We start from the raw sequence: 42,900 nt of genomic DNA on the forward strand, positions 1-42,900 counted from the left end.
ATATAGAACGTGCGCTAAACGCCAGACCTAGAAAGTGCCTAGGTTACAAACAGCCTGTCGTTGTGTTTAACGAATTACGCAATGCGGCCTAATTTAGCGAGTGGTGCACTTCGGGGTTGAATTCGCGAGAGACCTTATCAGATATCTCATCACCATCATCAAGCATTGGATAAAGTGCATCAAAGTGGTTACTAACTAGCTCTTTTGCAACTTTGAAACCAAAAGCCAGTCCTTTAAAGCCGTGGATTCGACACAATGCCTCAGTAAACCACGCCAAATACTCAATATCTTTACTTTCTGTTTTTAATGCAGTGCTACACAATTCTAATAATGGTTGCCAATCACGTGCCAAAGACGCGATCCCTTCATCATCAACAAGCGCAAGTCTTTCAGCAGCACGTAGCTGATTGCGCATATCTTTTAAGGAATAGTACGTTGAGGTAGGAGATACATCTGATCTAGGCTCAATACCTGCGAATGCATCTTCACTAATCGGAGCTAAATATTCATCAAAAACAAACATTCCATCGCCTTAAAAATTCCTTTTACACCCAAAATAGAGACGTAAAATAATACATCTCTTATTTATAATTTCAAGCCACAAAAGCATTAATTAAAATTAAATTACAAAAAATAAAATAATTAAACAAAAATTATCCACCTTATTAAAATAATATATTAGCTATTTAATAATAAGGGCACAGTCAAGTCATCATTAATCAATGTTTTATCATTAGAATTATCCAGCTTTTCATTTTTCACTAAAATAAAAGTAACATTATCTCTTGCACCACGCACAAGAGTGGAGTGAATTAATGCCATTCCTGAATCAATGATATTTTTAGGCGCTAAAGCAATACTAATTTCTGAATCACTTAACTCACCTGTTAAACCATCCGAGCAAAGTAAGAAAATATCATCAGTTAATAAGTCGCCTTCAACAAAGTCGACAGACAGCTCATTTTGCACCCCCACCGCACGTGTAATTACGTTAGCTAAAGGATGGTTTATTGCCTCTTGCTCTGTTAGTAATCCTTCATCGATTAAATCATTAATCTGACTATGGTCCCGTGATAACTGCAACAAAGAGTTAGCTCTGTATCTATATATTCTGCTATCACCTACCCACAGAGCAGAATATTTATTGTCTTTAAAAAACAGTACAGTAACGGTTGTACCGGCCGTTTTATTACTTAAAAAGTCACTGCTATATTCAAGCAGTTTCGTATTTGCACTTTGTATTGCTTTAATCAACATCTCGGTTGAAATTGATGAAACGGGTAACTCTTCAACTTCAGCCTTAATAACGTCAACTACTAGCTGACTTGCAAAATCGCCGGCTTCATGCCCACCCATGCCATCCGCTACAATCCAAAGGTTGTATTTATTAAGTTCAACATAAGCATCTTCGTTTAGCTCGCGAATAACTCCACGGTGAGACACGGCATAACTGATAAAATTTTTATTCACACTCACTTACCTGGGTATAATTCCATTCCCAATGCTGCCAACGTCCATCTAGCATTGCAGCCACTTGATTTACTGGTGGTAAACCTGCTGTAACAAAAACAACAGGCTTGATATCTATAGAACCGTGGGTCCACCAAACACTATAATCCCCATATTTATTGAGTAAGAGTGAATGCAATACATCATCGACAGTTCCACCACCTAACTCATCTCCTTGAAACTCAAAAACTACAGCAGATTTATTTTCATCTGGAGAAAGGCTTTTACTGAATATTTTAGCGGGTGAACGGCTCTCCTTAAGCGTACTCATCACCTTCTTCTGCCATAAACTTAAGTCTACACTGTCATCAAGTACAGATAACACAGCGTCTTCATAATCAAGAGACAGTTGATTCGAATTTAACGTCGCAATGGGAGTGCTATCGCTATCAACGAGGACCGTAAAAGGATAATGGCGCCCTACAGCATCAACACTTGGCAAAAGCGTTCCTTTTTTAGCACTACTCGTTATTAAATTTTCTGACAATGCAAAATGCCAAACTGGACTTGTTAAATAACGCTCTTGCCATTGAGCACCCAGTTGCTCTTTGCTGACTGCGATAGCAGCTTGTAACCAATGCTCCCAGTGCTCTGAAAACTGCTGACAAACTCCTTCTTGGACAAAGTCACCCAAAAATGGAACCTTGCCCAAATAGCCAATCCCTATAGCCTTGTCGGACATGAAAAACTCTCTATACTTGCGTTCCAAAATGGATGTCTAATTGAATTTGGCAACAATTCAACCATTGCATTATTACCTTGCAGCGAAAAGTGTAACTCTAAGTCATTTTGTGTTTCGGCTCGCTGGGCCTTTAAATCATCTAACATTCGATAGAAAGACCATTCGCCACTGTAACTAGTATTGATTGTTCTGCCCCCATACGGTGGTGTAAACACAATTCTGGTTTTACTTTGGGCAACGTCTCCTGGCCAAACAATGCTCTTAACTTTCGGCGGACCATGCCTATAAATCATTGACTGACCATCTATTTCTATCATGAAACTGGAAATCGTTTGGTCTAATTTAATTGGCTTTAAACCAAACTCTATTCGCGGTGTATTGCTATTCCCATCAAAGAACACTTCGCGAATTCTGGCCGCTTGCTCAAACATTCTAAGTGCAGACTCGCTTACTCCTATATTTTTTTCAAAACGCCATGGGCTCTTACTCGTATCGACACTTGGTGCAATATAGGTCGTGAAGAAGTTATCAATAGTGCCTTCAGGCCCAAAGAAATCCGAAAAATCTTTAAGATTAATTTCTTTATCCGAGTGAGGTACTAGTGGGTAACGCCCTACAATTGCTGCGTTGTACTCTCGTAAAACACTACTTCTCCAAATTTCGTTAAGGTGTTGATTGGCACTTTTTCTAGTGATGTTTGACGTATCTTGGCTTATGTTCAACAACCAATGACTGGCAGGATAAGGTAGCCCTTTACTTTGAAACTCAAGCTGGCTTAGAAACTCTGGTTTATTTTTGCCACTTAATTGGTTCTTCACAGAAGACTTAAGTAAGCCACCACGATCAAGTTGATTTAAGTAAATATTTAGCTCTCTTAAACTTGCTTGTATTGTTTCAAGTTGCTGTGGTTCGATTTCTAAAATATCACTAAATGCTTCTTCTACTTGATGACCAGGAAGCTTGACCTCAAACTTTGGAGTTTCATTTGGTAAGTAGCGCTTAAGTCTATTAGCCTTAGTATGCATAGCGACTTCAGCTGCATTTGCAGCCACTTTACCGGCAGCCTTTTGATTTTCAGAAATAGGCAACTTAGTCAATTGAACATTTTTTTGAACCGTTGTAATAATATTTTTTATTGGCGCTTCAGGTCCCGCTAAAACATTAGTAACGCGAACACCTTCTGTTGGTGAATTGAACTCTTTTAAAGTCAGCTCATCGACAAACGAACGCCAGTAATAAATATAATCTTGAAAATACTTTTGCTCTAATTTCTTTTCGATCTCCGCTTTAGAAATATCGTATGTGTTTGCAGCTTCTTCACCGTAAACCCAACTACTTGCCATCAGATTACCCAGCATCTTGCTTTTCTCGACATTGAAGATGCCATGGTAACCATTATAAGTATAAAGGCCCGGAATACTTTTCATCGTAGCTTCAGGATTTTGAAAACTAAATTCTCTCGCGCTTTCGTAGCTTATAATGTCCGTTAGTTTTATTGGTGGAATGCTACTTTCCATAAAATCAGCTTGTAATCTTTGGTAAGCTCTTTCTGCGATTGGCAATTTTGTTAATTCAGCTCGAGCAAGGCGAACAGCTTGATGATCAATTTCCTGCCCAGAAATACCATAATCGAGGAGTGCTCGTGTATGAGCCATTAAATCAGCACGATTGGTTACGTTAACATCACCCGGAAGAGCTCTTTCGTAGTAGGCGCTAAACCATGCAAGTAAATCATCTTGGTTATAATGCTCAGGTTCAAATAACATCAGATAGCTACGCAAAGTCTCATATAAATAACTCAAATAGTCTGCTTGTTGTTCCATCTCAGATGTTAGCGCATTGAGTAGAAATGGTTCTAAGTATGTTTTTAAAGAACGTAAGTAGGCGCTTTTCGAAGCTTCTGTTAGCTCTTCAACTTTACTAAAACCATACGCTTCAAAGTCTTCTGCATTAATTTTATTAACAGGGAAGTTCTTTAGCGCATTAAAACGCTGATTCAAAATAATTAGATTACTTTTATCGACCGTATTTTGATCTAATACTTGATATTCAGCTAAAGCTTGATTCGTTTCATCTATTAGATCACTATTCCATGAAAAGCTAATAAACCAAGAAACACTTAATGTAATCAGTGTTATACATGTTACGGCTAGGCATGAAACGCGTAACCACTTACTTTGCTTTTCATGATGTTTGTTAGTACTTGCTAGATTCTGTTCAGGAAAAATAACACTTTCTAATAAACGCTTGATAAAAAAGCTTCTAGTTTGGTTAATATAATCTTTTTTTGCTGAGCTTTGATCACTCAACAAATTAGAAGGTGTTCCCTCTTGCGTTGCACTCGTAAGATAGACACCTCGAAATATTGGCAAGCTTTCATACGCATTTGGTGTAAATATTTCTTTCAAAAAAGAGTAACCAACACTCTGAAGAGCACGAAGTTGCTTCGGAAATTCAAACACTTTAGAGCGGTTCACTAAATCATGCTCGTTAATCAAACGTCGATTTAATAACGAAGTAAGGTTTGAAATTAATCCATGAAATTCTTTGTTAAACACTTCAATTTGATTGTCAGAATCAGTATCTAGTTCAAAAGTTACCCCCCAAACTTGCTCCGTTTCTTCATCACTGAGCTCACTAAAAAACTCTCTAAAGCCTTCAACCAAGTCGACTTTTGAAAAAATAACATACACAGGAAAGGTCATGCCAAGCTGCCCTTGAAGCTCCTGTAATCGTTGCTTTATCGCACGGGCATGTAAGTTACGCTCAGTTTTAGTTTGATTCATCAGTTCGGATATCCCCATACTGATGATCACACCATTTACAGGCCGCTTGGGTCTGTATTTTCTAAGTAGACCTAAAAAACCTTGCCATGCCTTTGAGTCATGTAAAGCATGGCTATTTTGTGTTGTGTAACGACCTGCGGTATCGATAATCACTGCTTTATTAGTAAACCACCAATCACAATTACGCGTACCACCAACACCGTGAATTAGGTCTGTGCCTAGCTTTTCCTTTAAAGGAAAATCAAGACCTGAGTTATTAATGAAGTTTGTTTTACCTGAACCAGGAGGGCCAATCATGATATACCATGGTAGCTGATAGATATTACGACCATTAAAAAGCTTAGCATCCTTCAATAACTCGATCGCCTCAACCATACGAGTTTTTAAGGTTTTAATTTCTTCTTGGACTTCATCTGCAGCATTAGCATCAACCTCAATCAGTTCTTCTGTCATGCTGGTATTTCGTTTGCTTTGATTTCTGAACTCAATCAATTTAACAGCGGTATATACCAATAAAATTGCTAAAATTGTGATAGCACGTGCTGCAATACTTTCAAACGGTTTATAATCGGCGATCGCAATCAATGGGCCACCAAACCAAATAAGTAGGAAGAGAGCTAAAAAGCCAACAACAATCATTACCTTACGAGAAGTAGCAGCGTACATAGCGCGCTTGCACTTTTGAATAAAACTCATCACAACTCCATTAAAAAAGTAAGTCGATTTCAATTCGGCGGTTTAATGCCTTATCTGAATTCGTATTGCTCACTAAAGGCTCTGCTGAACCTTTTCCTTCTGGCCATAACCTTCCCATTAAGCCTGTATTCTTAGCCATTGAGTTTGCTACTTGTGTAGCCCTAGCTAATGATAAATGCCAATTCGAAGGATACTGACTGGTACTTATTGGGCTATCGTCGGTGTGACCTGTGATTAAGATTTTGCCTTTTGTTCCTTCAAGGCTTAGCGCTAACTTCTCTAAAATTGGTTGAAAAGACGGCAAAAGTATCGCTTCGCCTGAGTTAAACAAACTCTCATTATTTATTGTTATTCTAATTCTATCTGTTTGTTGCTCAACACTGACTATACCGCGTTGTATTTCAGTGTGTAATAACTGGGTTAACAAGTCCAATTGCTTACTTTTATTGCCTTCAACTTGTGAAGATGACAAAGGATGAACTAACTTCAAATTTTCAGCTGTTGCGTCAACTTGCTCATTAAGGCGCATGTTGAAAAACAAATAAACCACAAGCGCAATTAAAGCAAGCACCGAAATTACAACCCAAAGTGGAATTTGATTTCTTAGCTCCATACCTGCTGCAACACGGCTTTTCCAGCTAGGTGCTAAAAATTGGCTATGTGGTCCATCTATTTGATTAAGAATGTGGTAAATTCTATTACGGTAATCTTCTAGCTTACTTTCCCCGCTGGCTTCAACTCGAAACTTACCTTTAAAACCTAAATTTAAGCAATGGTACTGTAGCTCTAAGAAGTTTCTGTTCATTTCTGGGTGTACTAAAGCATCATCAAGCAAAGTAAAAAAGTACTCACCACCAAATGTTTCTTTATGAAAAGTAGATAGCAAGCTCTCTTCAGCCCATTCCAGCGAACTCCATTTTGCATTTAATACAGCTTCATCGATAACAGCACATAGGCAATAACGTGCATTATTAATGACCGTAAGTTCAATAGACTTTGCACGTAGATTGGTTTCAAATCGCTTAATTGATTCAATAGCCCGATGCTTTAAAGCTGCTAAACTGTCAATTTGTGATGACTGATTAATAAAAATAATCAATGAAAAGCTGTCATTAGCTGCATCGAGTAATTCATTTTTAAAAATTGATACAGAACTAACATTCGCCTTTTCAGGTGAAGAGTGACTAAAAGAGACAACGGTTTTGTCACTCGAACCTTGTGATGCATCAGCATTTGATTTATCTCGGCTTAAACGGCCGGGACGTGGTTTGATTATTGTTTCATCCATTGAAACGCTTCCTTTTTAGCTTCTAATTGCCCAAAGAATTAAGTTTAAATCAGGGTAGTTGCCCGACAAATGAATAGCGATACCACCGCTTGATTTGAGTTTGCTCCAATGTTCACTGTTTTTATTGAGCTCAAAATAATGATACCCAGCATGGTAAGGCACTTGACGTGGAGCCGTAGGTAAGCCATTAATTGAGATCCCTGGCAATTGGTTATTTACTAAATCTCGGATCGACTCAACGCTACCAATCTTAATTTGCGAAGGTAATAGCTTTCTTAACTCTTCATGCGGAATACTCGCTTTAACTGCGAGTACAAATTGAGCAGAGTCAAGTATCGACTTATCTCTTAATGCACCAAATGAGATACCAAATTTGCTTTGTTCTAATTTAACTTCAGTGGCTGTTTGTTCAATCACCTGACTTAATGATTGATAGAGGAAGTTCACAACTTCTGCAAAAACAAACTGTAAATTTGTATGGTCATATTTAGGAAGTTGCGGTACCCGCTTGTTAACAGCACTAAAAGTTGCAAGTTCTCCTGCAAGCTCAATTAGTCGCGTGTAAAGCTCTCGCGGATGAACACGTGAATGCGTTAATAAGCTTTGAAAAACTGCATCATATTTATTAAGAGTTTGTAGCATCAGAAAATCGGCCACTGATGTACTACCTGCATACCCTTGGCACAGCCTCACTGCAATACTTTCAGCACGTTGCTTAATTAAGCCTGATACTTCTCTGACAAGCGCTGTTAAAGGCTTATTACTGCTAACATAGAGACTTGGCGGAACATACTTAGAGTCAAGTTTAATTGCCCCTTCACTAGTCACTTCTGTAATTCTTGCAAGCGGCAGCAAGACATAACCTGATGTATCATCAGACATTAACATCAGTCTACTATGAAGCTTAGCAACTTGAATCATTTCTTGAGCTTGAGAGCCTAAACTGTCATCACTTACTGATAAATCTGCAACTCGGTAACGTGTCACCAATTCGTCGTCTTTAGAAGATAGATTAATGCCACTTCCTTTCAGAGCCGGTATTGCAAGGCATACTATTTCATCATAGGCACTTTTAGCTACAATCAAAGGCTCAGGAAGGTATTCATCGCCGGGCATCTGAATTGGGCATAAGTCTGCTGAAATAGCAGACAACTTATCAATGGCAAATTGGCCTGTTACAAGTAGCTCACTATTAATCTCAAGCTCTACTACTCCCCATGAATCAGGAACAGTGCCCTCTATAACTCTTCTAATTACACTAGAAACATGCTTATCTGCCTGTTGAAAGTGCTGAGGTCTTAAGAACATTCCTTCTGTCCATGCGACCCGCGTGTAATCACTCATGTTTATTCCTTTAATCTTTCATATATACAGCTAACGACTCAACATTTACGTCAATGTCATCATAGCCTGTTGGATCAACCTCTATTACCGCGCGCCAACGGGCTTTTTCAATATCTCTATAAGCGACTACAACACCAACAAAGCGAGTGTTTCTATTTAAATTCATTTTATATTCAATTGTTGAACCAGGCTGTAGCTCTAGCTCATCTTTTTTTAGAAGATCAGGCCCAAGTACTGCTTCAGGATTTTCATACAAACTAAAAAAATCTTGCGTATCGAAAATGGTGCGAGAGCTCAGTTCAAACACTTTGTAAACAACAGGTGAAGGACGATCAGAGATATCTGGATTCACATCTGAGGCCACTGAAATATTTAAATCAGTAGATGGGGGCACAAACTTATTTACTGTTGTACAGGCTGTTAAAAATACCCATAAAGCACCTACAAAGGTAAGCTTGAACTTCAACATTGCATTATTCCTTCATTGTAATACAGCTAATTTCCACCATTGTACGCCTTCAGAAAATCATCAGAAAATGCTAAAACGCCTTTAGCTTTAACATCATCTGTAATATCAGCATACAATTCGTTATATATACGCCAGCTAGAAGCACCACCATAAGCAGGCAATGAACTAAGCAACCCACCATTATTGCTTTGTGCTTTTATGCCATCGGGTGATAATTGTTCTAAAAGACCATTAAGTGCCCCTGTTGCACCTGCTAATAACCCTTGCTCGTGAAGTTTTGTATCAACAAAGCTTTCTTTAATTGCTTCATTTGCTGGCAAAAAACTTGCACTATTGAGAACAAAAAGATTCTGCATTACATCATCAATGGTTGCTGAAAACTTAAGTGGATTATTCTGTTCAACTTTAAACGTTGTGTGATTCAATTTAAGTTGATTCTTAATATTTGTTCGCTGGCGAATCAAATCCATCGAGCCTTCAAGGAAAAGCTTAAAGCATTCCCCCATACGCTGCCATGTGTCTTCATTTTGCAGCTCCGCTGATAGCTTTTCATTGACACTTAAGCCATTTAAAAATGAAGAGATTAACTTCGATGAGTTAGGAATTTGATTATCTTTTACAGGTGCGCTAACAGAGGCGTTATTTGCAGCAATTGCACTATTGCCATTATTAAACGGCTTACTATCGTTAACTGCTGGAGTGCTAATTACAGGCTCTTCTGCCGGTAATACAGGCACGCTATTTTCTTTTTCTTCTGCCGTAGCTGAAAGTTGTGCGAGTTCATCCCAATCCTCTGGAATGGGTTGACTCAGGCTTTGTTGTGAAAATATGTCGATATTATCACTCGGTGCTTCCGTAAAAGTAGGCGCTACTATTGCCTCTTCCAGCACATTTGAACTGTCATGAGCTACTTGTCGCTCAGCAGAGCCACTAAAATCTTCAGTTGAGCTCTTTAATTCAGGCTGTAATGGGTTAAATGAGTTGATTTGCGACTCAAAACCTTGTGGTTGATTAGCTTGCTGGATTGTAGATTCAATTTGATAGTCACCAATAGTGAAAACATCACCATCACTAAGGCGGTGCTTATTTTCTTTACCTAAAGGAGATACAGAAAAGTTTACAAATAGTCCATTGGTTGAGTAGTCATATACATAAAAGCCATCAGTTTCTTTTACGATTTTGCCATGACGGCCAGATATTACTTTTTCAGGATCAGGTAAATACCAATCACACTGTTCTGAACGACCAAAAGTTAATTCATTTTTTACTACTTTTTTCGCATCTATCTCAGGTGACAGCCTGTGATAACTGGTAACATTTAGAATCACTTCCATTTGATTGTTAGTCCCATAAATACAAACATTCTAATAGGATAAAATACTTCACGGAATAAAGTCAACGCGCAAAAATACCCAAATTTGAAATTTAAAATAATTTTAAAAAACAAAATAAAAGAACATAAAGTAGTACCCACTTAAAAACCAAACCTTAAGTACTATTTCATTAATATAAACTGAATGATTGCTTATTGGTGTATTTTTTGTAAAATATGCACCAGTCAAAAGGAGATTGATTTTATAAAAAGGAATTATAATGACTTCTGAAAACGATAAAACACGTATTGCCTCAATAAAAAATAAAAATGCAATACAAAAAGAAAGCAAGCTTCATCTAATTGGTAAAACACTCGCAAAACGCTATTTAATTGAAGAATTAATTGGCGAAGGTGGGATGGGTTATATTTACCGAGCACGAGACACCTATCTAAATACTCATTCTAATCAAGATGATATTGTAGCAATAAAAGTATTACATCCAGAGCTAGCTGACTCTGAAGATGCGTTATTGTTGTTGAAAGATGAGACTATTAAAACTCGCGCTCTCTCTCATCCTAACATTGTGAGAGTTTTTTCTGCTGCATCAAGTGACATGTACCATTTTGTAGTAATGGAATGGATTGAAGGTGAAACTCTTGAGCAATTAATTAAAAGAAATAAACCCAGTGGTTTATCTCAAAAAAGAGCTAAGCCTATCATAAATCAGCTAATCGATGCCCTTACTTATGCCCACTCTAAGGGAATAGTTCATAGTGATTTAAAGCCTTCAAACATAATTCTTGACTCACAAGGAAACTTAAAAATCTTGGATTTTGGAATTGCAAAGACAAATCTACATGAAGATAAATATGCAGCTCCAGCTAACGATGAACAACCTAATAGCAATGGATATACTCCTACTTATGCGAGTCCTGAGCAATTAAATGGAGGCAAACCTTCCGCCAAAGACGATGTATTTGCATTTGGCTGTCTCGTATTTGAGTTATTAACAAGCAAGCATCCGTACAATAGAGTCGCTGCAAATCAAGTAGCAAAAGATACAAGTGTCAAGAAACCAAGCAATTGCTCTATCAGTGTTTGGCTCAAACTCAAAAAATGCATTTCACTTGATGCTGCAAATCGACCTAAATCATTCTCCGAAATTAGGTCCGAACTAAACAATAATAGAACCACTCTATTTATCCATGCAGCTTGCTACGCTTTACTTCTTGGCGGTGCTGGTTACCTTTACTTCTCTCAAATTGATACACAGCAATTGATTGAAGCAAACTATCAGAACTCGCTCGCAAAAGTTGAACAACTTGAAACATGGATGGGTTGGTCTAGTGATGGCTTACCACAACGCCTAAATGAAATACCTCCACAATATAAAGTTTTAAAAGAAGGGCTTTTAGCTGTCCATCAAAATAAAATCGTAGAAAAATTTTCTCAGCAGGTTGAAGATTTACCACGAACTTCCATAAATACAAGAGCGTATGATGAAGCTATTCATATCTATGACGAAGCGAAAAAGGTCTACCCTGATTCTGAAACACTAAGTAATAAACTCGAAAGTTTACTTACTGAAAGGCAGTCGATCCTTTCTGATCTTAGCTATCGTCTGGATGTACTTTTATCGCAATCGAGGTATACCGAGAGCGGTGACAATAATATAGATAGCCTTGTATCTCAAATAAACATTATTGATTCTAGTTTTGTATACACACCCAACCAAGAACACATAGATAATTTCAAACTAGCTGTTTTAAGCTCGATTGAAAACGAGGATTTCGTTACACAGAAAAGGCTACTTGATGTAGGTGAATTAGTTTTTTCAAATACTTCAGAACTTGAGCCACTCGTTACTGCGTTGAGGAAAAAAGAGTCAGCCATGATCGCTTTAGCTGAATATAAGAAAAAAATCAGTGAGGGGATCACAGTCAGTTACCCTGACGATGACGCAAAGATTTTTTATCAAGAAAAGTTAGCAAAGTTTAGCTCTCAACTAGCTAATGTTTCAGACTATAAGCAGCTTATCGAATTTGATGAGTCATTTAGCAAAGAAGCAGAAATTTTCCCTGAATCATTTGAGCCTATTTTAATGATCAAAGATCAGATAGCGACAACGTATATTTCTATGGCAAGCAGCTTAATGAAAGTAAAAATGTACCGAACGGCAGAGAAGCTAGTTGAACGCAGTGAAGAAATACGGAAGAGTCTAGAAAATACCCTCTAACTCAGTAACTTAAATAATCAAGCGTCAGAGAAGAGCAATTTTGCAAAGTTTTACTTTTGAAAACACCACTCTTCTTCTTTCACGTTTACTAAATAGTGTAATTAAATGGAGTAATTATGAAAAAATTAAGTCTGGCTTGTGCGTTAGTAATACTAGCGGGCTGCTCATCAACTACAGAAGTTTCACCGGAGCCAGAGCCAATTGTAGAGCCTGTAGCTGAAGTGGTAGAAGAAGTACCTGTAATTTCATTAACGGTAGTCACAACACCTGATGATGCGCGCGTTCGTATTATGAATATTAAACCTGTTTATGAAGATGGTATTGAACTTGATGAAGGTAAGTACGACATTGAAGTAACCAAGCCAGGTTACTTAACTTACCGCAAATGGGTTGTTGTTGATAAGAAAACAATTCTAACAATTGAACTTGATAGCATTGAATCAATTCAAGCTGCTCAATAAGTGGTTTTAACAAAAAAGGAAAGCGACTGCTTTCCTTTTTTGATCTTCTTTTAAATTAACTTAAAATAATACAGCGACCATATCGCACTACAATTAACAATAACTGTTAACCAGAGTACGGCAATAAAACTGCGTTTTTTAGATTTGTGTCTTAACCATTGCTGCGCAATGAATGAACCTGGCCAACCGCCGATTAACCCTAAAATATGCAGTGTACGCTCAGGTACTCTTATAACATGCTCGCCATGTTGCATTGCTAAACGTTTATCCCAGCCATACACCAAAAAGCTTATTAAGCTCGCTACACTGTAAGTGCCTGCAATAAAGTAGGTAATATTAAGTTGCCATGATGTCAGCCATAACAGCGCTAAAAACAACAATGAAAATGTAATTAATGTTTTCTTAATCAACGAAGTATCACCTATACTGTGCAAAACAAATTAATTTTATCGGGGCGCTATTATGGCATACCTAAAATCACTTTTACTATCAATCTGCCTGTGTTCGCTTTCTGTTATGGCAGCAGAGCAACAACTTGATGACAAGCTAAAAGTGTTTGAACCTTACTTAGGCACGTGGCAGTCAGACTTTAATGTCGCAGCAGGTAAACCTGCGGTGCAAGATGTGAGTACCTGGCAACGCGCGCTCAATGGCACGGCTATTAAAACCATTCACTCTATCAATGAAGGTGAATATGGTGGTGAGTCGATGATTTTTTGGGACAATAAAAAGCAGTCTTTGGTGTTTTATTACTTCACTACAGCTGGGTTTTACACCCAAGGCACTATGAATGTACTTAGCCCTACTCAGTTTGTTGCTTATGAAAATGTAACGGGTAACAAAGATGGGATCACTAAAGTCAAATCGACGAGCGAGTTTAAAGATAACAGCTTTGTAGTGTCGACCTCTTACCTTAAAAAAGGTCAATGGACAAAACCCGATACCCGAACTTACACCCGCAGCGAAAAAACGGTTAAGTTTAAGTAAGCTATGCCCAAACCTCCCCAAGATGCAGAAACTCACACCTTGAGGTGGTTTGGGTATATAGCCGTGCTTTATTTATTACTTAATAAATTTTTTAAACGGCTGATCAACAGGCGTATCAGCTAAATGGTTCGTATAATTACTCATCACTTTTTGTGCTAAACCTAGAACAATTTCTAATAATTGCTGATTTCCATAACCCGCACTGTAAAACTCTTCTAACTCACTTTCGTCAATTACACCTCGGTTGCGCGTCATTGCTAAGGTTGTATTTCTTAAAGTTTCTAACTTGGGATCAGCAAGTGGAGTTTTATTAACTAACGCATCAACAATCTCTTGATCAACCTTCATACTCGCAGCGATTGCACTATGTGCAGGTACACAATAATGACAATTATGTTCAACATTAATTGTTTGCCAAACAACTGTCAGCTCTTGAGCATTAAACGATGTTTTTTGAAATAACTCATGAAGCACTTGGTAACCTTCAAGTAGTGTAGGTGCCTCTGCCATCACGGCATGTAAATTTGGCAACATACCAAAGGCTGATACTGAGTTATCGATAAGTGCTTTTGAGCCCTCTGGCGCGGTTTCTTTTGTGTAGAGTTCAAAGTTTTTCATGTTATCTCCTATCGTGTCTGACTAAGATTTATGATTAGCCTAGTTGTTTTTGAGCAGTTGTTCAAGTTAAAATTGAACAACTGCTCAATTTTGGTATTCGTCATGGTCAATAAAGTTAAATTCAATCGCGATGAAGTAATCACGAAGGCACAAATGCTATTTTGGAAAAAGGGTTTTTCTACGACATCTACCCGTGATCTCCAAACGGTCGTTGATATGCGCCCAGGCAGTATTTATTCAGCGTTTGGTTCAAAAGAAGGTTTATATTCAGAGTCTTTAAAAGTCTATGCTACGCAACTTAAGCTGTTGCTAGCGAGCCATATTGAGAATAGCGAAACAGTACTTGATGGCTTACATGCATTTGTTGTTACGGTACTTGAAAGTGCTGAAGATGGATGTGAAGTATGTATGTTAATCAAAGCAAGTACAGAATTCGATCACACTCAGCCTAAACTTAAAACGTTAACCGATGACCTTTTGCAGCAGTTTGAACACGACTTATCGACTCTATTTGATATTGCACAACAGCGTGGTGAACTACCCAACACTCATAGTCCGCTAGAATATGCTCGTTTATTTCAGATACAATTTACTGGCTTAAGAAGTTATTTACACAGGCCAATGTCGAAACCGATGACTGAGCAGCTTATTGGTATGATGTTCACACTTATAGAAAATTATTAAAGGGTAAGGCGTTTATCACCTTACCCTCACATATCAATGTCTAAAGTCTGACATTAAAGCCGGAATACCTGGCAGCATCCCCACTATTGCCATCACGCTTGTTAAGATAACAAACATCACTAATGGAATAATCCAGCGGCTCATTGGAGACAGCTCAGAGCTTCGCTCTTTACAACCAATTAAGCCCAAATTGTCGAGCAACATAGTTAATGACCAACCAAATGCAGGGTTCACTAAGGTCGAGGAAAACACCACAATAGCAGCCGATTGCGTAGTTTTACCTTCACGGGTCATTTCCATGCCAGCTTCAAGAAGTGGGATAAACACACCGACAATCAAAGCGACGCATAACACCGGTTGCCAAATAGCTAAATCCATTGGGTAGCCCCAAATACTGGCAATGATACAAAATAATGCTGTTAACACCGCTCCCGCAGGAATTGGGCGTTTAGCGATAGCTGCTGGCACGATGTAGGTTCCCCATGACGAGGTAAAGTTTGAGCCGCCTAACAATGAACCAAATGTCTGGCGGATTGAAGCACTAAACATGGTATCGTCAATGTTCACTTGTACTTTTTCAGTGCGTTCTGGGTAACTAATTTTTTGGAATACTTGATGTCCTAAAAAGTCAGGTGACCACATGGCAACCGCAAGCACCGCGAATGGCAAGACCACTACAAAGCTCTCTAGGGTTGGTAATCCCAGCATCCAACCGGTATTTTCACCCCACCAATACATTGGGTTCATATTTGGTAAACCCGGTGCTGTTTTAAACTCAAACGGCGCCCCCAGTAAAAATGCAATTAAACCGCCAAGCAAGCAACTTAATGGCACGGCTAACCAACGTTTTTTGTAGTGCTCAAGTAAGGCGTACAACACGATAGTCGACAAAATCACAATGAAAGCGATATGGGTCATATCAATGCCTTCAGCCCATGCGAACAGCTTTTTAACCTGTGAAATCGTACCAATAAAGCCAAGGTAAAGCAGTAAACCGCCACACACGCCTCGGCTGGTTAACCCCGCCAGTAAACTCCCGCCTTTACTAAGCGCCAGTAACAGACCAAACGCCCCTATCAGTAAACCGAAGGCCATTGGGTGACCCCCTGCAGCAACCACTATCGGGATCAAAGGAATAAGCGGCCCATGCGTACCCGCTAAGTTTGCTGTTGGTAAAAAGAAGCCTGAAAATAATAAAATGAAGATCGATACAATTAACAGCTCATAACGCACGTTTTCTAGAATAAAGCCTTCACCTAAGCCCAGTGGCGCTGCAAATGTTGCAGCAATTGCACCCACCATGACCACCTTGCCTATGGTGCCTGCCATGGCAGGGATAGAGTCTTCTAATTCAAACCGATAATCACGAAATGGTAAGTTAGGACGCCAGCGCTTAGGCTGCATAATTTGTAATTCGTGTTCAAGGTATTCGTCACGACTCGAAAAATCACTGCTGGGTTTATGAAGATCTTGATAGCTTTGTTGCTTCTTATTCATAAGTTCTCCTACTACCTATCTTGAAAAATTGTGTGAGTTTTTATTATGCAGTTAGGGTAAAGCAGCCTGACGTAAAACACGATTAGGCAAAAGGTAGGGTATGAATTTATAAAATAGGTGTTTTTAATAAACTGAGAGCATCCGAAAATAAATTTAATACATTGATATAAATAGCTTTATTTATAAAAAACGCTTTGAAAAAGTAAGCTAAAGGTTATTTTTCAAACACATTAACTATTAGTCTAATAAATTGTATGAATAGCAAACAGCTAGAGAAAAACCACTTTAGATTAATCGAATTTGCCTATTCTCCAACTACTAATATACTAATTTATTAGTAGTTTGGTTAATGCTAACTCGCAAGTCGGTGGCTTTCTTACATAAGCACATAAAGGGATGTATGAACACACAGCTCAAGCCTTGGCAATTTAATATAATTGTTTGCTCTGTTTATCTGCTGTTTGGCTTGTTTACTATGCAAGTGTTAAAAACACTGGCGGTATGGCCACCAGCAGGAGTCGCATTAGCAGGCTTGATGTTATTTGGTCGTAAAGCCTGGTTGGGCGTTGCATCAGGCACCTGTTTAGTTGTGCTTTGTTACTTTTATCTTAGCGACTTAAATCCATTCACGTTTAAACACATAGCAATAAATGCCGCAACAACCACAGGTAATACTCTCGCTGCTTTAACAGCATTTTGGCTAATTAACCGAAAACTTAAACAACACACACTGCTGACAAGCGTCACCAGTTTAGCCAGAGTGTTTATTGTTGCTTGCATTGCGATTGGCGTGATTTCTGCACTTTTCGGTGTGGGCATATACTCACTAGTTGGTATCGAGTGGTTTAATGGCTTGTATGTAGGCATATTAAATTGGAGTATTAGCAATGCCTTAGCGGCGATTGTATTCACCCCTGCCCTTTACTTTTTATGGCGAAATTGGCCGCACCCGGTCACTTCTAGTGAATTTTCTAAACTTTTGTTGCTTACTTTGACCGTGGTTTTGTTGTGTTATTTTATTTTTGGCCCCGCATACACAGCCATGACATTACCATTTTTACAACCTGCATTACTGTTGTTTCCGCTGCTTTATGCAGCCACGCGGTTATCACCAACCGCCACCAGCTGCATGAATATGTTGGTATTTTTTGCAGCTTGGGTAGGAAGTAATCAAGGATGGGGGTATTTTTATTATCATCACCCTAAAACAGCTGAAGTGACCATGCAGTTTTTCTTTTTATTTACTCTTTCAGCGGTATTGCTTATTCAAGCTGTGTTTATTCAGCGCAAGAAAGAACAACAAAAGCTGACCACCATGCTCGAACAAAAAGTAGAAGAAAGAACCTATGAGCTAGAACGTGCTAAGCATGAAGCATTAGCCTTATCAGTGACAGATCATTTAACACAACTTTATAATCGCCGTGGCTTTTTCGAAAAGGTTAATCGGCAGTTTGCAAAATATCATGACGCGCAATGTACCTGCTCCCTGTTACTGTTAGACTTAGACCAATTTAAAGCTATAAACGACAAATATGGCCACGCAACTGGCGATGAAGTAATACGAACCACAGCACATAAACTCACCCAACATAGCAGAGCATCAGATATTGCGGGACGCATTGGTGGTGAAGAATTTGTCTTATTTTTACCTATGGCAAATAACCACACAGCCTTTGCTATCGCAGAAAAGATCAGAGCCGATATCGAACAGCAAGACATCATCGCCGACAACAAACACGTTAAATTCACCGTGAGTATTGGTGTTAGCACCTTAAAAGCAAGTGATCAGCATATAGAATCGATGTTAAAACGCGCCGATAAAGCATTGTATCAAGCCAAAAACCAAGGCCGTAATCAAGCGCAGTGTAGTTAGAATGAGTTACGAGAGTAAAGATACGAGATGCGAGGACGAGATGCGAGGGGCGAGCATGTAGCAGCGATTTTACATCGCGTTTTATTCTCGTATGCCCTTACCTCACCCATGTCGCGGTATAAAGCCGCTGCTACCTGAGGCGTCACGCTTGCTTGGCGCGCGAAACACGTTTCACGCCTACGTCCAAGGGTTTAACTTTTGAGTGGTGGTTAATTATTCATGACTAAAGTCATTCCTACGAGAGATAGAAACGAGGTGCGAGGTGCGAGGTGCGAGGTGCGAGGTGCGAGGTGCGAGGTGCGAGCATGAGCTTAAGTTTCTTTGCACTATACGACTAGTAATTAATTAACGGCTCTGATAAAAATACACTGAATATGGAAGAAAACGAGCTATAAGCCCGTTAAGTTTAATGGAATTACTATCCTAGTGAGGTTCAAATGGAAATTGAAGTAACCAGACCAAAACAACATCATGATAAAATTAGAGATTACACTTTATGGGCCGATTATAAAAAGATCGGAAAAATCAAACCCAACTCTTTGACCAACTACACAATACCTGACGACGCTAGATTTATCTGGTTCTCCATTGATTGGTGCTCTAGCCCTAAACTTTCTGTCAAAGATATTCAATCAAATAAAGTAACTGTTTCGAACACTATGAGCAGTAACTTACTATCGGGTCTATTTTTACCCATTTATTACGTTACTTTTGGTAAAAATAAATATCTAACAATTACGAGCGATGTATAACCACCCTTAATCGATTTCAGATTCGATTACTTCATCGCATAACGATATTTTTACCCTTCGTCGCGGCATAAAGCCGCTGCGACCTGTAGGCGTCACGCTTGCTTGGCGCACGAAACACGTTTCACGCCTACGGCCAAGGTTTACTTTTGTGTGGTGATTAATCATTCATGACTAAAGTCATTCTTACGATAAATAGATACAAGATGCGAGCTTGTAGCAGCGATCTTACATCGCGTTTTTCTCGCATCTCTTATCTCGCAACTAGAACTTATAGCTCCCTCTCTATTTCGTTTTTAACTTATTCAACTCATCATCTTGTTGTGCAACAAGTGCATTAAGAGTTTGGCTACCATCACCGGCTTGGGTAGATAGCTCAGCGAGTTGTGATGCGGCATCTGAAATTAACGTCAGGTTGCGGTTTATTTCTTCTGTGACCGAGCTTTGCTCTTCTGCAGCCGTTGCAATGTGGGTAATTTGTTGCGTGATTTCGTCTACTTTAACTACAACTTCGTGTAATGCATCAAATGCAACTGAGGTTTCATCTACCGCGGTCTGTGCACGCACAACACCTTGTTCAATAACCTTAGACGCATTACCTACTTCTAGCTGTAAGCTGTCAATTAAACCACTGATGTCATCGGTTGATGAACGCGTTTTTGAAGCAAGGGCCCTTACTTCATCAGCCACCACCGCAAAGCCACGACCTTGTTCACCAGCCCTTGCTGCTTCAATTGCCGCATTCAGTGCAAGTAAGTTTGTTTGCTCTGCAATCGTTCGGATCACGTCTAAAATTTGTGTAATGTCGTTACTGCGTGCCGCAACTTTTTCGACCGCTTGATTAGCCTCTTTAATTTCGTCCGACATGGTTTTAACTTGGGTAACCGCAGACGACAAGCTCGATTCACTGCTAACAACTAAACCATTTATTTCATCGGCTTGTTGCGCTGACTGCTCTGAGGCTCTTGCAACTTCAAGGGCTGTTGCGCTCATTTCGTTCATAGCGGTCACTACGCTCTCAATTTCTTGGAATTGAGCTTGAACGTTGTGCTTAGTATCAACGGCAACACTAGTCGCTAGGTGAGCCTGCTCTTTGGTTTGCGTTGATACATTCTTAAGCTCACCAATTAAATCGCGCAATTTAGCAAGAAACGCGTTAAAGCCAGTTGCTAATGCGATTAGCTCAGCATGAGTATCAACATGTAAGGTCTGAGTTAAGTCACCTTCAGCACTAGCAAGGTTATCAACGCGCTTTTGAATCTGCTGTAATGGTGCCACAATTGTACGGATCACTAAGGTCATGATCACAAAGGCTGCACCAGCAATAATAATACCCGTCACCAAAATCAAACCGCCTAGTGTGTTGGCATTTTCACTCATGCTATTTGCTAGCGCTTGAGGCCCTTCAAGGGCAAGCTCGGCGGGTACTTCAATCAGTAAGTTCCACTGTGTTTTAGCAAGCTTTATGGTAATTGGGTAGTTAACTAAATACTCATCACCGACTTTAAATACACCACTTTGCTTTTTCGCTTTTACGTAATTGTCTAAAGTGCTTTTAGCCACCGCCTCTTTTAACGGTCTGCCAAGCTTATCTTTGTAATGGCTGCTACCAACCACTAAATCGAGTGAGCTTAATAAAGTGACGCGAGCTTTGCCGTTATACAATTCTTTTGAGAGTTGCTCGGTCATGCTTTGAAATACAGGCAATGTTAAATCAACCCCGGCAACACCAATAAATTCGTTATCACGAAGAATGGGCACAGTTAAAGAGGTCATCATTTCAGAATAACCAGGGGTGATTTCGTATAAGTAGGGTTCCATAATACATGGCACTTTGGTGTCTTTTACACACAAGTACCACTCAGCTTCACGCTGACCAAATTCATTGAGCGTATCCACATATTTTTCAGCCGCATCGTCAACTGCCTGCTGTTCTATGCTGCCATCTCTATTACGAGTAAAGTAGATTTCTAAAGTACCTACACCAGCAACTGAGTGATCATATCCACTAATAAAATTAGCATCTCGGCCATCAAACGCATTTGCTTCAAATTGCGAATAAATAGATGAAAGAATAGTATTTTTTTGTAGCAAAGAGCGATTTAACTCAACCACCGCATCTCGAGTTAAGGTGCCTGCTGCATCGTGATCCCCTAAGATTGCTGCAAATGAGTAAGGTACTCGATAGGCTTCGTTTATGAAACCTGCAACTTGTTCACCATACGCTACGGCATTTGAGGCTAGCTTTTCTTCAACTTCGGCGACAATCAGCTTTTCTGATTGCGCAGCTAAATCTTGGTTACTGCTCGATAATTGCCACCATAAAACACTTGATAAAACAAAAACGGTTATGAAAATGCTTCCAACTGTAAGCCATAACAACTTTTTCGCTAACGCTAACTGCCGCATTGATTCTTCCTGCTACTATTATAAATCACCTTTAGTTTAGACCATTTGACTGGTTTCATTAGGATAAATATAAAAAAAGTATGATTTCTAATAATTAAAAAGTAAGTTAATAATCAGCTAAATTAATAATAAACACCAATAGGCGAAAACAATGCAGCAACACACATTTGATTTTGACCAAATTATTATAGGCTCGGGATTTGGTGGCTCTGTGAGTGCGCTTCGCCTCAGCGAAAAAGGTAACCGGGTTTTAGTACTTGAAAAAGGTCTTCGCCGCGAAGATAAAGAGTTTCCAAAGACCAACCTAGATATCAAAAACTATATGTGGCAGCCAGAAATTGGCCTTAAAGGCTGCATTCAATTTTCGTTTACCAGCAAAGTCGCAGTGTTACATGGCGTAGGTGTTGGCGGTGGCTCACAAATTTATGCCAATGTGCACCTTATTCCTGATGATGAAGTCTTTCAATCTCCAGCGTGGACACGGATAAAATCAGACTGGAAAGACAGCCTCATGCCCTACTATGGCCTTGCACAGCGCATGTTAGGTAGCGCCAAAAATACCTATACCAATGTTGCCGATCACACACTAAAAGACATTGCTGAGCAGATGGGGCAAGGCGACTCATTCAAAACCGTGAACACCGGGGTACTTTTTGCAAAACCCGGCGAAGCCTATAAAAAAGAGCTACCCGACCCATACTTTAGTGGCGATGGTCCGAGGCGAAATACCTGCCATTACTGTGGTAGCTGCATGATTGGTTGCCGCCATAATGCCAAAAATACTTTAATGAAAAATTATCTGTACTTTGCAGAACGCAACGGTGTAGAAATAAGACCTAGCTCTGAAGTAATCAAAATCATCCCGCTTAATGAAGATGGCAGCGCCGGATACAAAATTAAAATTAAAGATACCAGCCATCGCAATAGCCATATTTACACGCTGACAACACGGGGCGTCGTGCTAAGCGCAGGGGTCATGGGCACTGTGCCTTTGCTTTTAAAAATGCGCGATAAAGACAAAACACTGCCCAATATCTCAGCTTGGCTAGGCCAGCAAATTCGCACTAACTCAGAAACCCTCACCACCGCGAACAATACCACTAAAAAAGTTGATGATGGCGTTGCGATCAGCTCATTTATTTCGGTCGACAAAGACACCAACATTGAAATTTGCCGGTTTAGAGAAGGCGCTGATGGCACATGGCTATATTTACCTTACGTTCCTATGGTGACAGGCAAAGGCCTCAAGCGTATTGCTAAGTTTTTAGTGAATACACTGCGCCATCCAATAAAAACAGCTAAAGTATTGCGGCCAAAAGGCAAAGCCCGCAGCTCAATTGTATTTTTGGTGATGCAAAAATCCGAGGCGTTTATTCACCTTGAATGGCGACGCAAGTGGTATCGGTTATTTAAAAACAGCATTACTGCGGTGCAAAAAGACAATGACACGCCGCTTAGCGTTAGTTTTCCAAAAGCAGAAGAAGCAACCAAACTCTACGCCGAAAAACTCGGTGGCGTGCCCGGTTCAGCCTTAACTGAAGTGCTCTTTGGTGCCCCAATGACGGCGCATATAATGAGTGGAGTCGCCATGGGCACTGATGCCTCTAACGGCGTTGTTGATAGCTCAGGTGAAGTGTTCGGCTATCAAAACCTACGTGTTATTGACGGCTCAATCATACCCGGAAATTTAGGGGTAAACCCATCATTAACCATTACCGCATTGTCGGAATACGCAATGAGCCAAATACCGATATTCGATGCAGCCCGAGCAAGCAAGATAAAGCCAATACAATTTAGTGAACCACGCGAAGGTCTAGTATCAGCACTTACTGGTTCAGGCGATTTAGCAAAATCGATTGCTGAAAAACAAAAAAGCCGTGCATAAAGCACGGCCTATTTTGGTAAATAGCGATTAGATCACTGATAACTCTACAGCAATGTTACCGCGTGTTGCGTTTGAGTATGGGCATACTTCGTGCGCTTTATTAACCAGTGCAAGAGCGGTGTCTTTATCAAGATCACCCACCGATACCGCAAGCTTAACTGCAATACCAAAACCACCTTCGATAGGACCAATTGATACTTCAGAATTAATGTGGGTATCTGCTGGTAATTTAATTTTTGCTTGGCCTGCCACTAACTTTAATGCGCCGATAAAACAAGCCGCGTAACCAGCTGCAAATAACTGCTCAGGGTTTGTACCTTGACCATCATCACCACCTAACCCTTTAGGAGTTGATAGTGCCACATCTAAACGACCATCGTCTGATTTTGCTGTGCCTTCACGGCCACCTGTTGCTGTTGCTTTTGCTGTGTATGCGACGCTTTGTAGTTCTTTCATGATTACTCTCCTAATTGAGTGAAAATATATTTTGCATGCAAAATATATTAGATCAGCTTTTTCGGGATTGCAAATACTTTGCATGCAAATTAAAATACTCGTGTTGAATTTTGAGGATCGTGCATGAAATACCCACAACTAAAATTAGATAACCAGCTATGCCACCGCTTGTATATGGCATCGAATGGGATTGCCCGTGCGTATCGAGATTCTCTCAATCAATTAGATTTAACCTACCCACAGTACGTAGTTATGATGGCGCTGTGGGAAAAAGATCAGATCAGTATTGCTGAGTTACTTGAAAAAACCGCCATAGATGGCGGTGCGATGACGCAAATTTTGAAAAAAATGAGCGATAAAGCATTGTTGTCGATCACTAAGGATAGCCATGATAAACGCAAACGACTCGTGCAGCTCGAAGCCAAAGGCAAGGCGATACAAGATCAAGCCGCTGAGATACCGTCGCAAATTCGTTGTCGCTTCCCGAGCATTAACGAACAACAAGCACTGCAACTAATTGAATTACTCGATTTAGTAAATAGTGACCTTAATTAACAAAAATTATTTGAAAGTGAATTTGGATTACACCTCTTTTTAATATAATTCTATACGCTATAGTGTTTAAAACTCATCAATACGGACACCATCATGAAAGCATTTGGATACACTACAGCAACCCCAACGTTATCTGACTCATCATTACAAGCGATTGAATTACCTGATCCCGTTGCGACAGGTCACGACATTCTTGTCGCCGTAGAAGCAATTTCAGTAAACCCTGTAGATACTAAAATTCGCGCTAACGTTTCACCAGACAGTGGCTACAAAGTTATTGGCTGGGACGCCGTGGGGACGGTTAAAGCTGTTGGCGACAAAGTATCGTTATTTAATGTCGGTGACCGTGTGTTTTATGCTGGCGACTTAACGCGCCAAGGCAGTAATGCTGAGTTGCAACTTGTTGATGAACGCATTGTCGGTCTTGCACCAACAAGCCTGAGTAATAGTGAAGCAGCCGCCCTGCCCTTAACAAGTATTACGGCATGGGAGCTATTGTTTGACCGCTTACAGATCGAAAAGTCAAAGAACAATAAGCCAGCCTCTGTATTAGTAATAGGTGCTGCAGGTGGTGTAGGCTCAATTTTAGTGCAGCTTGCCAAACAGCTTACCAATTTAACCGTTGTTGGTACCGCCGCACGAGAAGAAAGCGCCAACTGGCTTAAAGACTTAGGTGTTGATCATGTGCTTGATCATAGCAAAAACCTTAACGAGCAACGTCTTGCGGCCGACCTGAATGAATTTGATTACGTAGTGAGCTTAACGCACACCGACCAACACCTTGATAGCATTATGGAAGTGATCAAGCCACAAGGTAAATTAGCACTGATCGACGACCCTGCAAGCTTTGATATTTTGAAGTTAAAGCGTAAAAGTATTTCGCTGCATTGGGAGTTTATGTATACCCGCTCAATGTTCCAAACAGAGGATATGATTGCCCAGCATCAGCTTCTATCAGAGCTTGCCACCTTGGTTGATAACGGCACAATTAAAACAACATTGGGTGAGCATTTAGGTAAGATAAACGTAGCAAACCTTATTAAAGCCCATGGGATTTTAGAATCTCACAAAGCTCGCGGAAAGCTTGTGTTGGAGGGGTTTGAGTAACGAAGGGAAAGTTACGAGGTACGAGTTTCGAGATACGAGATGCGAGCACGTAGCAGCGATTTCACATCGCGTTTTATTCTCGAATCGCACCGACCTCACCCATGTCGCGGCATAAAGCAGCTGCTACCTGTAGGCGTCACGCTTGCTTGGCGCGCGAAACAAAAAATTAAGACTTAAGTTACGAGATGCGAGGCGCGAGCATGTAGCAGTGATTCCACATCGCGTTTTATTCTCGTATCGCCCCTACCTAACCAATATCGCGGCATAAAGCCGCTGCTACCTGTAGGCGTCACGCTTGCTTGGCGCGCGAAACAAGTTTCACGCCTACGGCCAAGGTTTTACTTTTGTGTGGTGGTTAATTATTCATGACTAAAGTCATTCCTACGAGAAATAGATACGAGTAGGTAGCAGCGATTTCACATCGCGTATTTCCTCGTTCAACAATAAAAGCACGCATCATTAAAGTGCATTACTGCATTTGCCTTTCACTATTTTAGTGCCTGATTTTAGGGACACCCAAACCACCACAAGTTAACCTATTGATTTTTAACGCATATAAATTTAATAAAGGTTTGGCACGGATCTTCCAATAGTGAGTGTGAACTGGCACTAACAAGGAGACTAACGTGACTAACTTCTTTCACACTCTTTATCTACTTTGGCGATTAGACATCAGCACATGGCATATACATGAAGCAAACGATCCGCATAATGTTGCTGATTTGGAGCGTCGCTATGTTAAATAATGACCCTGCATTTATTGAAGCGCTAAAAAAAATTTCGGTGCACCAACTGACAATCACCGAAGCGTCTGAGCAGTACCACATTCCTAAGCGTGTGTTATATAAAGCTGCACGACAGCAACAAGTTAAACAGAACAAACAAAAAGCGTATTTAATTGCCACTCAGAAACGCCTTCAACAAAGTTTGCGTCATGTAGAATTAGAGTTAGCTAGCTTCAGCTAAATAACTTCTGTATGGTTAAAATACACGCACAATAATGATGGATTAAGTATGCACGCAGTAGAAGTTAATTTTGATGGCTTAGTGGGGCCTACCCATAATTACGCGGGATTATCGTATGGCAATGTCGCTTCACTAAGTCACGCCTCTTCACATTCAAACCCTAAAGAGGCTGTACTACAAGGCCTTGAAAAAATGAAGGCCATGCACGAGTTAGGACTAGAGCAAGGTATCTTTGCACCTCATGCTCGCCCCGACATTAATGTGCTAAAACGACTGGGCTTTACAGGCACCGATAGCCAGATTATTGAAAAAGCATTTAAAGCCGACCCCATTTTACTGCGAGCTTGTTACAGTGCATCGGCCATGTGGACAGCCAATGCTGGCACTATCTCGCCTTCAGCCGATACCCTTGATGGCAAAGTACACTTTACGGCTGCTAACTTAAATAATAAGTTTCACCGCTCGCTAGAACCCGTTACAACTACAGCATTATTAAAAGCCATGTTTAACGATGAGCGTTACTTTAGCCATCATACGCATTTACCTGCTCAAGGCTTTTTTGGTGATGAAGGCGCCGCAAATCATAATCGATTATGCGACAGCCATGCAGATACAGGGCTTGAGATCTTTGTTTATGGGGCAAGTAGTTTTAATAGCGCCTTACCAAAACCTGTTAAATTTCCTGCAAGACAATCTCTTGAGGCTTCGCAAGCAGTTGCCCGTTTGCATCAGCTAAAGCCAGAAAATCAGTTATTTATTCAACAAAATCCTGATGTGATAGATCAAGGTGTCTTTCATAACGATGTGATCGCTGTGGCCAATGGCAATGTACTTTTATGCCACGAACAAGCCTTTTTGCACCAAGCAGATACGCTGAAACAAATTAAACAAGCCTACCTTGGCAACAAGCCGCTACATATTATTGAAGTGCCAACCAATAAAGTGAGCATTACAGATGCTGTAAGCAGCTATTTATTTAATAGCCAATTAATTACCTTAAGTGATGACAGCATGATACTGGTTGCCCCTAAAGAGTGTCAGCGCAATCAAGCTGTTCACGATTACATTCAAGAAATGATTTTGGCTGATAACCCTGTTCAGCAAGTGCGCTTTTTTGACTTGCGCCAAAGCATGCAAAATGGCGGTGGCCCTGCTTGTTTACGCTTGCGTGTTGCACTCAATACTGACGAACTAGCCGCGGTTAATCCGGCAGTACGATTCAGCGAAGAAAAATATACCCAACTAGTAAATTGGGCGAATAAGCATTATCGTGACTCGTTAAGTAGTGATGACTTTGCCGATCCGATGCTTTTAACCGAAAGCTATCAGGCACTTGATGAGCTAACCAGCTTACTTAATTTAGGTTCTGTGTATCCATTTCAACAAGAATAAATAATGAAAATTAAAGCAGTGCATTCTATAAAAGGGGTGTCGAAATCCCTCAATAATTTGCTGATTGATAGCGTGGCCAGTGGCGCGTCAATTGGCTTTATTGCTCCTTTATCATTACAGTCAGCACACGACTACTGGCAAGGGGTTGATAGAGATTTAGCAACGCCTTACCGTAGGCTTTACCTTGCCCTAGATGGTGATACGGTGATTGGCTCAGTGCAGCTTTCTTTATGCGCCAAAGCTAATGGCGCTCACCGCGGTGAAGTAGAAAAGCTCATGGTGCACAGCGAATATCAAGGCCAAGGAATTGCAAAACAATTGATGAATAGCCTAGAGACCGACGCGCGTATTTTAGGTATTCAATTACTATTACTTGATACCCGCCAAGGTGACACTGCCTCATATTTGTATCGTAAACTCGATTATATTGAAGCGGGCACTATTCCTGGATTTGCGAAAAGTTCCTCCGGTGAATTTGATGCAACAGTGTATTTTTATAAGCAGGTCGCATAAACCAGCTTCAATAGCCTATCGATCTAACCATAAAGTCGACTAATAAAACTTTTGAAAAGTACTAAACTAGTACTGCGGATTTTTATTAGGAGCGATAAATGGCGCTATCAATACAGCAACGGGTACTCTTTCTAGCCCTACTTCCCCCCCTACTCATTGCAATTATGCTGACACTCTACAACTATGTGCAATCAAAACACAGTGGTGCACAAACCGTTGAAAGTTTTGCTACACAAATGGAAAACGACCGTAAGTCTGAAGTTAGCAATTACCAAAAAATTGCTATGAGCTCGATTGCTAACCTCATCGCACAAGATGATGGCTCTAATACTGAGCAACTACAAAACCAAGCAAAAAGCATTTTACGTAATTTGCGTTTTGATGATGCTGGCGATACTGGCTATGTGTTTGTTTATGATGTAAAAGGTGTCAACATTGCCCATGGGGTTAACACCTCTCTTGAGGGTAAAAACCTTTATGATTTCAAAGATCCTAATGGGGTTTATCTCATTCGAGAACTGATTGATGCTGCAAAGAACGGCGGTGGTTATGTGCAGTATTCTTGGAAAAATACCAATGGCAGTGTGAATCCTAAGCTCGGCTATGCCGCTTTAGTACCAAAATGGAATTGGGTGCTAGGAACAGGTTTTTGGATCAGTGGTCTTGAGCAACAAGTCGCAGCGACAGAACAACGCGTTAATGAAGGTATCGATAATGCCTTTATAAACACCATCATCGCTTCTGTATTTGCTGTCGCAATTACCGCAGCGATTGCAGTGGTGGTATCGCGCAGTATTACTAGCCCTTTGCACACAACCGTACTAGCAATGAACGATATATCACAAGGTGATGGCGATTTAACCCAACGTTTAATGGTGAAACGAGACGATGAACTCGGCAAGCTTGGCAGTTCGTTTAACCGCTTTGCCGATGACGTTGGTAAGATGGTTATTGATATTCGCCAATCATCGCAATCGATGAATCAAGCGTCACATAAGCTCAACGAGCTACTTGCCAATATGCATGCAGGTATTAATCGCCAACATGAAGAAAGTGAACAAGTTGCAACCGCAATAAACGAAATGTCGGCGGCGTCAATGGAAGTTGCACGCAGTGCGCAAGAGGCCTCAACGGCTGCTGAACATGCCGATCATTTAGTTAAGCAGGCTAACAACCAGTTGCTCATTGCCATAAAGGTGATTAACGGCCTTGCTAAACAAGTTGATGAAGGGGCGAATGCGGTCGATCAGCTTAATCAACAATCGAGTCAAATTGGTAGTGTGCTTGATGTGATCAGAAACATTGCCGAGCAAACAAACCTACTAGCACTAAATGCGGCAATTGAATCTGCCCGAGCTGGTGAAGCTGGTCGTGGCTTTGCGGTGGTGGCTGATGAAGTGCGAACGCTAGCAAAACGCACGCAAGATAGCACTCATGAAATAGAGGCGATGATTGAGCAAGTACAACAAGGAACAACAACTGTAAATAACATTATGCAGTCAATCAAATCAGGCAGTGCAACCAGTGTTAATGAAGCGGGCGAAGTCGAAAAAGCACTCAATGAAGTATTGCTTTCGGTTAACACTATCACGTCACAAAATGCACAAATAGCCACAGCTGCTGAAGAGCAAACATCAGTGTCTGAAGCAATTAACCAAAACATGACGACCATTGTCGATATTGCGAATAAAACCGCCAATGATACCGATGTAGCCACATCGTACATGCACGATCTGACAGACACAGCAACTCAGTTAGAACAAAATGTAAGTCGTTATAAAACCTAATATCTAGCGCCATGGTTAAGCAGGTAAATACGCCTGCTTAACAAAAATCATTGGTCTTTTGTAAGTTCTTTAACCAATCAAACAAATCGTTATCGTAGCGCTTTAAGCGTTGTTGGTGTTTGTCATTAAGGCTATAAAAAGGCGCAAAGCAAATATATTTTTCGCCCATAACAAGCACTAATCGCAAACCAAAAAACGAGTAATGGTGAATAAATTGCACTTGTCTTGCATGCATATGGCGGCATTGCCCGAATAAATTGCGGTAATGCACACCGTGGCGGCATACCGTTAAATTGCGTTTTGAATTGAATACAAGTACCGCTAATAGTAATGAAACAGAGCACAACAAAAAACTAAAAAGTAAATTACTTACCTCCGATTTACTATTCATAAACCCCACTAGTAAAAGCATATTTACTGCACTTAATAATGCCCAGCTCATAAGCTCAAAGCGCTTTTCCAAGTCAATAACCTTCATTTTCGTTCCTAGGTTCTTATTTTTTGTCATGGTGTCAGCAAAATGTGGAAGAAAAATGGATTTACCTAAAAAGCATTCTAAACTTGCAGTTATTTTTTATTCTGACTTTCAGCTTGTTACATAAAAGGTACAAAGGTGTTAATCGAAACTTATCATTAGAAGTTCAAGTTACATTAAGTTTTAGTTATTACACTGCTAATAAATTTTTAGAACACAAAGGGAAGAAATGATGAACTTTAAAACTACATTACTTAGCAGCGCCGTTTTATTTGCACTTGTTGGTTGTGGCTCAGATAACGACAAGAACGACTCGGTTGATCCTCAGCCGCAAACTGCACAGTTCACATTAGGTGTGTCTGATGCACCAGTGACAGGTTTAAAAGCTGTAAATGTTGTGTTTGATTCAATCACATTGAAAACCCAAGGTGGTGAAGAATTCACGTTTGAGACCCGTGAAGATAATGATGAAACCATGCCTGAAATGGTTAACTTATTAGACTACACAGGTGATGATGTATTTTCTTTATTAGAAGATGAAGAAGTGCCTGCTGGCGAATATCAATGGATCCGTGCAGATGTGATCAATGGTGACACAAACGATTTAACCATGACTTCGCATGTTGTTTACGAAGATGACAGTATTGCACCACTGGTTGTTAAACGTAAAGGCAACGATGGTATCGGTGAAATTCAACTTGATGGCTTTACCCTAAACCAAGCTGGTAACGAGTTTGTTATTGAATTTGACCTTAAAAAGTCATTAGTTGATCCACAAAATAGTGATGAGATCTTCTTAAAACCACGCGGTGTTCGCTTAGAAAACCTTGCTGAATCTGAAGATATCGAAGGCACAGTTAGCGACGTACTTATCGCTAACTGTGAAACTGATAATATCGATATCGCACTAGAAGATGGCTCATTCGGTCATGCTGTTTACCTATATAGCAGCGATGTTGAAATGCCAATGGACAACTATGAAGTTAACGAAGATGAAACACCATTAGATGCACCTCTTGCAACGGCGGATGTTGTGTTCGATAGCGAAGATAACCAATTCGAATTTGAACTTGCGTTCATTCAACCAGGTGATTATCAACTTGCTTATACCTGTGCAGCGCACATCGATGACGCTGAAACGCAAGACGAAGCATTTACGCTTTATCAAGTAAAACCAATTACAGTAACATCGGGTGAAGACTTAGACGTATCTTTCACTGTTTCTGAATAATATTGGCATACCCCATTAAAAAGCCCGCACTGCGGGCTTTTTAATTATTGGCCACCCATTTAGCGACTCCTAGTGCTTCCATCACAAACTCAACAGATAATGCAGCTAAAATTAACCCCATAATTCGCGTTAGTATCGATGCACCGCCAACCCCAATAACTTTCAAAATTCGCTCACTTAACAACAGCAATAATAAAGTGATCAATAACACTACCAGCATTGTTATTGCCGAAATTACTTGTTCCTGAACGCTATAAATATGGTTATCGGTAATTAGAATAACCGCTAAAATTGCACCCGGCGATGCTGTTGCGGGAATTGCTAAAGGGAATACAGAAATATCGTGCTGTGACTCAACATCACCTTGCTGGGCCTCCTCAGCAAAAATCATTTGTAGACCGAACAGAAATAAAATAATGCCACCAGCAACTTGGAACGACAACAAACTAATACCCATTGCAGTTAACAGCAACTGCCCTATGACAATCGCTCCAATTAATACAATGGCAGCATAACCCACCGTTTTAAAAGCAGTCTTTCGCCGCCTATCGGCAGGCAATTTAGCTGTTAAAGCAGCAAACAACGCCATTGTGCCGATAGGGTCTATTGTTGCCCAAATGACTAAAAAATCATGCAAAACTTTATCTAACATATATACCTTAAAATGAGAATGCACTCCTTTTACATTAACAATTTTTTGCACTAATAAGTATTACACAGATCCTTGAGTTATTGAGCTGCAGATTTTTAGAGCCTTTTTGTAACGATTTAATGACAGGAAAACTCTTTATTAGCCAAATACTAAAACCAGCATAGCCTCCCCTTGTAGCTATGCTGGTTTTCTCGTTGTTACTATCTGAATATGTTAATATTATAAGCCTTACCCAAACAGCCTAGGCTTTGTTATGACATCGCGTATTCTCAAATCGATTTTTTACTCATCTTTTCTATTAGGCTCTGCTGTATTTTTGCAAGGTTGCCAAGAACAACCTCAATCAGATCAAATTGCCGTCACCGGCGGGCTTATCCAAGGGCAAAAAGAAGGACGTTTTATTGCCTATAAAGGCATTCCGTATGCTGCTGCTCCGGTGGGAGAGTTACGCTGGCGAGCACCGCAACCTGTGCCCAAGTGGCAAGGTGTAAAAGTACTTAACGATTACGCGCCTGACTGTATGCAAAAGCCGTTTGCAGCCGATGCAGCACCGCTGACAACAACCCCTTCGGAAGATTGCCTTTATTTAAATGTATTTAAACCCACTAAACCCAGCGATACTCCTTACCCTGTTGTGGTGTGGATACACGGGGGTGGTTTTGTAAATGGTGGCGCATCACCTGCTGTTTATTCAGGTGAGAGCTTTGCTAAACAAGGGGTTATTTTTGTTAGCTTTAATTATCGCTTAGGCCGATTTGGCTTTTTTGCGCACCCTGCTCTGAGTCGTTTTGAGAACGATGCACTGGGCAACTACGCTTTAATGGATCAAATTGCGGCACTTGAATGGGTGAAACAAAATATCGCTCAATTTGGTGGTGATGCTGCAAAAGTGACACTCATGGGTGAATCTGCAGGAGGCGCATCGGTACATGCGATGATGCAAACCCCTGCAGCTAATGGCTTATTCCAGCAAGCGATTATTATGTCAGCGGGCGGACGAGAGCTATTTAAGCAGTTGCCACTTAATAGTGATGACGACACCGTATTAAGCGCCGAAAAAATTGGCGAAAACTTTGCCAAACAACACACCATTTTAGGCAGTGATGAAAATGCCCTTGCTGCACTGCGTGAGTTATCTGCCGAAGACGTGGTTGATAACCTAAATTTGAGCACATTAAACCGACAAAATAATGATGAGTCTACGTACGTTGGCGGGCCAATTATTGATGGCACTATTATCAATTCGGCGACAGAAGCGCGCTTGAGTAAAGGCACATTTAGCCATGTTGCGACCATGGTTGGCGCAACAGATATGGATTTAGGCTTTGCTAATTTTGCTTCTAAAGAGGCGCTATTCGCAAGTTTTGCTCCGCACAGTACACAAGCAAAAATGACTTACGATGCAAATGACCAAATGCCTTTACCCTTACTTAATTACCAAGTTGGTCAAGACGCTTTAATGCAAGAGCCTGCAAGGTTCGTTGCAAAACGTGTGACAGATATGGGTAACGATGCCTTTTTGTATCGATTTGGTTATGTGACGCAAACTTTAGATAAACCTGGTGCAGAGCACGCCAGCGAAATTCCGTACTTCTTTAATACTGTGGCTGCTAAATATGGGCACGTTACCACTGAGCAAGATAAGCAAGCCGCTAAAATAATGCACCGTTATGTGACGAACTTTATTAAATTAGGCACACCAAATGGCCCAGGGTTACCGACTTGGCAAGCATATCAAAATGATGAATCTTTTATACTGCAAATGAGTAAGTCAGGGACTGCAGAGTTTTTACCGGACCCCTTACAAGCGCGGTTAAACATCACAGCAACCAAAGCTGAAAAGTAATAATTAAATAAGGCGCTTAATATAAGCGCCTTATTTTTATCCTTGCTGCTGAACATACTCAAGCGCTGTCATCTTGTGGTATGTCACATTAGGATGAAATACATGAGTAGGATCTGGGTCTACTACTTCAATTGGCGTGCCTTGACTGCGTGCAATATCGAGTGCCATTTGCGTAATATTGACGCTAAACGAGGTGCCGATAAAGACGATTTTATCGGCATCGAGCATGCGCTGTTGCGCCTCAGAAATTCGATAAAGTTCAGTGTAGTATTCGTCAAATAACAACACGTACGGCTTAAACGATTCGTTGAGCTTAGGGCTTTCATTATTAATATTGAACACCTCAAGCAAGGAGTGGTGGAGGTTGTCTTCGTTGACTTTATCCCACGGTGCGTTAAAAGCCATCACATCGTCACCTTGATGGTGAAACAGTGTCATTTGATCTAAGCGACCATGAATAGCAATAAAATCAGTGTTTCCCGCTTTACCATCAAGGCCATCAATATTTTGCGTAATGAGATTTTTATCACTCAACCAATGATGAGCCTCATTAGGGCCGTGATGGCGGTAGGTTGCAAAACGATGATAATACCAAGCTAAAAATTCGCGAGGGTTGTTTTCGTACATAGCACGGGTTGCCATTTCCATCGGCGTATAATTTTTGCTACCAATGGTCCAATAACCATCTTCACCACGAAAGGTTGGTATACCGCTAGCGGCACTCACTCCCGCTCCAGTAATATAGAGTGTATTCATAGAGATAACTTTACCTTGTAACCAAGGGCATCGGCTGTCACTTGTTGATTATTGTCCATACCACCCAGACGATACAAACTTCCTTGGTGCTCTAATAAACCTCGATGATCCATGCTCGCGGTATCGGCTTTTGGCATTACTTGCCATGTGTTTTTTTCAACATCAAAGCGCCAAACATGATCACTCGCTGGTGCTGGTTTGCCATCGTATCCCATGCCATTGTAGTTATATGGGTTATCAGAGCCTCCCATCATATAAATATCGCCATTAAAACTGGTTGCTGCCATACGGTAATGGGCAACACCTGTAGGGTGCGGCACGGTACGCCAATCTATTTTTAATGGGTTATCAGCATCAATCGTGCCTTTTAAACACTGTGCAACCGCAGTAAAAGAGCGGCGCTTATCAGCATTCGCCTGTGTTTTAACGCCATCACACACCAATAGAGTGTTTCCACTAATTGCCGCTGCTTGGCCAAACACCGGTTGACCTAAAAACGGCGAAGCCTGTTGCCAAGTATCTGTTTGTGTATCATACACTTGTACTAAGTTAACATTACCATCGTTATGCCAACCACTGACTAAATAGATATAACGCTGCTGGTACTTAAGTGCCACACTGTCATCCACCGGCACAGGCATACTGGCAAGTTGCGTATATGAATTAGAGAGCACATCATAGCGATATACATCGGGTGTAGAGATTTCTTGATGATCGGCGCTAACGGTATACCCACCAAATACATAGGCATGCTGACCCACACCCACTGCGGTACTTGCCAAACGACCAGTAAGGGGCAATGTACTTGGCACAGCTTTAGCCGCTTGCCACGCGTTGTCGCCCACTTTAAGGACCCACACTTTATTATGAACATCGGTATGTGCTTTGCCTGAGCTCAAGCCCATAAAGCTTAGGAAGTAGACTTGTTCATCAATAACAACTTTGGCGACAGCATTGTTTGCGACGGGTTCAGGTAAAGCAGGAATGGTTGCAAGTGCAATAGAAAATAACAGGCTCATAAATTAAACAGGTAACTTAACACGTCTCTTAAGAATACCATTTTATGAGCCTGAATAAAGGCTCGCTATTAGTAAGCAATACTAATACGTTGATTTAAATGCGCTGCCGACTGTGCTTCATCAAGCATCGCTTTAGCATAATCAGTAACTGATATTTTGCTTTCGCCATTTGCATCAGTAAAGAAGCTGTCGCCACCAACACGGTACGGACCTTCTGACTCCCCAGGGTAAATGACCGCTGCCGGTGATACAAAAGTCCAAGCTGTATCTGCTGCTGATGCTCTAAATACATCAAGTGCCTCACCTTGAGCAATGGCTTCTGCTTTGTATTCAGCAGGAAAATCTGGGCTTGATACCAGAGTTACACCGGGTGCCACTTCTAAGCTACCTGCACCGCCCACCCATAAAATGCGTGTGCCAGTACCTGCAAGCGAGTTTAGTAATTGCTTTGCCGTGTTTGCAACAATTTCATGATTCCCTAAAGCACGACCACCAATTGCCGCAATAACAACATCACTACCTGCAGCTGCAGTTGCGATATCGTCTTTAGTTAAATCAAATTCAGTCACAGTGACGTTATCTTGGGTTACTTTACTTGCGTCTCTAACTAATGCATTAACTTGATGACCACGTGCGATTGCTTCTGAAGTAATGTGGCTGCCAATCCAACCTGTTGCGCCAATAACTGCTAATTTCATGAGGAATTCTCCGTTGTTTGTTTCAATGATTGCAGTTTACTTGTTCACCAATTACTGATAAATACACTATATAGATACACATTGTTTCATTTTAAGATACCAATGGATAAACTCACTTCAATTACTAGCTTTGTCGAAGTTGCCCGTACAGGCAGTTTTACTCAGGCTGCAGAGCATTTAGGTTTAAGCCGATTACAAGTTTCTAGGCATATTCAAGACATTGAAAAGTGGCTAAATTTAAGGTTGTTTCATCGCACAACACGCAAAGTAAGTTTGACCCTTCAAGGCGAAGAAGCCCTTAGCTATTGCCAGCAAATATTAAATCAAGTGTCTGATTTACAAAGCCGAGCACACAGTCATAACAACGAATTGGTAGGTACCATTCGCGTTGCCTCCCCGATTGGGCTTGGCCAACATAAGCTATTTGATGCCATCGAAGAGTTTACCAAACGCCACCCGCAGACGCGCTTTGAACTGTTACTTTCAGATAGTTTATCGCAGCTGGTTGATGACCGCGTTGATATCGCTTTGCGTTACATCCACCAGCCAGATGAAGGTCTTATTGCCCGTAAGCTAATGTATATCGCAACCGCTGTGTGTGCCTCTAACGATTATTTAGCTGTGCACCCACAGATTTTTGAGCCGAGTGACTTATCTGTTCACAGTTGCCTTGTTCATAACAAACACACTATTTGGCAATTTCAACACGGCGACAACACACAAAAAGTGACCGTGAAGGGCAACATTGTTGCCAACGATATGGGGGTGCTTCTAAAAGCAGCAAAACAAGGAATCGGGGTGGCTCACCTACCATGCGATCTCGCCAATGACTATTTGGCATCAGGTGAGCTTGTAAAAGTACTGCCAGAGCATACTACTATGGGCTCTCACTTATGGGCGGTGTATTTATCGCGTAACTTCCAACAAAATGTAGTCAGAGCGTTCATCGACTTTTTAGCAGAGCACTGGCAACACGATATTTTATAATCTAAACCTGCTGCAAATACGTATAAGCTACAAAAAGGAGCCGGAATGCAGCACTTAGATCATGAAGTATCACGCATCATAGAGATGGCGTGGGAAGACAGAACCCCGTTTGAAGCAATAAACCAACAGTTTGGTTTAAATGAAAAAAACGTTATTGCACTGATGCGTGAGCAATTAACGAGCTCGAGTTTTAAACTCTGGCGAAAGCGCGTATCAGGGAGACAAAGTAAACATATTAAACTTCGCCATCCCGATATTTTAAGAGGTTATTGCAAAACTCAATATAAGCACAGGTAACACTATTTAAGTTGGTCAGCGAACTGACCAACCGCATCGACCACTTTTTGTGCGCCATTTTGAATATCTGACATAACTTTGCCAGATTCAGTTGCTAGGCTGTAGCCTTGTTCAGCTTTGCTCTTACCTTGTTCTATAACTTCAACTGTATTTTGAGTCAGTGCCCTGTTTTGCTGTACAACATCAACAATTTCAACAGTCGCTTTTGAAGTACGTGAAGCGAGCTGTCTTACCTCATCAGCAACAACAGCAAAGCCCCTTCCTTGTTCGCCAGCACGAGCTGCTTCAATCGCTGCATTAAGCGCTAATAGGTTTGTCTGATCAGCAATACTACTGATACTTTGAACTATATTTGCGATTTGCTGAGACTGTTTATCAAGTGCTGTGATCTCATTTGCTGCTTGTTCCATTTTATTTGCAAGTTCATCCATAACACTAACCATATTACTGAGTACTTCAGCCCCTTGATGAGCGATTTGATCAGTTTCAGTCGAGGTACTATAAGCAATGTCAGCTGCTTGAGACACAGCTATTTCACGATTTACTTGATCAGTAATCACCGTTGCAAACTTAACAACCTTATAAAGCTCCCCTTGTTCACTAAACACAGGATTATATGTGGCTTCTAACCACACGGGATCACCATATTTATTAACACGTTTGAATCGAGAGGAAACAAACTCACCTTTTTGTAGTTTCTGCCAAAATGCCGCGTACTCTGATGAGCTTGCTTCTTCAGGTGAACAAAACATACTATGGTGCTTACCAATAATTTCGTGTTCTTTATAGCCGACACCCAGTAAAAATTGCTGATTTGCTTTTAATACATGACCCGTTAAATCAAACTCGATTACGGCCATAGAGCGATGAATTGCTTTTACTAAGTCCTGGTTTTCGCGTGACGATTCAATCGTGCGTGTTAGTGCATTTGCATGCAATGTAAAATGAAGAAATTGGTTTTGCTTATTTACCACAGGATGAACGAACACTCTTAGCCAAGCCTCTTCACCTTTAGCATTGACCAACTGAACGGCTCCTGCCCATGGCTTTTTGTTTTGTAGTGCGTGTTTAAAGTTCAGATAGTGTTCTGTTTTTCGCGCCAATTGCGGCACTAAATCAAGTAATGCAATCCCATCAAGTTGATTTGCGCTAAAACCCAGTTCAATTTGAACTTGGGGATTAGTATCAATAACACAGCCTTTGCCATCAAGCGTTAATGTAAGCATTAGCTCATAAAGATTTTGCTTTATTTGAGAAACCCTAAATAATTCGTCTTCAAGATTGGTTATTTTATTTTTTAGTGGCTTGGTAGAAAACATGGGGTACATCACTTCATTGCTAAATTAAAATTCAAACAGTGAACTCATTTACTTAAAAAGTTACTGAATATTAAACTATTACAATATATCCCTATGTTTCTATGATATGGAGTTTCAAGAAGTGAGACAAGGTATTCCTTCCAATTCGCAAAAAATAGGAGGAGCTTTAAGGAAATTAAACCGCATTGATAACACAGCAAAATTTCGTTATTAGGTTGCTTATAATACTCTACAGCTGCATCAATGCAGATGCCTAAGGCTTATTGCAAATTAGAATCACTTATTTAACTGGTTAGAAAACTGGCCAACCGCATCAACAACTTGCTGTGCTCCATGTTGAATATCTTCCATTACTTGTCCTGATTCATTCGACAAAGCAAGACCTTGCTCTGCTTTGACTTTCCCTTGTTCTATAACCTTTACTGTATTTTGAGTTAATGATTGATTTCGCTGAACAACTTCCACAATCTCTTCAGTTGCTTTAGATGTCCGAGATGCTAATTGCCTAACCTCATCTGCAACCACCGCAAAACCACGGCCTTGCTCACCTGCACGAGCTGCTTCAATTGCAGCGTTAAGCGCTAATAAGTTAGTTTGATCAGCAATACTACTAATGCTTTGTACAATACTTGCTATATGTTGCGACTGCTTATCTAAGGCTGCGATTTCTTGCGCCGCTTGCTCCATCTGTAAAGCAAGTTCATCCATAACAGCCACTGTGTTTTTAAGTACTTCAGCTCCTTTTACAGCGAGTTTGTCGGTTCCTGTTGAGGTACCGTAAGCAATCTCTGCCGCTTGAGAAATTGCATGCTCACGATTCACTTGTTCAGTGATCACAGTTGCAAATTTCATTACTTTATAGAGATCCCCAAAATCATTAAAAATCGGATTGTAAGAGGCCTCAAGCCAAACGGTATTACCAAACTTATCAACACGTTTAAAGCGAGATGCTATGTACTCACCATTTTTTAAACGCTGCCAAAATTGCTCATACTCAGTAGAGTTTGCTTCTTCTGGTTCGCAAAACATTCTGTGATGTTTACCTTCTATCTCTTTTTCGGAGTAACCCATCGCATTATAAAAATGACTATTTGCACTTAAAACATGACCCTCTAAATCAAATTCAATAACCGCCATAGCACGGTGTAACGCTTTAATAATGTCTTTATGCTCTCTTGCGGTAGCAATTGTATCGGTTAGTAAAGTGGCATAAATTGCGAAAAATAGAATTTGATCTTGAGGACCTTTTACTGGGTGCGAAATAATTCTAAGCCACTCTGTTTTACCATTTTTGTGATAAAACTGCAGCGCCCCAACCCAGTGCTTACAATGCTCTAAAGCAGAAGAGAATTGGCTAAATTGTTCAGTAGATTTGGACTCATTTGTAATGATGTCAAATAGGTGCGTGCCAGGGAACGCATCTTTATCGTAGCCAAGTGCTTTGATAAAGTTCTGATTTATATAGGATACCTCGCCGCTTTCAAGTACATTAAGCGAAATCATTTCTTCATTCAAGCCATCACGCACCTGCTGTAAATGAAATAGCTCAGTCTTTAACGACACAAGCTCAGAGTTTACTGACTTACTGAAAAACATAGGATCCTCAAGAGATTAACGTGCATTAAAGTAAGTGTAGAACATTTGAATCAAGGTGTACTAATAAGCTGTAAATTTTATTATTAATTCACTCAGTCAGCTTAATATATTTTTCAGCAAGCTCATCTAACGTTTCACGATGATTAGGATCAGGCTTAATACAGTCGATAGGACATACACTAACGCAGGTAGGATTATCATAATGCCCAACACACTCAGTGCATTTATTAGGATCGATTTGATAGATTTTTGCACCCATATAAATAGCTTCATTCGGGCACTCAGGATCACACATGTCGCAGTTAATACATTTGTTATTGATGAGTAATGCCATGACACACCTTTAAGCACTATAAATGGGTATTGTTTTTAAAATCTAATCTAGTTTTTAAAAACAACGAAAATTGCAGCCGCGCACTATAAATTGCAGCGTATAAAGTTTCTTTGATCTAGATCAAGCTTAAAAGTAGTTAAGATCCTCCGAGAGCATTATTACAGCTGTAATGTAGTGGGATTATCTACCGAACTAAGTTATGTGATGAGATAAGTGAGAGGTTTGGTGACTATGTATGTTTTAAGTATGAATAGCATTAATAAGATAATAACTCGTTACTGGACAAAAGCACGTTAGAGTATTTATTCGGTAACTCCTGAGTATGGTGCGCGACGAAATCGCGTAACAGTTGAGCTTGCTCAACGGCATAATTCTTTTGTTAGTTTTTATCATACCGCTCTTTCCAGCTAGAGTTATAATTCTGGTTTTTCATTTCGATCCACATTTCCGCATCACTGCCCATAAACATATATGCAATGTGATCTGGACTAAAAGTCAGCGTAGTTTGGTATGTAATCCCAGATTTCTCAATTTGTGAATAAGGTGTGTTGTTTAAGCCTATCTTTTTTACGCTGCGCAAATTTTCAATTAGTAACTCTTTATCGTGCCATGATAATAAGAAACCCTCCCAAGCATTTAACGATGACTTTGCTAAAACGATAGAGTCAGAATTATTTTTACCATCATTAAACATAACAACCAGTTCAGCGCTTTTATCATCTTCATTTGCTTTAATGCCAACCGAAAATGATTTTGTCCCACCTTCGCTTCGCACCAATAAAAAAGCACCTGACTCTACATCTTCACTAAAATGCAGTTTGTTGACATTGATATACCCAGTAAAGCTACATTTGTTTCCGCAGGTTTTCTTGAATGTATTTAATTCAGCCATCCCCACAGGTACAGAATGTTCGCTTTTCACAAGTACATTGGAAAGGCTTTCGACGGAGAATAAAAGCAACAAAATAAGTAAATATAATCGCATAAATTCCCTTGCTAACTAACATTTTAGTATTTATGCGACACGCAGTTTGTGTTGCATAATCGGTTGTTGGACTGAGCTGTTACCTGCTCGGAGTGTCAGAGTTGGTATTGTCTATGCTATGGCTTTACTTATAAAAACTAGGCTTTTTTGAGGCTCTCACTTTCCTAGCTAGTTTAATCAGGTTAGTGTTATGTAAGCTCGGCCTGCATTGCTCAGCGTTTATTATACTTTCATTACACCTAAGTTTGGCTAAATAAGCAACTATATATTTGCACGCGCAAAGCAGCCATGAGAGCATTTATCCTAACTCGTCTTGGGGCGTGCGACGTGAAGTCGTATGAAGCGCTGTTCACCGCTTAATGAGTGAACCATCTGTATCACCAGATGATCCTAGGAGCCTGAATAAAGTAGCGGCTCTGACAATGTAACGAAGGTTGGTA

38 protein-coding genes and 1 pseudogene are annotated in these 42,900 nt (G+C 40.5%); 16 read left to right on the top strand and 23 right to left on the bottom strand.

Annotated features, from left to right (window positions below):
- Positions 1-88: 88 nt before the first annotated feature.
- The 8 genes from L1272_RS16665 to tagH form a co-directional block, all read right to left on the bottom strand.
- The gene (locus L1272_RS16665) at positions 89-523 is read right to left on the bottom strand and encodes a type VI secretion system ImpA family N-terminal domain-containing protein (RefSeq protein ID WP_235373893.1); all 435 of its coding nucleotides are present in this window, start codon (positions 521-523) and stop codon (positions 89-91) included.
- Between the two features lie 155 nt (positions 524-678).
- On the bottom strand, positions 679-1,470 hold the full coding sequence (locus tag L1272_RS16670) for a PP2C family protein-serine/threonine phosphatase (protein WP_235373894.1): 792 nt from the start codon (positions 1,468-1,470) through the stop codon (positions 679-681).
- A complete protein-coding gene (tagF, locus tag L1272_RS16675; RefSeq protein ID WP_138618876.1) occupies positions 1,463-2,191 on the bottom strand; it encodes a type VI secretion system-associated protein TagF in 729 nt (242 codons plus the stop codon). Before tagF ends, L1272_RS16670 begins: the two co-directional genes overlap by 8 nt.
- Positions 2,173-5,673 (bottom strand): type VI secretion system membrane subunit TssM, encoded by a 3,501-nt coding sequence (gene tssM / locus L1272_RS16680; RefSeq protein ID WP_235373895.1) that lies wholly within the window; start codon positions 5,671-5,673, stop codon positions 2,173-2,175. Before tssM ends, tagF begins: the two co-directional genes overlap by 19 nt.
- A gap of 10 nt (positions 5,674-5,683) precedes the next feature.
- On the bottom strand, positions 5,684-6,961 hold the full coding sequence (gene tssL / locus L1272_RS16685) for a type VI secretion system protein TssL, long form (protein WP_138618872.1): 1,278 nt from the start codon (positions 6,959-6,961) through the stop codon (positions 5,684-5,686).
- A gap of 15 nt (positions 6,962-6,976) precedes the next feature.
- Positions 6,977-8,305 (bottom strand): type VI secretion system baseplate subunit TssK, encoded by a 1,329-nt coding sequence (tssK, locus tag L1272_RS16690; RefSeq protein ID WP_235373896.1) that lies wholly within the window; start codon positions 8,303-8,305, stop codon positions 6,977-6,979.
- 10 nt (positions 8,306-8,315) lie between these two features.
- Positions 8,316-8,774: a type VI secretion system lipoprotein TssJ gene (gene tssJ / locus L1272_RS16695; RefSeq protein ID WP_138618868.1), complete on the bottom strand. Its 459-nt coding sequence runs from the start codon at positions 8,772-8,774 to the stop codon at positions 8,316-8,318.
- A gap of 26 nt (positions 8,775-8,800) precedes the next feature.
- Positions 8,801-10,108, bottom strand: a complete 1,308-nt coding sequence (gene tagH, locus L1272_RS16700) for a type VI secretion system-associated FHA domain protein TagH (RefSeq protein ID WP_235373897.1) — start codon at positions 10,106-10,108, stop codon at positions 8,801-8,803.
- Between the two features lie 259 nt (positions 10,109-10,367).
- Between tagH and L1272_RS16705 the strand changes: the two genes are divergently transcribed.
- Both L1272_RS16705 and L1272_RS16710 read left to right on the top strand, forming a co-directional pair.
- Entirely contained in the window at positions 10,368-12,326 is a 1,959-nt protein-coding gene (locus tag L1272_RS16705) for a serine/threonine-protein kinase (protein ID WP_235373898.1), read from the top strand.
- 116 nt (positions 12,327-12,442) lie between these two features.
- The gene (locus L1272_RS16710; RefSeq protein ID WP_138618862.1) at positions 12,443-12,787 is read left to right on the top strand and encodes a PEGA domain-containing protein; all 345 of its coding nucleotides are present in this window, start codon (positions 12,443-12,445) and stop codon (positions 12,785-12,787) included.
- 50 nt (positions 12,788-12,837) lie between these two features.
- Here the strand turns inward: L1272_RS16710 and L1272_RS16715 are convergent, their stop codons facing one another.
- Complete coding sequence (locus tag L1272_RS16715; protein WP_199530045.1) at positions 12,838-13,197, bottom strand: DUF1294 domain-containing protein; 360 nt, start codon at positions 13,195-13,197, stop codon at positions 12,838-12,840.
- A gap of 52 nt (positions 13,198-13,249) precedes the next feature.
- Between L1272_RS16715 and L1272_RS16720 the strand changes: the two genes are divergently transcribed.
- Complete coding sequence (locus tag L1272_RS16720) at positions 13,250-13,774, top strand: hypothetical protein (protein WP_054553611.1); 525 nt, start codon at positions 13,250-13,252, stop codon at positions 13,772-13,774.
- A 75-nt stretch (positions 13,775-13,849) separates the two neighbouring features.
- Here L1272_RS16720 and L1272_RS16725 read toward each other — a convergent pair whose 3' ends face one another.
- Entirely contained in the window at positions 13,850-14,392 is a 543-nt protein-coding gene (locus L1272_RS16725) for a carboxymuconolactone decarboxylase family protein (RefSeq protein ID WP_054553610.1), read from the bottom strand.
- Between the two features lie 102 nt (positions 14,393-14,494).
- On the opposite strand from L1272_RS16725, the gene L1272_RS16730 reads away from it, so the two are divergent.
- Positions 14,495-15,076 (top strand): TetR/AcrR family transcriptional regulator, encoded by a 582-nt coding sequence (locus L1272_RS16730; protein ID WP_235373899.1) that lies wholly within the window; start codon positions 14,495-14,497, stop codon positions 15,074-15,076.
- 33 nt (positions 15,077-15,109) lie between these two features.
- Here L1272_RS16730 and L1272_RS16735 read toward each other — a convergent pair whose 3' ends face one another.
- Positions 15,110-16,573: a DUF3360 family protein gene (locus tag L1272_RS16735; protein WP_235373900.1), complete on the bottom strand. Its 1,464-nt coding sequence runs from the start codon at positions 16,571-16,573 to the stop codon at positions 15,110-15,112.
- Positions 16,574-16,973: 400 nt separating this feature from the next.
- On the opposite strand from L1272_RS16735, the gene L1272_RS16740 reads away from it, so the two are divergent.
- A complete protein-coding gene (locus tag L1272_RS16740; RefSeq protein WP_054553608.1) occupies positions 16,974-18,446 on the top strand; it encodes a sensor domain-containing diguanylate cyclase in 1,473 nt (490 codons plus the stop codon).
- Between the two features lie 1,034 nt (positions 18,447-19,480).
- Here L1272_RS16740 and L1272_RS16745 read toward each other — a convergent pair.
- Complete coding sequence (locus L1272_RS16745) at positions 19,481-21,604, bottom strand: methyl-accepting chemotaxis protein (RefSeq protein WP_054553606.1); 2,124 nt, start codon at positions 21,602-21,604, stop codon at positions 19,481-19,483.
- A gap of 151 nt (positions 21,605-21,755) precedes the next feature.
- Here L1272_RS16745 and L1272_RS16750 point away from each other — a divergent pair, with 151 nt between their 5' ends.
- Positions 21,756-23,489: a GMC family oxidoreductase gene (locus tag L1272_RS16750; protein ID WP_235373901.1), complete on the top strand. Its 1,734-nt coding sequence runs from the start codon at positions 21,756-21,758 to the stop codon at positions 23,487-23,489.
- A gap of 27 nt (positions 23,490-23,516) precedes the next feature.
- On the opposite strand, the gene L1272_RS16755 is transcribed toward L1272_RS16750, so the two are convergent.
- Positions 23,517-23,945, bottom strand: coding sequence for an organic hydroperoxide resistance protein (locus tag L1272_RS16755; protein ID WP_054553604.1), 429 nt, complete (start codon positions 23,943-23,945; stop codon positions 23,517-23,519).
- 123 nt (positions 23,946-24,068) lie between these two features.
- Between L1272_RS16755 and L1272_RS16760 the strand changes: the two genes are divergently transcribed.
- The 6 genes from L1272_RS16760 to L1272_RS16785 all read left to right on the top strand — a co-directional run bounded on the left by L1272_RS16760 (position 24,069) and on the right by L1272_RS16785 (position 30,265).
- Complete coding sequence (locus tag L1272_RS16760) at positions 24,069-24,500, top strand: MarR family winged helix-turn-helix transcriptional regulator (protein WP_235373902.1); 432 nt, start codon at positions 24,069-24,071, stop codon at positions 24,498-24,500.
- A gap of 93 nt (positions 24,501-24,593) precedes the next feature.
- On the top strand, positions 24,594-25,607 hold the full coding sequence (locus L1272_RS16765) for a zinc-binding alcohol dehydrogenase family protein (RefSeq protein ID WP_235373903.1): 1,014 nt from the start codon (positions 24,594-24,596) through the stop codon (positions 25,605-25,607).
- A gap of 735 nt (positions 25,608-26,342) precedes the next feature.
- Positions 26,343-26,573, top strand: coding sequence for a helix-turn-helix domain-containing protein (locus L1272_RS16770; RefSeq protein WP_138599189.1), 231 nt, complete (start codon positions 26,343-26,345; stop codon positions 26,571-26,573).
- A 48-nt stretch (positions 26,574-26,621) separates the two neighbouring features.
- On the top strand, positions 26,622-27,965 hold the full coding sequence (gene astB / locus L1272_RS16775) for an N-succinylarginine dihydrolase (protein ID WP_235373904.1): 1,344 nt from the start codon (positions 26,622-26,624) through the stop codon (positions 27,963-27,965).
- Positions 27,966-27,968: 3 nt separating this feature from the next.
- A complete protein-coding gene (locus tag L1272_RS16780) occupies positions 27,969-28,478 on the top strand; it encodes a GNAT family N-acetyltransferase (protein WP_194441270.1) in 510 nt (169 codons plus the stop codon).
- Between the two features lie 98 nt (positions 28,479-28,576).
- Complete coding sequence (locus L1272_RS16785) at positions 28,577-30,265, top strand: methyl-accepting chemotaxis protein (RefSeq protein WP_235373905.1); 1,689 nt, start codon at positions 28,577-28,579, stop codon at positions 30,263-30,265.
- 37 nt (positions 30,266-30,302) lie between these two features.
- Here L1272_RS16785 and L1272_RS16790 read toward each other — a convergent pair whose 3' ends face one another.
- Complete coding sequence (locus L1272_RS16790) at positions 30,303-30,743, bottom strand: hypothetical protein (protein ID WP_054553598.1); 441 nt, start codon at positions 30,741-30,743, stop codon at positions 30,303-30,305.
- Positions 30,744-30,972: 229 nt separating this feature from the next.
- Between L1272_RS16790 and L1272_RS16795 the strand changes: the two genes are divergently transcribed.
- Positions 30,973-31,971: a DUF4382 domain-containing protein gene (locus tag L1272_RS16795; protein WP_235373912.1), complete on the top strand. Its 999-nt coding sequence runs from the start codon at positions 30,973-30,975 to the stop codon at positions 31,969-31,971.
- A gap of 40 nt (positions 31,972-32,011) precedes the next feature.
- Here L1272_RS16795 and L1272_RS16800 read toward each other — a convergent pair whose 3' ends face one another.
- On the bottom strand, positions 32,012-32,623 hold the full coding sequence (locus L1272_RS16800) for a MarC family protein (protein ID WP_054553595.1): 612 nt from the start codon (positions 32,621-32,623) through the stop codon (positions 32,012-32,014).
- 253 nt (positions 32,624-32,876) lie between these two features.
- Here L1272_RS16800 and L1272_RS16805 point away from each other — a divergent pair, with 253 nt between their 5' ends.
- Entirely contained in the window at positions 32,877-34,469 is a 1,593-nt protein-coding gene (locus tag L1272_RS16805) for a carboxylesterase/lipase family protein (RefSeq protein WP_235373906.1), read from the top strand.
- A 36-nt stretch (positions 34,470-34,505) separates the two neighbouring features.
- Here L1272_RS16805 and L1272_RS16810 read toward each other — a convergent pair whose 3' ends face one another.
- The 3 genes from L1272_RS16810 to L1272_RS16820 all read right to left on the bottom strand — a co-directional run bounded on the left by L1272_RS16810 (position 34,506) and on the right by L1272_RS16820 (position 36,942).
- Positions 34,506-35,225, bottom strand: coding sequence for an SIR2 family NAD-dependent protein deacylase (locus tag L1272_RS16810; protein ID WP_235373907.1), 720 nt, complete (start codon positions 35,223-35,225; stop codon positions 34,506-34,508).
- Complete coding sequence (locus L1272_RS16815) at positions 35,222-36,244, bottom strand: Kelch repeat-containing protein (RefSeq protein ID WP_235373908.1); 1,023 nt, start codon at positions 36,242-36,244, stop codon at positions 35,222-35,224. Before L1272_RS16815 ends, L1272_RS16810 begins: the two co-directional genes overlap by 4 nt.
- Before the next feature lie 68 nt (positions 36,245-36,312).
- Positions 36,313-36,942 (bottom strand): NAD(P)-dependent oxidoreductase, encoded by a 630-nt coding sequence (locus L1272_RS16820; RefSeq protein ID WP_138599183.1) that lies wholly within the window; start codon positions 36,940-36,942, stop codon positions 36,313-36,315.
- Between the two features lie 102 nt (positions 36,943-37,044).
- On the opposite strand from L1272_RS16820, the gene L1272_RS16825 reads away from it, so the two are divergent.
- On the top strand, positions 37,045-37,929 hold the full coding sequence (locus tag L1272_RS16825) for a LysR family transcriptional regulator (RefSeq protein WP_235373909.1): 885 nt from the start codon (positions 37,045-37,047) through the stop codon (positions 37,927-37,929).
- A 45-nt stretch (positions 37,930-37,974) separates the two neighbouring features.
- Positions 37,975-38,226, top strand: coding sequence for a TIGR03643 family protein (locus L1272_RS16830; protein WP_054553589.1), 252 nt, complete (start codon positions 37,975-37,977; stop codon positions 38,224-38,226).
- 2 nt (positions 38,227-38,228) lie between these two features.
- On the opposite strand, the gene L1272_RS23285 is transcribed toward L1272_RS16830, so the two are convergent.
- The 5 genes and pseudogenes from L1272_RS23285 to L1272_RS16850 form a co-directional block, all read right to left on the bottom strand.
- A complete protein-coding gene (locus L1272_RS23285; RefSeq protein ID WP_425334987.1) occupies positions 38,229-38,669 on the bottom strand; it encodes a methyl-accepting chemotaxis protein in 441 nt (146 codons plus the stop codon).
- A 102-nt stretch (positions 38,670-38,771) separates the two neighbouring features.
- A pseudogene (locus L1272_RS23290) lies at positions 38,772-39,554 on the bottom strand (PAS domain-containing protein); the annotation flags it as partial.
- 267 nt (positions 39,555-39,821) lie between these two features.
- Complete coding sequence (locus L1272_RS16840; RefSeq protein WP_235373911.1) at positions 39,822-41,141, bottom strand: methyl-accepting chemotaxis protein; 1,320 nt, start codon at positions 41,139-41,141, stop codon at positions 39,822-39,824.
- Between the two features lie 88 nt (positions 41,142-41,229).
- Positions 41,230-41,475 carry a YfhL family 4Fe-4S dicluster ferredoxin gene (locus L1272_RS16845; RefSeq protein ID WP_054553587.1) on the bottom strand — a complete coding sequence of 82 codons (246 nt, stop codon included), beginning with the start codon at positions 41,473-41,475 and terminating at the stop codon, positions 41,230-41,232.
- A gap of 379 nt (positions 41,476-41,854) precedes the next feature.
- The gene (locus tag L1272_RS16850; RefSeq protein WP_152967131.1) at positions 41,855-42,460 is read right to left on the bottom strand and encodes a hypothetical protein; all 606 of its coding nucleotides are present in this window, start codon (positions 42,458-42,460) and stop codon (positions 41,855-41,857) included.
- Between the last annotated feature and the right edge of the window lie 440 nt (positions 42,461-42,900).

Source organism: Pseudoalteromonas sp. PAST1 (genome assembly GCF_021532515.1).
GTDB lineage: Bacteria > Pseudomonadota > Gammaproteobacteria > Enterobacterales > Alteromonadaceae > Pseudoalteromonas > Pseudoalteromonas simplex.

Excerpts from the sequence above, each read along its gene's own strand:
- L1272_RS16720 (WP_054553611.1), top strand. The coding sequence starts at position 13,250 with ATGGCATACCTAAAATCACTTTTACTATCAATCTGCCTGTGTTCGCTT.
- L1272_RS16820 (WP_138599183.1), bottom strand. The coding sequence starts at position 36,942 with ATGAAATTAGCAGTTATTGGCGCAACAGGTTGGATTGGCAGCCACATT.
- L1272_RS16790 (WP_054553598.1), bottom strand. The coding sequence starts at position 30,743 with ATGAAGGTTATTGACTTGGAAAAGCGCTTTGAGCTTATGAGCTGGGCA.
- L1272_RS16805 (WP_235373906.1), top strand. The coding sequence starts at position 32,877 with ATGACATCGCGTATTCTCAAATCGATTTTTTACTCATCTTTTCTATTA.
- L1272_RS16810 (WP_235373907.1), bottom strand. The coding sequence starts at position 35,225 with ATGAATACACTCTATATTACTGGAGCGGGAGTGAGTGCCGCTAGCGGT.
- L1272_RS16755 (WP_054553604.1), bottom strand. The coding sequence starts at position 23,945 with ATGAAAGAACTACAAAGCGTCGCATACACAGCAAAAGCAACAGCAACA.
- L1272_RS16750 (WP_235373901.1), top strand. The coding sequence starts at position 21,756 with ATGCAGCAACACACATTTGATTTTGACCAAATTATTATAGGCTCGGGA.
- L1272_RS16825 (WP_235373909.1), top strand. The coding sequence starts at position 37,045 with ATGGATAAACTCACTTCAATTACTAGCTTTGTCGAAGTTGCCCGTACA.
- L1272_RS16710 (WP_138618862.1), top strand. The coding sequence starts at position 12,443 with ATGAAAAAATTAAGTCTGGCTTGTGCGTTAGTAATACTAGCGGGCTGC.
- L1272_RS16850 (WP_152967131.1), bottom strand. The coding sequence starts at position 42,460 with ATGCGATTATATTTACTTATTTTGTTGCTTTTATTCTCCGTCGAAAGC.
- astB (WP_235373904.1), top strand. The coding sequence starts at position 26,622 with ATGCACGCAGTAGAAGTTAATTTTGATGGCTTAGTGGGGCCTACCCAT.
- L1272_RS16745 (WP_054553606.1), bottom strand. The coding sequence starts at position 21,604 with ATGCGGCAGTTAGCGTTAGCGAAAAAGTTGTTATGGCTTACAGTTGGA.
- L1272_RS16665 (WP_235373893.1), bottom strand. The coding sequence starts at position 523 with ATGTTTGTTTTTGATGAATATTTAGCTCCGATTAGTGAAGATGCATTC.
- L1272_RS16730 (WP_235373899.1), top strand. The coding sequence starts at position 14,495 with ATGGTCAATAAAGTTAAATTCAATCGCGATGAAGTAATCACGAAGGCA.
- L1272_RS16830 (WP_054553589.1), top strand. The coding sequence starts at position 37,975 with ATGCAGCACTTAGATCATGAAGTATCACGCATCATAGAGATGGCGTGG.
- tssM (WP_235373895.1), bottom strand. The coding sequence starts at position 5,673 with ATGAGTTTTATTCAAAAGTGCAAGCGCGCTATGTACGCTGCTACTTCT.
- L1272_RS16725 (WP_054553610.1), bottom strand. The coding sequence starts at position 14,392 with ATGAAAAACTTTGAACTCTACACAAAAGAAACCGCGCCAGAGGGCTCA.
- tagF (WP_138618876.1), bottom strand. The coding sequence starts at position 2,191 with ATGTCCGACAAGGCTATAGGGATTGGCTATTTGGGCAAGGTTCCATTT.
- L1272_RS16800 (WP_054553595.1), bottom strand. The coding sequence starts at position 32,623 with ATGTTAGATAAAGTTTTGCATGATTTTTTAGTCATTTGGGCAACAATA.
- L1272_RS16770 (WP_138599189.1), top strand. The coding sequence starts at position 26,343 with ATGTTAAATAATGACCCTGCATTTATTGAAGCGCTAAAAAAAATTTCG.
- L1272_RS16780 (WP_194441270.1), top strand. The coding sequence starts at position 27,969 with ATGAAAATTAAAGCAGTGCATTCTATAAAAGGGGTGTCGAAATCCCTC.
- tagH (WP_235373897.1), bottom strand. The coding sequence starts at position 10,108 with ATGGAAGTGATTCTAAATGTTACCAGTTATCACAGGCTGTCACCTGAG.
- L1272_RS16840 (WP_235373911.1), bottom strand. The coding sequence starts at position 41,141 with ATGTTTTTCAGTAAGTCAGTAAACTCTGAGCTTGTGTCGTTAAAGACT.
- L1272_RS16795 (WP_235373912.1), top strand. The coding sequence starts at position 30,973 with ATGAACTTTAAAACTACATTACTTAGCAGCGCCGTTTTATTTGCACTT.
- tssJ (WP_138618868.1), bottom strand. The coding sequence starts at position 8,774 with ATGTTGAAGTTCAAGCTTACCTTTGTAGGTGCTTTATGGGTATTTTTA.
- L1272_RS16765 (WP_235373903.1), top strand. The coding sequence starts at position 24,594 with ATGAAAGCATTTGGATACACTACAGCAACCCCAACGTTATCTGACTCA.
- L1272_RS16705 (WP_235373898.1), top strand. The coding sequence starts at position 10,368 with ATGACTTCTGAAAACGATAAAACACGTATTGCCTCAATAAAAAATAAA.
- L1272_RS16815 (WP_235373908.1), bottom strand. The coding sequence starts at position 36,244 with ATGAGCCTGTTATTTTCTATTGCACTTGCAACCATTCCTGCTTTACCT.
- L1272_RS16760 (WP_235373902.1), top strand. The coding sequence starts at position 24,069 with ATGAAATACCCACAACTAAAATTAGATAACCAGCTATGCCACCGCTTG.
- L1272_RS16785 (WP_235373905.1), top strand. The coding sequence starts at position 28,577 with ATGGCGCTATCAATACAGCAACGGGTACTCTTTCTAGCCCTACTTCCC.
- tssL (WP_138618872.1), bottom strand. The coding sequence starts at position 6,961 with ATGGATGAAACAATAATCAAACCACGTCCCGGCCGTTTAAGCCGAGAT.
- L1272_RS16845 (WP_054553587.1), bottom strand. The coding sequence starts at position 41,475 with ATGGCATTACTCATCAATAACAAATGTATTAACTGCGACATGTGTGAT.
- L1272_RS16735 (WP_235373900.1), bottom strand. The coding sequence starts at position 16,573 with ATGAATAAGAAGCAACAAAGCTATCAAGATCTTCATAAACCCAGCAGT.
- L1272_RS16740 (WP_054553608.1), top strand. The coding sequence starts at position 16,974 with ATGAACACACAGCTCAAGCCTTGGCAATTTAATATAATTGTTTGCTCT.
- L1272_RS23285 (WP_425334987.1), bottom strand. The coding sequence starts at position 38,669 with ATGGTTAGTGTTATGGATGAACTTGCAAATAAAATGGAACAAGCAGCA.
- tssK (WP_235373896.1), bottom strand. The coding sequence starts at position 8,305 with ATGAGTGATTACACGCGGGTCGCATGGACAGAAGGAATGTTCTTAAGA.